Annotated in this window: 56 protein-coding genes and 1 pseudogene; 42 read left to right on the forward strand and 15 right to left on the reverse strand. The window is 56.0% G+C overall.

All coding sequences use genetic code 11. The features are described from left to right. Nucleotides 1-7 precede the first annotated feature (7 nt). From ACR0AH_RS17885 to ACR0AH_RS17915, 7 genes are all read left to right on the forward strand, one after another. Nucleotides 8-622 (forward strand): ribonuclease D, encoded by a 615-nt coding sequence (locus ACR0AH_RS17885; RefSeq protein ID WP_170691618.1) that lies wholly within the window; start codon nt 8-10, stop codon nt 620-622. After that, nucleotides 619-1,581, forward strand: coding sequence for a KpsF/GutQ family sugar-phosphate isomerase (locus ACR0AH_RS17890; RefSeq protein WP_170423339.1), 963 nt, complete (start codon nt 619-621; stop codon nt 1,579-1,581). Before ACR0AH_RS17885 ends, ACR0AH_RS17890 begins: the two co-directional genes overlap by 4 nt. Nucleotides 1,582-1,585: 4 nt before the next feature. Beyond that, a complete protein-coding gene (locus ACR0AH_RS17895; RefSeq protein ID WP_170734147.1) occupies nt 1,586-2,194 on the forward strand; it encodes an LptA/OstA family protein in 609 nt (202 codons plus the stop codon). 3 nt (nt 2,195-2,197) lie between these two features. After that, nucleotides 2,198-2,689 carry an LptA/OstA family protein gene (locus ACR0AH_RS17900; RefSeq protein WP_255611996.1) on the forward strand — a complete coding sequence of 164 codons (492 nt, stop codon included), beginning with the start codon at nt 2,198-2,200 and terminating at the stop codon, nt 2,687-2,689. Beyond that, nucleotides 2,689-3,447, forward strand: coding sequence for an LPS export ABC transporter ATP-binding protein (lptB, locus tag ACR0AH_RS17905; RefSeq protein WP_170395315.1), 759 nt, complete (start codon nt 2,689-2,691; stop codon nt 3,445-3,447). Before ACR0AH_RS17900 ends, lptB begins: the two co-directional genes overlap by 1 nt. Before the next feature lie 252 nt (nt 3,448-3,699). Then, nucleotides 3,700-4,263, forward strand: a complete 564-nt coding sequence (gene hpf, locus ACR0AH_RS17910; protein WP_039541074.1) for a ribosome hibernation-promoting factor, HPF/YfiA family — start codon at nt 3,700-3,702, stop codon at nt 4,261-4,263. A gap of 59 nt (nt 4,264-4,322) precedes the next feature. Then, the gene (locus ACR0AH_RS17915) at nt 4,323-4,787 is read left to right on the forward strand and encodes a PTS sugar transporter subunit IIA (RefSeq protein WP_170395318.1); all 465 of its coding nucleotides are present in this window, start codon (nt 4,323-4,325) and stop codon (nt 4,785-4,787) included. Between the two features lie 70 nt (nt 4,788-4,857). Here the strand turns inward: ACR0AH_RS17915 and dalA are convergent, their stop codons facing one another. Then, complete coding sequence (gene dalA, locus ACR0AH_RS17920) at nt 4,858-5,373, reverse strand: divisome-associated lipoprotein DalA (protein ID WP_255611997.1); 516 nt, start codon at nt 5,371-5,373, stop codon at nt 4,858-4,860. 169 nt (nt 5,374-5,542) lie between these two features. Here dalA and ACR0AH_RS17925 point away from each other — a divergent pair, with 169 nt between their 5' ends. Beyond that, the gene (locus ACR0AH_RS17925) at nt 5,543-6,142 is read left to right on the forward strand and encodes a L,D-transpeptidase (RefSeq protein ID WP_170395325.1); all 600 of its coding nucleotides are present in this window, start codon (nt 5,543-5,545) and stop codon (nt 6,140-6,142) included. 139 nt (nt 6,143-6,281) lie between these two features. Then, the gene (locus ACR0AH_RS17930; RefSeq protein ID WP_010442520.1) at nt 6,282-6,464 is read left to right on the forward strand and encodes a hypothetical protein; all 183 of its coding nucleotides are present in this window, start codon (nt 6,282-6,284) and stop codon (nt 6,462-6,464) included. Between the two features lie 76 nt (nt 6,465-6,540). Here ACR0AH_RS17930 and hemH read toward each other — a convergent pair whose 3' ends face one another. Beyond that, nucleotides 6,541-7,590 carry a ferrochelatase gene (gene hemH / locus ACR0AH_RS17935; RefSeq protein ID WP_480593052.1) on the reverse strand — a complete coding sequence of 350 codons (1,050 nt, stop codon included), beginning with the start codon at nt 7,588-7,590 and terminating at the stop codon, nt 6,541-6,543. A gap of 55 nt (nt 7,591-7,645) precedes the next feature. Further along, entirely contained in the window at nt 7,646-8,476 is an 831-nt protein-coding gene (locus tag ACR0AH_RS17940) for a methyltransferase domain-containing protein (RefSeq protein ID WP_480593055.1), read from the reverse strand. Between ACR0AH_RS17940 and ACR0AH_RS17945 the strand changes: the two genes are divergently transcribed. Genes ACR0AH_RS17945 through ACR0AH_RS17970 form a run of 6 tightly spaced genes read left to right on the forward strand, consistent with a single transcriptional unit; the run spans nt 8,457 to nt 11,527 of the window. Continuing rightward, nucleotides 8,457-9,221, forward strand: a complete 765-nt coding sequence (locus ACR0AH_RS17945) for a double zinc ribbon domain-containing protein (protein WP_480593056.1) — start codon at nt 8,457-8,459, stop codon at nt 9,219-9,221. The two genes, ACR0AH_RS17940 and ACR0AH_RS17945, sit on opposite strands and share 20 nt — an antisense overlap. 37 nt (nt 9,222-9,258) lie before the next feature. Then, on the forward strand, nt 9,259-9,516 hold the full coding sequence (gene grxC / locus ACR0AH_RS17950; RefSeq protein ID WP_170395334.1) for a glutaredoxin 3: 258 nt from the start codon (nt 9,259-9,261) through the stop codon (nt 9,514-9,516). After that, complete coding sequence (locus ACR0AH_RS17955; RefSeq protein WP_480593059.1) at nt 9,516-10,346, forward strand: carbon-nitrogen hydrolase family protein; 831 nt, start codon at nt 9,516-9,518, stop codon at nt 10,344-10,346. The genes grxC and ACR0AH_RS17955 overlap by 1 nt, the downstream gene beginning before the upstream one ends. A gap of 14 nt (nt 10,347-10,360) precedes the next feature. Further along, complete coding sequence (locus ACR0AH_RS17960; protein ID WP_170395340.1) at nt 10,361-10,801, forward strand: MarR family winged helix-turn-helix transcriptional regulator; 441 nt, start codon at nt 10,361-10,363, stop codon at nt 10,799-10,801. Between the two features lie 36 nt (nt 10,802-10,837). Further along, on the forward strand, nt 10,838-11,092 hold the full coding sequence (locus ACR0AH_RS17965) for a hypothetical protein (RefSeq protein ID WP_480593060.1): 255 nt from the start codon (nt 10,838-10,840) through the stop codon (nt 11,090-11,092). Between the two features lie 24 nt (nt 11,093-11,116). Next, a complete protein-coding gene (locus tag ACR0AH_RS17970) occupies nt 11,117-11,527 on the forward strand; it encodes a hypothetical protein (protein ID WP_480593061.1) in 411 nt (136 codons plus the stop codon). A gap of 71 nt (nt 11,528-11,598) precedes the next feature. Here ACR0AH_RS17970 and ubiG read toward each other — a convergent pair whose 3' ends face one another. Next, nucleotides 11,599-12,345: a bifunctional 2-polyprenyl-6-hydroxyphenol methylase/3-demethylubiquinol 3-O-methyltransferase UbiG gene (gene ubiG, locus ACR0AH_RS17975; RefSeq protein ID WP_480593064.1), complete on the reverse strand. Its 747-nt coding sequence runs from the start codon at nt 12,343-12,345 to the stop codon at nt 11,599-11,601. 48 nt (nt 12,346-12,393) lie between these two features. On the opposite strand from ubiG, the gene pip reads away from it, so the two are divergent. The 6 genes from pip (at nt 12,394) to infB (ending at nt 19,673) form a co-directional block, all read left to right on the forward strand. Then, the gene (gene pip / locus ACR0AH_RS17980) at nt 12,394-13,371 is read left to right on the forward strand and encodes a prolyl aminopeptidase (RefSeq protein ID WP_170734143.1); all 978 of its coding nucleotides are present in this window, start codon (nt 12,394-12,396) and stop codon (nt 13,369-13,371) included. Then, the gene (locus ACR0AH_RS17985; protein ID WP_170734142.1) at nt 13,368-14,180 is read left to right on the forward strand and encodes an ABC transporter substrate-binding protein; all 813 of its coding nucleotides are present in this window, start codon (nt 13,368-13,370) and stop codon (nt 14,178-14,180) included. Before pip ends, ACR0AH_RS17985 begins: the two co-directional genes overlap by 4 nt. 160 nt (nt 14,181-14,340) lie before the next feature. Next, the gene (gene rimP / locus ACR0AH_RS17990) at nt 14,341-14,931 is read left to right on the forward strand and encodes a ribosome maturation factor RimP (protein WP_010442531.1); all 591 of its coding nucleotides are present in this window, start codon (nt 14,341-14,343) and stop codon (nt 14,929-14,931) included. Further along, nucleotides 14,931-16,544, forward strand: a complete 1,614-nt coding sequence (gene nusA, locus ACR0AH_RS17995) for a transcription termination factor NusA (RefSeq protein WP_480593065.1) — start codon at nt 14,931-14,933, stop codon at nt 16,542-16,544. The genes rimP and nusA overlap by 1 nt, the downstream gene beginning before the upstream one ends. 22 nt (nt 16,545-16,566) lie before the next feature. Next, nucleotides 16,567-17,190, forward strand: a complete 624-nt coding sequence (locus ACR0AH_RS18000) for an RNA-binding protein (protein WP_170395356.1) — start codon at nt 16,567-16,569, stop codon at nt 17,188-17,190. Between the two features lie 8 nt (nt 17,191-17,198). After that, complete coding sequence (gene infB, locus ACR0AH_RS18005; protein WP_170395359.1) at nt 17,199-19,673, forward strand: translation initiation factor IF-2; 2,475 nt, start codon at nt 17,199-17,201, stop codon at nt 19,671-19,673. 61 nt (nt 19,674-19,734) lie between these two features. On the opposite strand, the gene ACR0AH_RS18010 is transcribed toward infB, so the two are convergent. The 5 genes from ACR0AH_RS18010 to ACR0AH_RS18030 form a co-directional block, all read right to left on the reverse strand. Next, nucleotides 19,735-20,565 carry an alpha/beta hydrolase gene (locus ACR0AH_RS18010; protein WP_170734140.1) on the reverse strand — a complete coding sequence of 277 codons (831 nt, stop codon included), beginning with the start codon at nt 20,563-20,565 and terminating at the stop codon, nt 19,735-19,737. A 3-nt stretch (nt 20,566-20,568) separates the two neighbouring features. Then, nucleotides 20,569-21,474, reverse strand: a complete 906-nt coding sequence (locus ACR0AH_RS18015; protein WP_480593069.1) for a tryptophan 2,3-dioxygenase — start codon at nt 21,472-21,474, stop codon at nt 20,569-20,571. Nucleotides 21,475-21,507: 33 nt separating this feature from the next. Continuing rightward, nucleotides 21,508-22,536 carry an L-threonine 3-dehydrogenase gene (gene tdh / locus ACR0AH_RS18020; RefSeq protein WP_480593107.1) on the reverse strand — a complete coding sequence of 343 codons (1,029 nt, stop codon included), beginning with the start codon at nt 22,534-22,536 and terminating at the stop codon, nt 21,508-21,510. Nucleotides 22,537-22,550: 14 nt separating this feature from the next. Then, nucleotides 22,551-23,735 (reverse strand): glycine C-acetyltransferase, encoded by a 1,185-nt coding sequence (locus tag ACR0AH_RS18025; protein WP_170515670.1) that lies wholly within the window; start codon nt 23,733-23,735, stop codon nt 22,551-22,553. Nucleotides 23,736-23,844: 109 nt separating this feature from the next. After that, the gene (locus ACR0AH_RS18030) at nt 23,845-24,408 is read right to left on the reverse strand and encodes a helix-turn-helix domain-containing protein (RefSeq protein WP_170395365.1); all 564 of its coding nucleotides are present in this window, start codon (nt 24,406-24,408) and stop codon (nt 23,845-23,847) included. A gap of 112 nt (nt 24,409-24,520) precedes the next feature. Here ACR0AH_RS18030 and ACR0AH_RS18035 point away from each other — a divergent pair, with 112 nt between their 5' ends. Continuing rightward, entirely contained in the window at nt 24,521-25,696 is a 1,176-nt protein-coding gene (locus ACR0AH_RS18035; protein WP_170408660.1) for an acetyl-CoA C-acyltransferase family protein, read from the forward strand. A 97-nt stretch (nt 25,697-25,793) separates the two neighbouring features. Here the strand turns inward: ACR0AH_RS18035 and ubiB are convergent, their stop codons facing one another. Both ubiB and ubiE read right to left on the reverse strand, forming a co-directional pair. Further along, complete coding sequence (gene ubiB / locus ACR0AH_RS18040; RefSeq protein WP_480593072.1) at nt 25,794-27,323, reverse strand: 2-polyprenylphenol 6-hydroxylase; 1,530 nt, start codon at nt 27,321-27,323, stop codon at nt 25,794-25,796. Next, nucleotides 27,324-28,076 (reverse strand): bifunctional demethylmenaquinone methyltransferase/2-methoxy-6-polyprenyl-1,4-benzoquinol methylase UbiE, encoded by a 753-nt coding sequence (ubiE, locus tag ACR0AH_RS18045; protein ID WP_170408658.1) that lies wholly within the window; start codon nt 28,074-28,076, stop codon nt 27,324-27,326. It abuts the gene before it with no gap. A gap of 86 nt (nt 28,077-28,162) precedes the next feature. On the opposite strand from ubiE, the gene mutM reads away from it, so the two are divergent. The 6 genes from mutM to recF all read left to right on the forward strand — a co-directional run bounded on the left by mutM (nt 28,163) and on the right by recF (nt 34,758). Beyond that, on the forward strand, nt 28,163-29,014 hold the full coding sequence (mutM, locus tag ACR0AH_RS18050; RefSeq protein ID WP_480593073.1) for a bifunctional DNA-formamidopyrimidine glycosylase/DNA-(apurinic or apyrimidinic site) lyase: 852 nt from the start codon (nt 28,163-28,165) through the stop codon (nt 29,012-29,014). A 66-nt stretch (nt 29,015-29,080) separates the two neighbouring features. After that, a complete protein-coding gene (locus ACR0AH_RS18055) occupies nt 29,081-29,857 on the forward strand; it encodes an enoyl-CoA hydratase (protein ID WP_170395375.1) in 777 nt (258 codons plus the stop codon). A 227-nt stretch (nt 29,858-30,084) separates the two neighbouring features. Continuing rightward, nucleotides 30,085-30,348, forward strand: coding sequence for a 30S ribosomal protein S20 (gene rpsT / locus ACR0AH_RS18060; RefSeq protein WP_010442545.1), 264 nt, complete (start codon nt 30,085-30,087; stop codon nt 30,346-30,348). A gap of 543 nt (nt 30,349-30,891) precedes the next feature. After that, nucleotides 30,892-32,274 carry a chromosomal replication initiator protein DnaA gene (gene dnaA / locus ACR0AH_RS18065; RefSeq protein WP_170395377.1) on the forward strand — a complete coding sequence of 461 codons (1,383 nt, stop codon included), beginning with the start codon at nt 30,892-30,894 and terminating at the stop codon, nt 32,272-32,274. 225 nt (nt 32,275-32,499) lie between these two features. Further along, nucleotides 32,500-33,621: a DNA polymerase III subunit beta gene (dnaN, locus tag ACR0AH_RS18070; protein WP_010442547.1), complete on the forward strand. Its 1,122-nt coding sequence runs from the start codon at nt 32,500-32,502 to the stop codon at nt 33,619-33,621. Nucleotides 33,622-33,660: 39 nt separating this feature from the next. Then, the gene (gene recF, locus ACR0AH_RS18075) at nt 33,661-34,758 is read left to right on the forward strand and encodes a DNA replication/repair protein RecF (RefSeq protein WP_170734135.1); all 1,098 of its coding nucleotides are present in this window, start codon (nt 33,661-33,663) and stop codon (nt 34,756-34,758) included. Here the strand turns inward: recF and ACR0AH_RS18080 are convergent. Next, on the reverse strand, nt 34,755-35,321 hold the full coding sequence (locus tag ACR0AH_RS18080; RefSeq protein WP_170423365.1) for a carboxymuconolactone decarboxylase family protein: 567 nt from the start codon (nt 35,319-35,321) through the stop codon (nt 34,755-34,757). The two genes, recF and ACR0AH_RS18080, sit on opposite strands and share 4 nt — an antisense overlap. Nucleotides 35,322-35,420: 99 nt before the next feature. On the opposite strand from ACR0AH_RS18080, the gene ACR0AH_RS18085 reads away from it, so the two are divergent. Then, nucleotides 35,421-35,993: a TetR/AcrR family transcriptional regulator gene (locus ACR0AH_RS18085; RefSeq protein WP_480593075.1), complete on the forward strand. Its 573-nt coding sequence runs from the start codon at nt 35,421-35,423 to the stop codon at nt 35,991-35,993. A 102-nt stretch (nt 35,994-36,095) separates the two neighbouring features. Continuing rightward, complete coding sequence (gene gyrB / locus ACR0AH_RS18090; protein ID WP_480593077.1) at nt 36,096-38,513, forward strand: DNA topoisomerase (ATP-hydrolyzing) subunit B; 2,418 nt, start codon at nt 36,096-36,098, stop codon at nt 38,511-38,513. 411 nt (nt 38,514-38,924) lie between these two features. On the opposite strand, the gene ACR0AH_RS18095 is transcribed toward gyrB, so the two are convergent. Then, complete coding sequence (locus tag ACR0AH_RS18095; RefSeq protein WP_480593078.1) at nt 38,925-39,305, reverse strand: VOC family protein; 381 nt, start codon at nt 39,303-39,305, stop codon at nt 38,925-38,927. Nucleotides 39,306-39,390: 85 nt separating this feature from the next. Between ACR0AH_RS18095 and ACR0AH_RS18100 the strand changes: the two genes are divergently transcribed. Beyond that, entirely contained in the window at nt 39,391-40,143 is a 753-nt protein-coding gene (locus ACR0AH_RS18100) for a DeoR/GlpR family DNA-binding transcription regulator (RefSeq protein WP_480593081.1), read from the forward strand. Beyond that, nucleotides 40,140-41,321: an MFS transporter gene (locus ACR0AH_RS18105; protein WP_480593082.1), complete on the forward strand. Its 1,182-nt coding sequence runs from the start codon at nt 40,140-40,142 to the stop codon at nt 41,319-41,321. Before ACR0AH_RS18100 ends, ACR0AH_RS18105 begins: the two co-directional genes overlap by 4 nt. 273 nt (nt 41,322-41,594) lie before the next feature. Here the strand turns inward: ACR0AH_RS18105 and ACR0AH_RS18110 are convergent, their stop codons facing one another. Next, on the reverse strand, nt 41,595-42,665 hold the full coding sequence (locus tag ACR0AH_RS18110; RefSeq protein WP_480593085.1) for a tetratricopeptide repeat protein: 1,071 nt from the start codon (nt 42,663-42,665) through the stop codon (nt 41,595-41,597). Between the two features lie 732 nt (nt 42,666-43,397). Here ACR0AH_RS18110 and gntH point away from each other — a divergent pair. The 9 genes from gntH (at nt 43,398) to ACR0AH_RS18155 (ending at nt 51,325) form a co-directional block, all read left to right on the forward strand. Next, nucleotides 43,398-44,693, forward strand: a complete 1,296-nt coding sequence (gene gntH, locus ACR0AH_RS18115; RefSeq protein ID WP_152456705.1) for a guanitoxin biosynthesis MBL fold metallo-hydrolase GntH — start codon at nt 43,398-43,400, stop codon at nt 44,691-44,693. Between the two features lie 78 nt (nt 44,694-44,771). Further along, a complete protein-coding gene (locus ACR0AH_RS18120; protein WP_480593086.1) occupies nt 44,772-45,800 on the forward strand; it encodes a CobW family GTP-binding protein in 1,029 nt (342 codons plus the stop codon). 5 nt (nt 45,801-45,805) lie between these two features. Then, nucleotides 45,806-46,153: a DUF1622 domain-containing protein gene (locus tag ACR0AH_RS18125; protein ID WP_152456707.1), complete on the forward strand. Its 348-nt coding sequence runs from the start codon at nt 45,806-45,808 to the stop codon at nt 46,151-46,153. A 20-nt stretch (nt 46,154-46,173) separates the two neighbouring features. Then, nucleotides 46,174-46,599, forward strand: coding sequence for a YidH family protein (locus ACR0AH_RS18130; RefSeq protein WP_152456708.1), 426 nt, complete (start codon nt 46,174-46,176; stop codon nt 46,597-46,599). Continuing rightward, nucleotides 46,599-47,492: a bile acid:sodium symporter family protein gene (locus ACR0AH_RS18135; protein ID WP_480593089.1), complete on the forward strand. Its 894-nt coding sequence runs from the start codon at nt 46,599-46,601 to the stop codon at nt 47,490-47,492. Before ACR0AH_RS18130 ends, ACR0AH_RS18135 begins: the two co-directional genes overlap by 1 nt. 38 nt (nt 47,493-47,530) lie before the next feature. Then, on the forward strand, nt 47,531-48,190 hold the full coding sequence (locus ACR0AH_RS18140) for a hypothetical protein (protein WP_480593091.1): 660 nt from the start codon (nt 47,531-47,533) through the stop codon (nt 48,188-48,190). A 40-nt stretch (nt 48,191-48,230) separates the two neighbouring features. Next, nucleotides 48,231-49,340: an HlyD family secretion protein gene (locus ACR0AH_RS18145; protein ID WP_480593094.1), complete on the forward strand. Its 1,110-nt coding sequence runs from the start codon at nt 48,231-48,233 to the stop codon at nt 49,338-49,340. Between the two features lie 51 nt (nt 49,341-49,391). Beyond that, nucleotides 49,392-50,933, forward strand: coding sequence for a phospholipase D family protein (locus tag ACR0AH_RS18150; RefSeq protein WP_480593096.1), 1,542 nt, complete (start codon nt 49,392-49,394; stop codon nt 50,931-50,933). 212 nt (nt 50,934-51,145) lie between these two features. Continuing rightward, nucleotides 51,146-51,325, forward strand: a complete 180-nt coding sequence (locus ACR0AH_RS18155) for a DUF3291 domain-containing protein (protein ID WP_480593098.1) — start codon at nt 51,146-51,148, stop codon at nt 51,323-51,325. 345 nt (nt 51,326-51,670) lie between these two features. Here ACR0AH_RS18155 and ACR0AH_RS18160 read toward each other — a convergent pair. Beyond that, nucleotides 51,671-51,934: pseudogene (locus tag ACR0AH_RS18160) on the reverse strand (transposase); the annotation flags it as partial. Between the two features lie 29 nt (nt 51,935-51,963). On the opposite strand from ACR0AH_RS18160, the gene ACR0AH_RS18165 reads away from it, so the two are divergent. Beyond that, nucleotides 51,964-52,098, forward strand: a complete 135-nt coding sequence (locus ACR0AH_RS18165; RefSeq protein WP_480593102.1) for a hypothetical protein — start codon at nt 51,964-51,966, stop codon at nt 52,096-52,098. Nucleotides 52,099-52,671: the final 573 nt, after the last annotated feature.

A 52,671-nucleotide genomic window follows, 5' to 3' on the forward strand; every position in this document is an offset into this window, starting at 1 on the left:
CAATTCCGTGGCGAACCATCTGTATAAAAATGACCTGCCGGACGGGTTGGATTTGGGCCCCATCGTGGCCATCGACTGTGAAACTATGGGGCTGAATCCGCATCGGGATCGCCTGTGCGTAATCCAGATGTCCGGAGGGGATGGCAACAGCCATATCGTTCAGGTCGAGATTGGGCAGACGCAGGCACCGAACCTTTGCGCGATGCTGGAGAACCCGAATGTTTTGAAGCTGTTCCACTTTGGTCGCTTTGACATCGCTGCGATGTATCACACCTTTGGCGCGCTGGCCGCACCGGTCTATTGCACTAAGATCGCCAGCCGCTTGGTGCGCACATATACCGACCGGCATGGTCTGAAGAACCTGTGTCAGGAACTGATCGGCGTCGATATCTCGAAACAGCAACAGATGAGCGATTGGGGCGCTGACACGCTGACCGATGCTCAGTTGGAATATGCTGCGTCAGATGTTCTGTACCTGCATCAGCTGCGTGACGCTCTGGACGGGCGGCTGGCCCGTGAAGGTCGAACCGAAATGGCACAGGCCTGCTTTGACTTCCTGCCGATGCGTGCGAAGCTTGACCTCGCAGGCTGGCCCGAAACCGATATTTTTGCGCATTCATGACTGATACCGAAGCATTCCTCAGAACCGCCCGGCAGGTTGTCACCGACGAAGCCCGTGCGCTGGATGTCCTGGCCGATGGCCTGGACGAGCATTTCGCCGAGGCCGTGCAACTGATCCTGCAGGCCACTGGCCGCATCATTATCAGTGGTATCGGCAAATCCGGCCATATTGGCCACAAGATCGCGGCGACTCTGGCCAGCACTGGTACACCCGCCTATTTTGTCCATCCCGCCGAAGCCAGCCATGGTGATTTGGGCATGGTCTCGAAAGGCGATGTGGTCCTTGCGATCTCGAACTCAGGTGAAGCGCCGGAACTGGCGAACTTGCTGGCCTTTACGCGTCGCTTTGGAATTCCGCTGATCGGGTTGTCGAGCAAGCCGGAAAGCACCTTGATGAAACAGGCGGATGTGCATCTGCTTATCCCGTCACTGGGAGAGGCCTGTGGTTTTGGGATGGTGCCTTCAATCTCGACGACGCTGACCCTTGCGATGGGCGACGCGCTGGCGATTGCGCTGATGAAGTACCGGGATTTCAAACCCGAAGATTTCCGCGCTTACCACCCAGGTGGAAAGTTGGGGGCGCAACTGTCTACTGTGCGTGATCTGATGCATGAAGATTTGCCCTTGGTGACCGCTGGCACCCCGATGAGCGAGGCGCTGCTGGTCATGAGTCAGAAGAGCTTTGGTGTTGTGGGAGTCACTGATCATGCAGGTCGTTTGCTAGGTATTGTGACCGATGGCGACCTGCGCAGGAACATGGACGGACTATTGAGCAAAAACACCGAAGAGGTGATGACCGAAAACCCAATGACCATTGCGCCAAGTGCCATGGCGGAGGAGGCGGTTGCAATCATGAACGATCGCAAGATCACGTCACTCTTTGTGGTTGATCCTGACACAAATGGCCCAGCTTTGGGTCTGCTGCACATACATGACTGTCTGCGTGTAGGATTGGGTTAGGAAGATGGCTGAAGTTGATCGCCATTCCCGATGGGTGCAGTTCCTGAAGGTACTGCTACCGCTTGTGGCGATTTTGTTGCTGTCTTCTGTCTTTCTTCTTTCTCGCAGCGTCGACACCAATGTCTCGGTGCCGTTCAGTGATCAGGATATTGACGACCGGCTGACAGACCAGGTGGTCACGCGGCCCGACTATAAAGGTGTCACCAGCAAGGGCGAGGAAATCCGAGTCGAAGCCCGAAGGGCCAGTCAGGGTGGCGATGGCGACACACCGACGGCAGCCGAAGTGCAGGGCCGCTTTGGACTAAGCAATGGGGGCGAGATCACACTCGAATCCAACACAGGCATCATCAGGCCAGACAAGGGTACTGCAACGTTTGCAGGGGATGTGGTCATCACCACCAGAGACGGCATCCAGGTCACCACCGACCTGTTGAATACGTCGCTGGATGAAATACGTGGTGATAGCCCTGGACAGATTGACGGAACCGGTCCGATTGGCGACTTTACTGCCGGAAGAATGGTGTTTGGGACCGAAAAAAAGGACGGTCCGGTTCATATTCTTTTTACAGGCGGCGTGAAGTTGATATATGAGCCGCAAAAAGCAGAAAGATAACTTGTGTTCGATTTACGTGTCGCCTTTTTGTGTCTAGCCGTGGCTGTCGGAGCCACACCTGTTTCTGCACAAGAGGCTCAGGTGGCGTTCGGCTCGGTCAATGCCGACCCGACGCTGCCGGTCGAGGTGACGTCCGAGACATTGAACGTGAATCAGGAAGATGGATCGGCCGAGTTTATCGGCAACGTCATTGTCATCCAGGGCGAGATGCGCCTGACGGCAGACCGGGTTCTTGTCATCTATAACGAAGAACGCTCAGCCATCGAACGGATGGAGGCCACCGAAAACGTGGTTCTGGTCAGTCCGCCCGACGCAGCCGAGGGCGATTGGGCAGAATACACCATCGATTCCGGCGTGATTGAGATGAAGGGCAACGTGTTGCTGACGCAGGGCCCAAGTATCATCAGCGGCGACGAGATGATTGCAAATCTGACCACGGGAACCGCGACGATGTCAGGGCGTGTCAAAACCATTCTGCAACAAGGTGGCAACTGATGAACCGGCCCGAACTCTCCATCGCTGAAGGTTCTTCCGGTCTGAAGATCGAAAAGCTACGAAAGTCTTATCGCAAGAAGACCGTCATTCGCGATGTGTCCATGGAATTGAACCGCTCCGAGGTCGTAGCGTTGCTAGGCCCGAACGGATCGGGCAAGACCACCACTTTTTATTCTGTCGCGGGTCTGGTTTTCCCCGAAGCGGGCACGGTCACGATTGATGGGCAGAGCGTCACGACCCTGCCGATGTATCGTCGTGCCCGGATGGGGATCGGATATCTGCCGCAGGAGATGTCGATTTTCCGCGGGATGAGCGTTGAAGACAACATCGCTTCGGTTCTAGATATCACGGTTAAACATGCCCATCGCCGCAAGGAGCGGCTGGAAGAGCTGCTATCGGACTTTTCCATCGAACACCTGCGCCGAGCGCCTGCATTGGCATTGTCCGGCGGGGAACGCCGCCGGGTCGAAATTGCGCGCTGTCTGGCCGCCGATCCGAAATATCTTCTGTTGGACGAACCATTTGCGGGTGTCGATCCGATCAGTGTCGGTGATATCCGGCATCTAGTGGCCGATCTGAAAAAGCGTGGCATCGGAGTACTGATCACGGATCATAACGTCCGGGAAACGCTGGAGATTGTGGACCGGGCCTATATCCTGCATGATGGCCAGGTTTTGATGTCAGGCACGCCCGACGAAGTTGTCGAAAACGAAAATGTTCGCCGGGTCTATCTGGGTGAAAACTTCCGTATTTCATAAGGTTGTGCGGAGATGCGCCTGACGCATGACGGAAATCACGTATATACACACCTGTTTTGATTGACTCTTCCCTCACCTCTTGGCTCAATTGGCATATGGCATTTCTTCGGTTCCAAACTGGATCTCGATCTCCCTTCGTTGAAGGGCCGGGCCAACGGCAACCGCAGAACCTGCCGATACCCCCCACCCGATAAAAACAAGTCAGTCGCGTTACGCGGCGTCAGAATGGGTGTGAATTGTGAAGGAGATCACATGCGTTACCAAATCAGCGGAAAACAGATCGACATCGGTGCGGCCCTGCAGACCCATGTGCAGACCGAACTGGGCGAGGTCGTGGGCAAATATGCCCAGCGGCCTACAGACGCCAATGTCGTCTTTTCCCGTTCGGCGCATGAATATGTATGCGAAACCACCGTGCATCTGTCGACCGGCCTGACCGCACAGGCCAAGGCGCACGCGACCGAGATCTACGCGGCATTCGAAGGCTGCTGCGACAAGATGGAGACACAACTGCGACGCTATAAGCGCCGCCTGAAAGACCACCATAAGGATCGGTCCGAGCCGGTTGAACTCTTTGGCGCGTCCTCTTATATCCTCGCCTCTGACGAATCGGAGACGGCAGACGAACCCGAATCGCTGCAGCCTATGATCGTGGCTGAGATGGAAACCAAGATCCCATCGCTCAGTGTTGGTGAAGCCGTCATGCAGATGGAACTCGCTGGTGCTCCGGTACTGGTGTTCCGAAATGAGAACAAGGACGGATTGAATGTCGTTTATCGCCGCGAGGACGGCAATATCGGTTGGATCGATCCGTAACAGGCAAGACAAATCGGCCTGCCCCCGAATAGCCGGGGGCATGGCTTAGGAGCAAAATGATGGAGCTTTCGAGCATTCTAAAGCCAGAAGCGGTGCGTGTACTGTCCGCTGCTTCCAGCAAGAAGCGTTTGTTTCAGGAAATTGGCGATGTGGGCGCCGCGACGCTTGGGCTGGATGCTCAGACGATCGTAGACAGCCTGCTTGAGAGGGAGAGCCTTGGACCAACTGGTGTTGGACATGGTGTTGCACTTCCGCACGCACGGCTTTCTGAACTGGAATCGGTTTCGGGCGTGTTTGTCATGCTGGAAAAGCCCATCGACTTCGGTTCGGTCGACCGTCAGCCGGTCGATTTGGCGTTTTCCCTGTTTGCGCCAGAAGAGGCGGGGGTTGAACACCTTAAGGCACTGGCGTTGGTCTCGCGCACGCTGCGCGAGCAATCGGTCTGCGCCAAGCTGCGGGCCAACCCTGACCCGGTAAAGCTGTATGCCATTCTGACTGAAGCGCAATCGATGCAAGCTGCCTGATTGGCCCACTTATCAACAAATAAAGCCCCCGATTTGTCGGGGGCTTTATTTGTTTCATTAGCTGGCGTGATCAGCCGCCGGATCCCATTTCCAGCGTCCACCAGATCTTGCCACCGCCTTCTTGGTGCCAGGCGAATCCCATCTGGGTGGCGCGCGGGTCCATGATCACAGCACGAGGACCGGGTTCCTGCATCCATGCGGCCAGCGTTTCGGTCTCGGTCTCAAAGGTTTCCGAGATCGCTTCACCCAGGAATGTACCGAAGTAACCGGCGCGCGCCGCGCGATCCAACGGAGACGAACCGTCCGAACCAAAATGCCAGGGCCGATTCTGTCGCGCCATGTCTTTCGCATGAGTGGCGGCAGCTGCATTCAGTTGCGAGTTCAATTGGACCTGTTGCAAGCCAGATGCCTGCCGCAAGGCATTCACCGAATCCAGCATTCTAAACTGCAGCTTTTCAGGGTTGCCACGAATTTTGTACACGGATGGCAGCGGCCTGCCATCGGCGCCAATAGCGGATGTGCCCGAATCGGTACATGCCGCAAGTGCGACAAAACAAATCGCTAGTAGAGAAAGAATACGTGTCATGATCGGCCTAAATATTGTGTCGAGAAGGGAAATAGCCTGCTTGACCGCCCGGAGCAAACCTACAATGCCCCAACCTTGCGTGATTCTGCCGGTTTGATTTGCGACTGAAGCATTCTGGCCATAAAATGCCTTAGATTTTGCATTTGCTGTTAGCAGAGGACCGATCTCCATGGTCAAGAAACATATTCTTACATCGACGCGCCGGGGATTCCTGGCCGGTGCAACCGCCAGCTTGGCCTCGCCTGCGTTGGCTCAGTATATTCCGGGCGACCCGCTACGCCCCGCCCCGGAACCGGAAGCGCCGGTACGCCGCAATGTGTCGGGATTCCGTGCGCTGGACTGGCAGCCTTATTTTTCGAACACAAGAAACGGTGCCATTCTGGTGGATACTGTATCCAGAGCGCTGCATTATTGGTCAGATGATCAATCCGTATACAAACTGTACCCCTCTTCGGTGCCTCTGACCGAGGAATTGACCCGTCGCGGACGCACCAGTGTCATTCGCAAGGTGGAAGGCCCAAGCTGGTCACCGACGCCATCGATGAAGAAGCGCAACCCTGAATGGCCGGATTATATTCCGCCGGGTCCCGATAACCCGCTGGGAACACACGCTTTATATCTGAGCTGGAAGTATTATCGCATCCATGGCACCCACGATACGCGTAAAATTGGACGCCGGTCGTCGAACGGGTGCATTGGCTTGTTCAACGATGACATCGCCGAACTGTTTTCTATGGCCAAGGTCGGCACGCAAGTGTTGCTAATTTGACGACATTTTCGCGCACGAACCCGCTTGCGGGACAAGTTGCAATTGCAATCCGCCTGCATTGCTGATTAGAAAAACTCACGAGGTAAGTCTTAGATGCGTGGTTTCGCTATTGGGAATCGCGCAAATTCTGGAGGTTAATATGAAGAAACTCGTTCTCGCTGCTGCTCTGACTGCTGCTGCTTCGACTGCATATGCTGGCAACCTGGAAGAGCCGGTTGTTGAAGCACCTGTTGTTGTCGAAGAGACCCAAGGTTCGTCGCAGGGCATCATCCTGCCGCTGATCCTGCTGGTTGTTGTTGCCGCAGCTGTTGCAGCAAGCTAAGTCGACGAGACTTTATGCACTTAAAAGGCGGTGGTGCAAACCACCGCCTTTTTTCGTGTCTGGTGAAAGCGCGTGATTAGTCTAACCAACCACGCAGATTGTCTTCGATCACTTTACTCAGCGCGGCGATATGCGAATCATCGTCGTTAAGGCAAGGGATATAGGTGAACGATTCACCACCCGCCTCTTTGAAGCTCTCTTTGATCTCCTCGTTGATCTCTTCCAGCGTCTCAATGCAATCGGCAGAGAAGGCAGGTGCGATGACGGCGATGTTCTTCTTACCCTGACGCGCCAGATCAGCCACGTGATCAACGGTGTAGGGCTTCAGCCATTCTTCCGGTCCAAAGCGCGATTGAAAGGTCGAGATCAGCTGATCATCCGTCCATCCCAGACGCTCTTTCAGTAGCCTTGATGTTTTCACGCATTGGCAGTGGTAGGGGTCCCCTTGCTGCAAATAACGCTGGGGCATCCCGTGATACGAGCAGACCAAGACATCCGGTTTTGTCTCCATATCTGCATAGGCGCGCTCGACCGAGCTCGCCAACGCATCGATATAGGCAGGTTCGTCGAAATAGGCCGGAACAGTTCGGCTGGCAGGCTGCCATGACTCTTTCATCAACGCGCGGAAGAACTGATCATTTGCTGTAGCAGTCGTGGCACCGGCGTATTGCGGGTAGAGCGGGAAGAACAGGATGCGATCACAGCCTTCTTCTACCATCTCCCGGACCTTCGACGGAGTTGAAGGATTGCCGTAGCGCATGCAAAAATCCAGCATCACCCGATCGCCATACCGCTGCTGCATCGCTGCGCGCAGCTTGGCAGTCTGATCTTTGGTGATCGTCATCAACGGGCTTTCGCCCTTATCGTGATTCCAGATTGACTTGTACGCCTCACCCGAACTGAAAGGCCGCTTGGTCAGAATGATGCTTTGCAGAATCGGCTGCCACTTCCACGCCGGGTAGTCGATCACGCGCTTGTCCGACAGGAACTCGTTCAGATACCGCCGCATAGGCCAATAACTGTGGTCATCTGGAGTTCCCAGATTAGCCAGCAGGATGCCGACGCGGCCCATCTTGACCTTGGGATGGTCTGCAGGGGCATGGGTTGGACGAGTGGCATCAAACATTGAAAGCTTCCTGATTTGTGGTGTCTGGCCTGAGATATAGGGAAAAGGCCGGTCGTCAATCGGGCAGTTTGCCCTCATCCGTACCTAGCGCATCAGCCAGCCGCATCTTGGCGGATCCCGGACGCAAAGGTTTGGGTTGGCTGTCATCGGGGGTCCAGCCCGTCAGACAGATCAATTCAAATGTTGCCGTCAGGCGGCCCTGTGGCGATTTGTAATGTCCGGCATAGATGTCTTGCGCTTTGTCAAAAACAGCACGTCGGGTCGCGTGTTTCAGGCGATCGGCCAATGCGTTGGTTTCTCCCATTGCACGCAGATCACGCATCAGATGCAGCAGATCGCGGTATTCCGCAGACAGTGTCGCCTTGTCGGCGACGGGTAAAGCCAGCCCGGCCCGCTGCAGCAGCCCCCCCAGATCACGAAGCTCGGCCATAGGAGCAATACGGGGGCTGAGACCGCCAGTCACCTCGATCTCGGCTTGACCCAAAGCCGCGCGTAATTCCTTAAGGGTGTCGCCCCCTAAACATACCGCTAACAGCAATCCGTCGGATTTTAGGGCGCGATGGCATTGGATCAGTTGCCCGACCGGGTCGTTTGCCCAATGCAGTGCCATCGCATGTATCAAGAGATCATGCGCTCCTGGAGTTAGGTCGAGAACATCTTCATCCCTGATCACCCGGGCCTCGGGCCACAACCCCTCCCAGATATGAGGGAAGGGGGTCACGACGGCGGGGGCCTTAAAGGTTTTGTTAACCATGGACAGACGATCCTGCACTTCGTCGACAGCGGCACGGTGCAGGAAAAGCGCGTCGTCCCGCGCGCGGCTGCGGTGAAGCGCAAGGACGGCGCGGTCAAACAGAGAGGGTGTAGTGTCGGACGGAAGCTTCATAAGCCGCAAGTATCGCATTCGTCAGGGGATTCAAACCGCTGTCGAGATGATCTACCCACCGCGTTGCCTGTCCTGCGGAGCACTGACCGAATCCGATTTCGGCCTCTGCGGCGCATGCTGGCGCGACACGCCGTTCATCGGTGGCACAGTCTGCGAAAGCTGCGGCATGCCACTTCCCGGCGCGCAGGACGGACACCGGATTGAATGTGATGACTGCCTCAGGGCACCACGCGCGTGGCAGCATGGTCGGGCAGCGTTGCTGTATCAGGGGGGCGCGAAGGCACTTATACTTGCCTTTAAGCACGGGGATCGGCCTGAGCTGGCCCGCCCTGCCGCCCGCTGGATGGCCCAAGCCGGGCAAGAGCTGTTGCACCCGAACATGCTGATCGCGCCGGTTCCGCTGCACTGGTCCCGGCTGATCAAGCGTCGCTACAATCAATCGGCGCTGCTGGCGGGGCATCTGGGTCGGGCAACGGAGTTGAGTGTCTGCCCCGATCTTCTGGTACGCACGGTACGCACCCCTGTTCTGGATGGAAAAACTGCTGTTGAGCGATCCCTTGCGCTGTCCAACGCCATATCCCTGCACCGAAAACGTGCTCCCATGATCAGAGGCCGGGATATTCTTCTGGTCGATGATGTTATGACCTCGGGTGCGACGTTGGACGCCTGCGCGCGTGTCTGTCGCGCGTCAGGGGCAAATCATATTTTCGTGTTGGTACTGGCGCGCGTTGCCAAGGATGCCTAATTCGCCCAAGAATGTGCGAAACCCAAAGGGACGGAATATGAAGCCGGTAGAAATCTACACCTCGCCGCTGTGCGGCTTTTGTCATGCGGCCAAGCGGTTGTTGAAACAGAAAGGCGTCGAATTCAAGGAAATCGACGTGCTGATGCATCCGAAACGCAAACCAGAAATGATCCAGCGCGCGGCAGGAAAACGCACTGTGCCGCAGATTTTTGTGGGCACCACCCATGTTGGTGGGTGCGACGATCTTTACGAGCTTGAACGTCAGGGCAAGCTGGACCGCCTGCTGGCGGCTTGATGAAAACCGCTTTGCTGCAGATCACCGCGTCGGATGATCCGACCGAGAATCTGGACATGGTGCGAACCATGATGGCCGATGCGGCTGCGCAAGATGCGCAGTTCATTCTGACGCCTGAAGTCACGAATTGCGTCTCAACCAGCACCACTCGGCAGCGCGAGGTTTTGCAGCATGAAGAAGACGATATCACTCTGGCGGGCCTTGGCGAACAGGCCGCCAATTTGGGTGTGTGGCTGCTCATCGGGTCACTAGCGATCAAAACGCATGATGCCGATGGCCGCTTTGCCAACCGTAGCTTCATGATCGACCCGCAGGGGCAGATCGTGGCGCGGTATGACAAGATTCACATGTTCGACGTGCAGGTCACGGAATCCGAGACCTTCCGCGAATCGAAGAACTACCGCCCCGGTCAGAAAGCGGTGATTGCCGACACCGATTTCGGTAAAGTAGGACTGACCATCTGCTATGATATTCGATTTCCCTACCTGTATGCCGCTTTGGCGCAGGCAGGCGCGCGGATTCTCACTGTCCCGGCGGCGTTTTCGCCGGTCACTGGTGCGGCTCATTGGGAAGCGCTGCTACGCGCGCGGGCCATTGAGACCGGCTGCTGGGTGCTGGCTCCGGCACAAACGGGTGAGCACCCTAAAACTCGTGGCAAGACGCGATATACACACGGCCACAGTATGGTTGTCGCCCCGTGGGGAAAGGTGCTGATCGACGCAGGCACCGATCCGGGCATTCACTTTTTTGATTTGGATGATAGGTCTGTTACAGAGGCGCGACGACGCGTGCCTTCACTAACACATGTCCGCCCCTTTGACGGACCCTGATCCAGAACCGGACCATGACTGACGAAAAAAATGCCCTTGCGGTCACGCTTTTCAGCGAGATCCTGACCGCCGATCAGCTATTGCGCAACCGGCTGAGCCGGGTGCTGCCCAAGGGCATGGAAATCTCGCATTTCTCGGTGCTGAACCATCTGGTGTTTGTCGGCGACGAGCGCACCCCGGCGCAACTTGCCAACACGTTCCATGTGACGCGCGGGGCGATGACCAACACTTTGGCCAAGCTGGAATGGGCCGGTTATATCCACATCCGCCCCGACTGGGACGACGCCCGCCGCAAGATGGTCGCCATCAGCCCCGCAGGCCGGCGCGCACGCGATCAGGCGATTTCCTCGATTGCCCCGCTGATCAACCGCGTGGTCGGAGAGCTGGGGCTGGAGCGGGTGCGCAGCACGCTGCCCGTGCTACGGGATTTGCGGTTGCAGTTGGAGGGGGAGTAGGGGCTTTACGCCAACTGCGCCAAAGGATCGTAAAAGATGACGGATGAAATTTGGGTTTCAGACATTACCGTCGGGATGGACCTGCAGAGGCCATTCCGGGCGCTTGTCCCCGATGATTTTCCTGAAGAACCAAGTGAACGCTTCAAGGCCTTCAGGTGGCAACCCGGATCAGGTTATCATGCGAATCTGTATCGTTGGCAGCGCCACGGGGAGCCGCTGGAGCAGCAGGATATCTTGCCGGATTTCTTTCAAGAGGTTGCTCCTGAAGATCATGATTTTGAGCCTCACTAGGGGAAGTATTCTCCTGTAATCAATTTGTTTGGAATTCTGGCGATCCGATCAGATGTGGCTGATATCCTCAAAAATCTCGAATTAGGGCAAGGGGGGCTTTATCCCGTCAACCTGTTCGAAAGAGACAAGATCACACCGATTGAGCAGGACTACTCGATCCTGTGGATCGCAAACAAATCCGGCACGCTGAACATTGCTGAGTCAAAAAGTCTTCGACGAGCCCGACCCGACCGGGATGACCTTTTTCGACTTCCTGAATGGAAGGATGCCAAGCCCGGGGACGTTGTCTGCAATGCAGATGCGGCGTCCGGGATCGACATTTGGCGCGACCCGGGCGTACCACATCGCGTTTTTCTAAATGGGCGTCTCAAACACTCGTTGGACGAAGCTGGTTTTGCCTCAGCGTTTTACCTTCACCGTTTAGCCATAAAATAATCAAGCGTAGGATGGGTTTTAACCCATCGCTTAAGATCGAAAACGCTTGCAAGATGGGTTGAAAACCCATCCTACCTAGGCTTCACACTCGCCGTCACGTAATTCACGCTCAAATCCCGGTCCGAGATCGACCAGCTCCACAGGATCGGGTTGAAGACGAACCCCTTGCGGTCCACCGGTTCCAGCCCGGCCTGGCGCAGCAGGTCGAACAGCTCATCCGGGGTGATGAACTTGTTCCACTCGTGCGTGCCGCGCGGCAGCCAACGCATGACGACCTCGGCCCCGATGATGGCCATCGCGTAGGATTTTGGGTTGCGATTGATGGTTGAGCAGACCAGTAACCCGCCCGGTTTCAGCAATTGCTGCGATGCGGTCAGGAAACCCAACGGATCAGCGACGTGTTCGACCACTTCCATATTCAGCACCACATCGAACTGTTCGCCTGCGGCGGCCATGTCTTCGGCGGTAGTGTGGCGGTAGTCGATCTGCAGCCCCGATTGCTCGGCATGGATGCGAGCGACCGGCAGGTTGCCTTCGGCGGCGTCGGCGCCCACGACCGTGGCGCCCAAACGCGCCATCGGTTCGCTCAATAACCCGCCGCCGCAGCCGATATCCAGCAGGCGCAAGCCTTCGAAGGGACGCGGAGCTTTCAGATCACGGTCGAACTCGCCTGCGATCTGCTGTGTGATATAATCCAGGCGACACGGATTCAGCATGTGCAGAGGTTTGAATTTCCCATGCGGGTCCCACCATTCCGCAGCCATCGCCTCGAATTTTGCGATCTCGGACGGGTCAACCGTGTTCGGATGCGCTTGCATTCCTGTCTCCGTGTGCTCTTTTACGCTTAAGGACTATATAGGGCCGTAATGGATAAGTACCCGGACCAAAAGCGCGCAGTTCAATATCTTTACCCGCCGATCGATCCGTTCGATCAGCGCGTGGTCGATATGGGCGATGGGCACCGTATTTATGTGGAACAATGCGGTAATCCCAATGGGATACCAGTGGTGATCCTGCATGGCGGGCCGGGCGGCGGCTGCAGCCCTGCGATGCGACGGTATTTCAATCCGGATGCCTATCGGGTGATTCTCTTTGATCAGCGCGGATGTGGCCGGTCGCGGCCAACCGCGTCGGTCGAAAACAACACGACATGGCATCTGGTGGCGGATATCGAGCGTCTGCGCAAATTGTTCGACATCGAAGATTGGATCGTCTTTGGCGGCAGCTGGGGCGCGACACTGGCATTGATCTATGCCCAAACACATCCAGATCGGGTAAATCGGCTGGTATTGCGCGGCGTGTTTCTGGCCACACAGGCCGAGCTGGACTGGTTTTATGGCGGTGGTGCGGGCAAATTCTGGCCTGAACAATGGGCCAAGTTCACCTCTCTCTTGCCCGAACATGAAGTAAATGACGCAATTGCGGCCTACAACAAGCGCCTGTTTTCGGGCGACCGCGCGACCGAGATCCTGTATGCTCGCGCCTGGTCACATTGGGAAAACGCTTTGGCCTCGATCCACACCAACGGGTCGGTCGGGGAAAGCCCCGGCGAATACGCGCGAACTTTTGCGCGGCTTGAGAATCACTATTTCACGAACAAGGCGTTTCTTGAGTATGACGGGCAAATTCTGGATCAGATGGACCGGATTGCCCATATTCCCGGTCATATCGTTCAGGGACGCTATGACATGATCTGCCCACCGCAGGCTGCATGGAACCTGTCCGAGCGCTGGCCCAATGTCGAACTGAAGATGGTGCGGCAGGCCGGTCACGCCCTGTCAGAACCGGGCATCAGCGCGGAACTGGTTCGGATCATGGATCGCGTGTCGGAGGAAACGGTATGACTCGCATCGACCGTCGCGCATTATTTGCCTCGGGCGCCGCCGCCGCTTTGCTGGCGGCGACAGGAGCGTCTCTGGCCGATACGCCGAAACAGGGTGGCACCTTGCGGCTGGCGGTGCCACGCGACAACAGTCTGGAACAGGTGGCTCGGGGCGCAGTCTTTGACAGCCTGACCGAGATCGCGCCCGATGGTACCCTGCGCGGAGAGCTGGCTACAAATTGGCAGACAGATGCTGATGCGCGGGTCTGGAACTTTGATCTGCGCGATGATGCTGTGTTCCACGATGGCACCAAGCTGGACGTGAACGATGTTCTAGCTGTTCTGGAAGATATTGGTCAGGCCGAGGCCATTGCACCTGATCGTGTGCAGTTGCAATTGGCTGAGGGCAACCCGGGACTACCATTCTTGCTGGCTGGGTCACGGTTTGTCATTGCGCGAGGGGGCGTGACGCCACTGGCTCTGGCCAACGGCACAGGATGCTACCGGGTTGAGCGGGCCGAGGATGAACGTCATTTCCGCGCACGCAGGGTGTCCAATCACTACAAAAGCGGAACGGCAGGATGGGTCGATACGCTTGAGATTATCGTGATCCCGGACGCCGGGGTGCGGGCCGAAGCATTGCGCGATGGATATGTAGATATCGCAGCGCTCCCGGCTGGTGAGGAGCTAACCGCGCAACGCGGGCTGCGATTTCATCCGTCTGAGGCCGAGATGGCGTTGGCAATGGCCTCTCATGTCGGTATGCCGCGCCAGATCAGCCGGGCTGCGCTGGATGATGGGCGCATCGCCGAACGGTGGTGGCTGGCGTAAATTTGATCACGATTTGCGCCGGGGGTTGCAGACTCAGGAACTCCTGCGTATATGCAGTTGCAACAGCGGCGCGTCGGACTTCTGGTCCGGGGCTCCACCGGAAAATTCGACGGGCCGCGCGCCCGTTTTTTTGTGCCCGATAACAGGGTAGAGAACCTGAATGACAAACGACCTGATAGCCAAAGCTGCCATCGACCGGCGACTGGCCGAGATCATCACCCCTGTGATCGAGGATCTGGGGTATGAGCTTGTCCGCATTCGGCTGATGAGCGGCAAGACCACCACGATGCAGATAATGGCAGACAAGCCCGATGGCGGAATCGAAGTGGATGACTGCGCCGAGATTTCCAATGCGGTCAGCGCCACGCTGGATGTCGAAGACCCCATTTTGGACGCCTACACGCTTGAAGTTTCCAGCCCTGGAATTGACCGTCCTCTGACCCGTCTCAAAGATTTTGAGACGTTCGAAGGGTATGAGGCCAAGATCGAAACCGCAGAACTGATCGACGGTCGCCGCCGCTTCAAGGGCGAATTGGCCGGGATCGAAGGGGATGAGGTTCTGATCAACATCCCCGAGGGAGACGAGACCATTACCATCGGTCTGCAATTTGACTGGCTGAGCGACGCCAAGCTGGTTCTGACCGATGACCTGATCAAGGAAATGCTGCGCCAGCGCAAAGACGCTGGTGCCCTGAACGAAAACGCTTTCGACGAGATTGAGACCGAAGGGTCCGAAGAGGAGACGAACTGATGGCAATCACCTCAGCCAACCAGCTGGAGCTGCTGCAGACCGCCGAGGCCGTGGCCCGCGAAAAGATGATCGACCCCGGTCTGGTTGTCGAAGCGATGGAAGAATCGCTCGCCCGTGCCGCCAAGAGCCGTTACGGCGCCGAGATGGACATCCGCGTCAGCATCGACCGCAAGACCGGCAAGGCGACCTTTACCCGTGTCCGCACCGTGGTCGAGGATGAAGAGCTTGAGAACTATCAGGCCGAGATGACCGTCGAGCAGGCCAAGCAGTACATGGAGACGCCAGAGGTTGGTGACGTCTTCGTTGAAGAAGTCCCGCCCGTGGAAATGGGCCGTATCGCTGCTCAGTCCGCCAAGCAGGTCATCTTGCAAAAGGTTCGCGAAGCCGAGCGTGATCGTCAGTACGAAGAATTCAAGGATCGTGCAGGCACCATCATCAACGGTGCGGTCAAGCGTGAAGAGTTCGGCAATGTGATCGTCGATCTGGGCGGTGCCGAGGCTGTTCTGCGCCGCAATGACAAGATCGGTCGCGAAAGCTATCGCCCGAACGACCGTGTGCGTGCCTACATCAAGGAAGTCCGCCGCGAGGTTCGTGGCCACCAGATATTCCTGTCGCGCACTGCGCCGGAATTCATGGCTGAGCTGTTCAAGATGGAAGTACCGGAAATCTATGACGGCATCATCGAGGTCAAGGCCGTTGCTCGTGATCCCGGCTCGCGCGCCAAGATTGCCGTGATTTCTTATGACGGCTCGATTGACCCAGTCGGTGCCTGCGTCGGTATGCGCGGTAGCCGCGTGCAGGCCGTTGTGAACGAGCTGCAGGGCGAAAAGATCGACATCATTCCGTGGAACGAAGATCAGCCGACTTTCCTTGTGAACGCTCTGCAGCCCGCCGAAGTTTCAAAGGTGGTTCTGGACGAAGAAGCCGGCAAGATCGAAGTTGTGGTTCCCGAGGAGCAACTGAGCCTCGCCATTGGCCGTCGTGGTCAGAACGTGCGTCTGGCCAGCCAGCTGACCAATCTGGACATCGACATCATGACCGAAGCCGAAGAATCGGCGCGCCGTCAGAAAGAATTCGAGGCCCGTACCCAGTTGTTCATGGAAACGCTGGATCTGGACGAATTCTTCGCTCAGCTGCTGGTTTCTGAAGGCTTCACCAACCTCGAAGAAGTGGCATATGTTGAAATCGACGAACTGCTGGTCATCGACGGTGTGGATGAAGGTACCGCGCAAGAACTTCAGACACGTGCACGCGAATTCCTGGAAGCTCAGGCCAAGGCGGCGCTGGATGCAGCCCGTGCGCTGGGTGCCGAGGACAGTCTTATTGAATTCGAGGGCCTGACACCCCAGATGGTAGAGGCGCTGGCCAAGGATGATGTGAAGACTCTGGAAGACTTCGCAACCTGCGCCGACTGGGAACTGGCCGGTGGCTGGACCACGGTCGATGGCGAACGCATCAAGGATGATGGTGTACTGGAGCCCTTCGGCGTGACGCTGGAAGAGGCGCAGGATCTGGTCATGACCGCGCGCATCATGCTGGGTTGGGTCGATCCGGCCGAGCTGGAGCAGGCCGAAGAAGACGGTGAAGCAACCGATGAGGAGGTCGAGGCCTGATCTCAGGCCTCGGGTGGCTGACATGGGTCGCGGTGGCGTCCATAAGGATCGGTCGGAAGGCCCTGAACGCAAGTGCATCGCCACGGGCGAGGTTCAGCCTAAATATGGCTTGATCCGCTTTGTAACGGGGCCCGACGGTCAGGTTTTTCCCGATGTTGCGGCAAAACTGCCGGGGCGTGGGGTTTACGTGGCGGCGGATCGCGCGGCGCTGGACAAGGCGGTGAACAAGAAACTGTTCTCGCGCGGGTTTAAGGCACAGGTGAGTGCCGCCAAGGACCTGACCGATGAGGTCGAGAAACAGGTGGCGCGTCGTGTGATCGAACTGATCAGTCTGGCGCGCAAATCCGGAGATGCGGTCGCCGGGTATGAAAAGGTCAAGTCGTGGCTGGACCGGGAAGAGGCCCAGGTGCTGATTCAGGCCTCAGACGGATCGGGGCGCGGCAAGTCGAAACTCAGCACGCCGCACTTCGGGAAATACATCGGCTGGCTGACCGCAGACGAGCTTGGGGCGGCATTTGGGCGCCAAACCGTGATTCATGCGGCCTTGGCCTCTGGCGGACTCGCCAAACGTGTTGTAGAGGAAGCGCAGCGCCTGCGTGGCTTGCGCGAAAAGGATGACGGCGGCAAGGGCCGCTCGGAAGGGTAAGAAGCTTTATGAGCGATAGTGACGGCAAAAAGACATTGGGTCTTCGTGGCGGGGCACGCCCCGGAAATGTGAAACAGAGTTTCAGCCACGGACGCACCAAGAATGTCGTGGTGGAGACCAAACGCAAACGCGTGGTCGTTCCCAAGCCGGGCGCGACCAAACCAAGTGGTGGTGCGACACCTTCGGGTGATCCTTCGCGTCGCCCAGCGGGTATTTCCGATGCGGAAATGGCGCGTCGTATGAAGGCGTTGCAAGCCGCCAAGGCACGTGAGGCTGAAGAGGCCGCTGCCCGTGAGGCGCAGGAAAAGGCGCGCGAAGAAGAACGCGCACGCCGCCGGGCCGAACAAGAGGCCAAGGAACGCGAGCAGCGTGAAGCTGAAGAGCGTGCCCGTGCCAAGGCCGAAGAGGAAGAACGCAAGCGTAAAGAGGCCGAGGAAGCAGCCCAGCGTGCTGCCGCAGCCCCGGCACCCGCCGAGCCCAAGGCAGCACGCAGCCCATCCAGCAAGCCTGCACCTGCTGCGGCACCGCGCAAGCAGGATCGCGAGCGTGAGCAGCGTGGCCGTGGCAAGGGCCGTGACGACAACCGCCGCTCGGGCAAGCTGACACTTGGTCAGGCCACTGGCGGCGAAGGCAATCGCCAACGCTCAATGGCCGCGATGAAGCGCAAGCAGGAGCGTGCGCGCCAGAAGGCCATGGGCGGCACGGTCGAGCGGGAAAAGGTGATCCGCGACGTTCAGCTGCCCGAGGCGATCATGGTCTCGGAACTGGCCAACCGTATGGCCGAGCGCGTCGCTGACGTTGTCAAATCGCTGATGCAGATGGGCATGATGGTCACGCAGAACCAGACCATCGACGCTGACACGGCTGAACTGATCATTGAAGAATTTGGCCACAAGGTCACGCGTGTGTCCGATTCGGACGTTGAAGACGTCATCAAAGAGGTCGAAGACAGCGATGACGATCTGCAGCCGCGTCCGCCGGTCATCACCATCATGGGTCACGTTGACCACGGCAAAACCTCGTTGCTGGATGCGATCCGCGACGCGCGTGTTGTTGCCGGCGAAGCTGGTGGCATCACCCAGCATATCGGCGCCTATCAGGTGAAAACCGATGGTGGCACCACGCTGACCTTCCTGGATACACCGGGACACGCGGCCTTTACCTCAATGCGCTCGCGCGGGGCTCAGGTCACGGATATCGTGGTTCTTGTTGTTGCCGCCGACGACGCGGTGATGCCGCAGACGATCGAGGCGATCAACCACGCCAAAGCGGCCGAAGTGCCAATGATCGTGGCGATCAACAAGATCGACAAGCCCGACGCGAACCCCGACAAAGTCCGCACTGACTTGTTGCAGCACGAAGTGATCGTCGAGAAGATGTCGGGTGAGGTTCAGGACGTTGAGGTCTCGGCCATGACTGGTCAGGGTCTGGACGAATTGCTGGAAGCCATTGCGCTGCAGGCCGAGATTCTGGAACTGAAAGCCAACCCAGATCGCGCCGCCCAAGGTGCCGTGATTGAGGCGCAGCTGGATGTGGGCCGTGGCCCCGTCGCTACCGTTCTGGTTCAGAACGGCACGCTGCGTCAGGGCGATATCTTTGTCGTGGGTGAGCAGTACGGTAAGGTGCGTGCGCTGATCAACGACAAGGGCGACCGCGTCAAAGAAGCTGGCCCCTCAGTTCCGGTTGAGGTTCTGGGGCTCAACGGCACGCCCGAAGCAGGTGACGTTCTGAACGTGACCGAGACCGAAGCGCAGGCCCGTGAGATCGCTGCTTATCGTGAGCAAGCCGCCAAGGACAAACGCGCCGCCGCCGGTGCCGCGACCACCCTTGAACAGCTGATGCAGAAGGCGAAGGAAGACGAAAACGTCACTGAGCTGCCTATTCTGATGAAAGCGGATGTGCAGGGCTCTGCCGAAGCCATCGTTCAGGCGATGGAGAAGATCGGCAACGACGAAGTGCGCGTACGCGTTCTGCACTCGGGTGTTGGTGCGATCACCGAGACGGATGTCGGCCTGGCCGAAGCCTCTGGTGCACCGATCTTTGGCTTCAACGTGCGTGCGAACGCATCGGCGCGGAACACTGCGAACCAGAAGGGCGTCGAGATCCGGTATTACTCGGTGATCTACGATCTGGTTGATGACGTGAAAGCAGCCGCATCGGGCCTGCTGAGCGCCGAGATTCGCGAAAAGTTCATCGGTTACGCCGAGATCAAAGAGGTCTTCAAGGTTACCGGTGTTGGCAAAGTTGCCGGCTGTCTGGTCACCGAAGGTGTTGCCCGCCGCTCGGCTGGCGTACGCCTGCTGCGCGACAACGTGGTGATCCACGAAGGTACGCTGAAGACCCTCAAGCGCTTCAAGGATGAAGTGGCCGAAGTTCAGTCGGGTCAGGAATGCGGTATGGCGTTCGAGAACTACGACGATATTCGCGCCGGCGACGTGATCGAGATTTTCGAACGCGAAGAGGTCACGCGTACGCTGGACTGATCCGGTTCAGAGAAGAAACTTGAAGCAGCGGCCCCACGAGGCCGCTGTTTTCTTTTGCCGGTTACTCGCCGCGCGACGACAGAAACGTGCCCGATGGCATGATGATGTCGAAGTGGTGTTTACCCTTCTGCAGATCAAAACTGACCGAATGCCCGGCCTTGCGCAGTAATTCCGCGTAGTCACGGCTTTGGCGGATGAACTCGGGCGTATCCCGCTCGGCGACGGTTACCCTGTAACGCGGTCCCGGTGCGGGCAGGTTGAGGCAGGGTGAGAGATCGTGAACCTCGACCTTGGTCAGTTGCAGCGGATCATTCACCGAGGTCAGGCTGATCGGAACAAGGTCATAGATCCCGCTAATCAGGATCACATTGCGCACCCGAAGGCCAGCCTGCGCAAATGCCTTTGAAGACGTCGCCATGACCATCGCGACCAGATGGGCGCCTGCACTATGGCCTGAAAGTGTGATGTTTGATGGATCAAAACCCAGTGTTTCGGCCTGTGACGCGAGCCACAACAAGGCGGTACGGCATTCTTCGACCATCTGCCCCAATCTGGCATCGGGGGCGAGCGTATAATTCAGCGTGGCAAAGGCTTGCCCGTTCTCATGCAATACCGGTGCCATAGGGGCCGACTCACGCTGGCTAAGCGCCTGCCAATAGCCACCATGAATAAAGACATGCAAAGGCGCGTTGGCGCCAGGTGCGGGGAAGAAATCCAGAACTTGCGTCGGGCTGTCGCCATAGGAACGGTTTTCCTGCATCCTAATTTCAGACCGTGCCTGTGCGCTGAGGGCAGAATAGCTGGCTAGATATGGCGTCAGATCACCGCCAATCATTGAGCTAGGGGAATACTCCTGCTCGAGCTCTTCTTGGGTGAATCCGCGATACAGCATGGCCTATTCCCCAGTATACATCAGTTCGGTTCGCACGTCGTAGAGGTCGTGGAAGAACCGCAACTCCAGCGCCTTGCGCAGGAAGGCCACGCCGCTAGATCCACCCGTTCCGGGCTGCATTCCGATCACGCGCTCAACCGCGGTTGCATGATCGAATCGCCACCTCTGGAACAGAGATTCCACATCCATCAGTTTTTCGGCCAGCGCGTAAAGATCCCAGTATTGTTCCGTGTTGCGGAACACTTCGACCCAGATTTTGACGATACGCGGATCGCCGGAATAGGGCTTTGCGTAATCCCGCTCGATCAGCTCATGCGGCACGTCAAACCCTTGCCGGGCCAGCATCCGCAGCACTTCGTCATAGAGCGAGGGTTTGGTAAGAGCCGCGTTCAGCATCTCCATCACTTCTGGGTCATGCGCATGCACTTTCAGGGTCGCGGGATCTTTGTTGCCCAGAATGAACTCGATTTGGCGATAGCCATAGCTTTGAAAGCCTGACGAACTACCTAATGCGTCCCGAAACGTCATGTAGTCCGCGGGAGTCATAGTCAGTAGCGTCTCCCACGCGGCGATCAACTGCCGTTGGATCGCTTTGATCCGGTCGAGGTTCTTCATCGCGGGACCGAAATCGTCCTGCTGCAGGAACCGGCGGACTTCGACAAGTTGATGGTGCATCAGTTTCAGCCACAGTTCGCTGACCTGATGAATGATGATGAACAACATCTCATCAGGTTGGGCCGGGTCCTGAAAGGTCTTTTGCAGGTTCAGCAGAGTCTTAAGTTGCAGAAAATCCCCATAGCTTTTGCGGTGAGTTTCTGTGAAATCGGTGACCAGAGACTCTTCGATTCCCCGTTCTGTATACCTGTCTTTGTCGCCCATGTGCTCCTCCAGACGCGCGGATTTATCCATGTTTAGGGACAAAACCCGCACGGTTCCAGAGCGTTAGGTCCAGTCCAGAACCACCTTGCCTGATTGCCCGGATTTCATGGCCTTGAATCCCTGAGTAAAGTCATCGACTGCGAACTGGTGGGTGATTACGCGGCTGACATCCAGCCCGTTCTGCAACATGGCGATCATCTTGTACCAGGTCTCGAACATCTCGCGCCCATAGACACCCTTGATGGTGATCGCCTTGAACACGATACGCGACCAGTCCACCGGAGATTTTCCGGGCGGAATCCCCAACAGTGCGATCTTGCCGCCCATCACCAGTGCTTCGACCATCTGGTCCAGCGCGGCTTGCGAGCCCGACATTTCAAGCCCGACATCAAAGCCCTGAGTCATGCCCAGTTCCGCGATGACATCCTGCAGATCCTCTTTGGACACATCAACTGTGCGTACCGTTGGTACCACGTGTTCGGCCAGTTTCAGGCGGTCGGGGTTGATATCGGTGATCACTACATGCCGGGCACCGGCATGACGGGCAATGGCGGCGGCCATGATGCCGATAGGGCCTGCGCCAGTAATCAATACGTCCTCGCCCAGCAGATCGAAGCTGAGTGCAGTGTGCACGGCATTGCCCAGCGGGTCGAGGATCGCCCCGATCTCATCCGGTACGTCGTCAGGCAGGGGCACCACGTTAAAGGCAGGCAGTTTCAGGTATTGCGCAAAGGCACCCTGTTCATTCACACCGATACCGCGCGTGCCGGGATCAAGGTGGAACTTGCCCGCACGGCTCTGGCGGCTGTCAGGGGTGATCAGATGCCCCTCGCCTGAACAGCGCTGGCCGACCGTCATCCCTGTCACGTTGCGACCCAATTCAACAATTTCACCCGCGAACTCGTGGCCGGTGATCATCGGGATCGGCACGGTGGCCGCAGCCCATTCATCCCAGTTCCAGATATGAATATCCGTGCCGCAAATCCCGGTCTTGTTGATGCGGATCAGAACCTCGTCGGGGCCGATCTCGGGTACTGGGGCCTGCACCATCCACAGACCTTCCTCGGGCTTGGATTTCTCAAGGGCTTTCATCGTGTTGGGCCGCATCAGATTATCCCCAATTCTTTGCCGACCCTGCCAAATGCCGCGAGCGCCCGGTCTAATTCGTCGCGTGTTAGAGCCGCATTCATCTGCGTTCTGATTCGGGCCTGACCACGCGGCACGACAGGGAAGAAAAAGCCCGAAACATAGACGCCTTCGTCAAACAATCGCGATGCCATATCCTGCGCCAGGGTCGCTTCACCCAGCATGACCGGGATGATCGGGTGTTCGCCCGGAAGTAGGTCGAAGCCCAGATTCTCTAACCCGGCGCGCCAGTACTTGGCATTGCCGAACAATTGGGCGCGCAGCATGTCACCTTCTTCAACCAGACGGATTGCCTCAAGCCCTGCGGCAACGATGGACGGCGGCAGCGAGTTTGAGAACAGATAGGGCCGCGCCCGCTGCCGCAGCAGGTCGATCACTGGCTGCGGCCCGGCGATATAACCGCCGATTGCCCCCCCAAGTGCCTTGCCCAAAGTTCCCGTCAGAATATCCACGTCGACGCCGAAGTGGTCCGGCGTGCCCGCTCCGTTTGGCCCCATAAAGCCGGTGGCGTGGCAGTCATCGACCATCACGATGGCGTCGTATTTGTTGGCCAGCTCGCGAATCTTCGGCAGATTGGCCAGATAGCCATCCATTGAGAACACGCCATCGGTTGCGATCATGATATGCCGCGCCCCGTCCTCGCGCGCTTGTTTCAGCCACGCTTCGAGGTCATTCATGTCGTTGTTCATGTAGCGATAGCGTTTTGCCTTACACAGCCGTACCCCGTCGATGATCGAGGCATGATTTAGACTGTCAGAGATAATGGCGTCTTCGGGCCCTAACAAAGGCTCAAACAACCCGCCATTGGCGTCGAAGCAGGCAGCGAACAGAATTGAATCGTCCTTGTTCAGGAACTTTGCCAGCTTCTGCTCAAGTTCACGATGAATGTCCTGCGTACCGCAGATGAACCGGACCGAGGCCATGCCGAACCCCTTGGGCTCCATTGCGCCTTTGGCGGCGTTGATCAGCGCAGGGTGATCGGCCAAACCCAGATAGTTGTTGGCGCACAGGTTGATCACCTGCTTGTCGCCCACCGTAATCTCACCGCCCTGAGGCGAGGTGATCATTCGTTCGCGCTTGTACAGACCCTCTGCCTCAATCTGCGCGAGTGTATCCGAAATATGGGACAGGAATGCATCAGCCATGGCGACCTCCGTTAATCTGAGTCGCACGTCTAACATAGCGGATGAAATTCCCAAATAGGAGAATTACAGTATTTGGGAAAAATATCCGTGAAGGCGGAATCTTGCCCGTTCAGGCGTTTTTTACGATCAGGAAAACGCGGGCCGGGTTTTCAGCGCTTATCGAATGCGTAATATCGGCGGCATACCGGGCGGTATCCCCTTGTTTCAGATCGCTGGATGCCGTTCCCGAAGTGACACGGACGGCGCCTTCCAGCACAGTCAGTTGCTCTCGTGCGCCGCGCGCATGAGGCTGGCTGTTCAGGCTCCCATTGGCCTGAAACTGAATATCATAGACCTCGTGTCCTCCGGCCTCTTCGGGGGGAGAGAGGATGCGAATCCGGCATTTCTCGCCCATATTGTCGATACTGGGCACTTCCGCTTGACGCAGCACTTCGATCTGGTCGGTCGTTTTGGCGTCTTCCAACAGTCCGGCGAAATCCACCTGCAGAGCGCGCGTCAGGTTCCACAGAGTCGAAATTGTGGGGCTGCTTTCACCACGCTCGATCTGGCTGACCATGGAACGCGAGACGCCGCTGAGGTTGGCGACCGCCTCAAGCGACAGGCCTTTGGCGCGGCGCGCCTCTTTCAATCGGGCGGGCAGGCGCGTCAGAATATCGTCTGTGTTTTCCGTCATGACGGAATCCATGGGTGTTGCGCAACGTAATGTCAATTCCGGCGTGACAGTGAGTCTAATATGAAGATCATGCTGCAGGTGCATAATGGGCGCGAGACTTGGAGGAGAAAACATGACGGACATAGTAATACTGGACGGTGCGCGCACAGCCATCGGGACCTTTGGCGGTGCGTTGGCCTCGACCGCTCCGATCGATCTGGCGACCGTGGCGACCGAGGCGGCAATGGAGCGTTCGGGCGTTGAAGGCGCGCAGATTGATCATGTTGTCTTTGGTCATGTGATCAACACCGAACCGCGCGACATGTATCTGTCGCGAGTCGCCGCAATGCAGGCGGGTATTCCGAACGGGACTCCGGCGATGAACGTGAACCGGCTGTGCGGTTCGGGGGCGCAGGCAGTAGTGTCGGCGGTGCAGGCGCTGATGCTAGGCGATGCCGAGTTTGCAGTGGCGGGCGGTGCCGAAAGCATGTCGCGCAGCCCTTATGTCGTACCGCAGGCCCGTTGGGGGGCGAAGATGGGCGATGTCAAATCGCTCGACATGATGCTGGGCGCGCTGAACTGCCCATTCGGCACCGGGCATATGGGGGTGACCGCCGAGAATGTGGCGGATGAACACCAGATCAGCCGCGAACAGATGGACGCGTTTGCGCTGACCAGCCAGACCCGTGCGGCTGCGGCGATTGAGGCCGGGTATTTCGACAGCCAAATCGCGCCGGTGCAGGTCAAGGTCAAACGCGACATGGTCGACTTCAAGGTCGATGAACATCCCAAGGCCACCACTGCCGAGGCGCTGGCCGGATTGCGCCCGGTATTCCAGAAAGATGGGCGGGTGACGGCGGGCAACGCCTCGGGCATCAATGACGGCGCGGCGGCGATGGTGTTGGCGACAGCGGATGCTGCAGAAAAGGCGGGCTTGAAACCCAAAGCGCGCGTGATTGGCTATGCCCATGCCGGCGTGCGACCCGAGGTGATGGGCATCGGCCCGGTTCCAGCTGTGCAGAACCTGTTCGCAAAAACGGGTTTGTCTGCGGATGATTTCGACGTGATCGAAAGCAACGAGGCGTTTGCGGCGCAAGCTCTGGCCGTCAATCAGGAATTGGGTCTGGACGCTGCAAAGGTGAATCCGAACGGTGGGGCTATTGCACTGGGCCATCCGGTGGGCGCCACAGGGGCGATTATCACGCTTAAGGCATTGTATGAGTTGGAGCGTATTGGCGGATCGAAAGGTCTGATCACCATGTGCATCGGCGGAGGTCAGGGGATTGCCCTCGCCATCGAGCGGCTCTGAGTTGGACCGGGGCAAGGGGGGGCTGTCTGCCCCCCATCGCGCCGGGGCGCGATTCCCCCCGAAGGTATTTTTGGCCAGATGAAGCGGTCGGGTTGGTTTAGCTGAGTGCGAAGATGACAAGCGTCGCGGCTATGCCTGCGGCCGCGCCGATCGCTGCTGGCAGAAGGTTTGCGATCAAACCAGGGGTCTTTGGGTCGTCTTTTTGAGTCTGGGCAATAAGGGCATTTTCCACCAGTCCGGGCAAGCGGGGGCCGAAACGGGCAAGCACCAGGGCGGTTTTACCGAAATCGCGCAGGGCGGCGCGGGGGCCGATGGATTGTTTGATGTAGTCTTCGACCACCGGTCGGGCGACCTCCCAGATGTTCATGTGATCATCAAGCGAGCGGGCGACGCCTTCGACCACCACCATGGTGCGTTGCAGCAGGATCAGCTCGGTGCGGGTTTCCATGCCAAAGCGTTCAGTGACTTCGAACAGGTAGCTCAGCAGCCGACCCATCGAGATATGGGTGGCGTCCATGCCGAAGATCGGCTCACCTACCGCGCGCAAGGCGCGAGCGAATTCGTCGACGTCCTGATTGGCAGGCACATAGCCTGCTTCGAAATGGACTTCAGCCACGCGTTTATAGTCGCGGCGGATGAAACCAAAGAGAATCTCGGCATATACCCGGCGAGTATATTCATCGATATGACCCATGATGCCGTAGTCATAGGCGATGATGTCCCCGTTCGCAGCGACCTTGAGGTTGCCTTGGTGCATGTCGGCGTGAAAATAGCCGTCGCGTAGCGCGTGCAATAGGAACAGGCGGAGCACGCGCTCAGCCAGATCGCGGCGATTATGTCCGGCAGCGTCCAGCGCGTTGTTATCTCCCAAGGGAATGCCATCAGCCCAGCTGAGCGTCATGACGCGGCGTGCGGATAGCGACCAGACCACCGGAGGCAGCCAGAATCCGGCATCATCCTTGGTATTGGCAGCGTATTCCGAGGCGGCGGCACTTTCCAGACGCAGGTCCAACTCGCCGCGTACTACGCCGTCGAAATGCTCGATCACTTCCATCGGGCGTAGTCGGCGCGCTCCGGGGGCGCAAAGTTGCACCATACGCGCGGCGAAATAGAACGCGTCTACATCCTTGCGGAAGGCGCGCTCGATACCCGGTCTCAGGACTTTGACAGCAACGTCTTCGCCTGTGCTGGTCAGCTTGGCCTTGTGAACCTGAGCAATCGAGGCAGCGGCGATAGGTTCACTGAACTCGCTGAATATCTCTGACGTCGGCTGGCCTAACTCTTTCTCGACCTCTGCCATTGCCTCAGCTTTGGAAAAGGGCGGCAGCTTGTCTTGCAGAACACGCAATTGCTCGGCCAACTCATTTCCCACCACGTCGGGGCGGGTCGAAAGCACCTGCCCGAATTTGATGTAAGCCGGACCCAATGCGGTCAGGGCACGGGTGGCGGGCGGCATCTCGGGGTCGCCCTTGTAGCCCAGCCATTGGAACGGTTTGCCAAGGGTATGCGCCAGAATACGTACGGCGCGCGGCGCTTCAAACGCGTCCAGCACTACATTCATGGCACCCGTGCGTTCCAGCGTGGCGCCCGTCCGGATCAGGCGAATGATGTTGTGGGGGCCGCGCATCTAGATCTTCCAGCCAGAATGCAATGCGGCAATGCCCATGCTCAGGTTGCGGTATTTGGCGTTTTCGAACCCGGCGGTGCGGACCATGTTCAGGAATGTCTCCTGGTCTGGGAACTTGCGGATCGATTCCACAAGGTACTGATAGCTGTCGTAATCGTTGGCGATCAGCTTGCCCATACGCGGGATGACATTGAAACTGTAGAGGTCGTAAAGCTTCTGCAGCCCGTCATTGGGTAACTGGCTGAACTCAAGCACCATCAGACGACCACCGGGCTTCAGAACGCGATAGGCCTCGTTCAGCGCCTCTTGCGGGCGGGTGACGTTCCGGATGCCGAAGGAGATGGTGTAGACGTCGAAGGTGTTATCCTCGAAGGGCAGCGCCATTGCATCGCCCACCACCCAATTCAGGCTGTCGGACATCTGGTCGGCCTCGGCGCGCTGGCGGCCTTCGACCAGCATCGGCTCGGTCAGGTCCAGCACGGTAGCATGGCCGTGGCCTGCGCGCTTCAGAAAGCGGAACGAGATATCGCCGGTGCCGCCCGCCACATCCAGAAGCCGCTGACCGGCGCGCGGGGCAAGCCAGTCCATCATCGCGTCTTTCCAGACCCGGTGGATGCCCATCGACATCACGTCGTTCATCACGTCGTATTTCGAGGCGACCGAGTTGAACACGCCCTGTACGCGGCCGGCTTTTTCAGCCTCGCGCACGGTTTCGAACCCGAAATGAGTGGTCTTGTCGTTGGTGTCGGACATTTGCCTTGCCGTTTGTCGAATTTCGCCTCTGTTATAGGGCGATAAGAGGCGGGCACAATGCGGCCCTTTGGAATAGGAGCCCTGTAATGCCCGAATTGCCCGAGGTCGAGACAGTAAGACGCGGCCTGAGCCCCGCAATGGAGGGCGCAGTGATCGAAAGGGCGGATGTGAATCGCCCCGATTTGCGTTGGCCTTTCCCGGCTCGGATGGCCGAGCGGCTGACGGGGCAACGGGTGGATGGGCTGCGGCGACGGTCGAAGTACATTCTGGCGGATCTCAGCAGTGGCGAGACGTTGTTGATCCATCTGGGCATGTCGGGGCGGATGACGGTCTCTGGCGATCCGCTCGGACAGTATGCGCATGAGCATCCGATGGCGCAGAAACATGATCACGTGGTGTTTCATATGGCCAATGGCGCACGCATCACCTTCAACGATCCGCGCCGGTTCGGGGCGATGGACCTGCTGCCGACGGCAACGGCGGAGCAGCACAAGCTGCTATCGGTTCTGGGACCTGAACCATTGGGTAATGATTTTCACGAACAGCACCTGATAGACGCCTTCAAAGGCAAGAACAGCCCGGTCAAATCGGCGTTGTTGGATCAGGGAATCGTTGCCGGTTTGGGTAATATTTACGTCTGCGAAGCGCTTTATCGCTGCAAGGTGTCGCCACGTCGCAAAGCGGGACAGATTTCTGCGCCACGCGTTGCGGCCCTTGTGCCGATCATCAGAAAAGTGTTGCAGGACGCGATTGAAGCGGGCGGCTCATCGCTGCGTGATTTCCGCCAAGCCGATGGAGAACTTGGATATTTTCAACACAGCTTCGACGTCTACGGTCGTGAAGGAGAGCCTTGTCGAACCGAGGGTTGTGGCGCTGAAATCAAGAGAATCACCCAGTCCGGTCGCTCATCCTTCTATTGCGCGCAATGCCAAAGATAACTTGATCCAGCGAAATCGCGTGATAAGGAATCGTACCTGAACGGAACAACCGGAAGCTTACACCTCATGGCTTTTGAGACGATCATCGTCGAAATCGAAGACCACGTCGCCCTTATCAAGCTCAACCGCCCCGATGCGATGAACGCGCTGAACACCCAGTTGCTGGGTGAGCTGTGCGAGGCGCTGGAAGATGCGGATAGCAATGACAAGGTGCGCTGCATCGTCATCACCGGCTCGGACAAGGCCTTTGCCGCCGGTGCGGACATTAAGGAAATGTCCGAGATGAGTTTTGTCGATGTATTCGACGTCAATCTGTTTGCAGACGCTAACGATAGGGTTTCCGCGATCCGTAAACCTATCATCGCTGCCGTTGCCGGTTACGCGCTGGGCGGCGGGTGTGAACTGGCGATGCTGTGCGATTTCATCATCGCTGCCGACACCGCCAAGTTCGGCCAGCCCGAGATCAATCTGGGCGTCATCGCGGGGCTTGGTGGCAGTCAGCGTCTGACCCGCTTCGTTGGTAAGTCCAAATCGATGGACATGAACCTGACAGGCCGCTTCATGGACGCTGAAGAGGCCGAGCGCGCGGGATTGGTCAGCCGTGTCGTGCCCGCCAAAAAGCTGATCGAAGAGGCAACCGGTGCGGCGCAGAAGATTGCAGAGAAATCGCAGATCACGGCCATCGCGGCCAAAGAGGCTGTGAACCGCAGCTATGAGCTGCCGCTGAGCGAAGGCATGCTGTTTGAGCGTCGGGTGTTCCATTCGATGTTCGCGACAGAGGACCAGAAAGAAGGCATGGCCGCGTTTCTGGAAAAACGTGCGGCTCAGTTCCGCGACAAGTGATCATAATCGTCGCTTAGTGATATTAGGCGGGCAGACCCCGCCTTTTTCCCTCATCACATACCGGAAGAATCAGCTTGGCAAACCTGCCAAACTTGGTTAGAGACCGCCGTCATACATGCGCGTGCGGCCCGCTTGGCCCGACTCACACTCGTGATTTCTGATCCGGTGCGGATATGTCCGTGGCGCGCAACCCAAGATAACCGTACCGAACAAAAGGTCAGAGATACATGGCAAATTCGCCCCAGGCAAAGAAACGCGCCCGTCAGAACGAAAAGCGCTTCGCCGTCAACAAAGCGCGTCGTTCGCGCATCCGTACCCACCTGCGCAAAGTTGAAGAAGCGATCGCATCCGGCGACAAGGACGCAGCTACCGCAGCCCTGCGCGCCGCTCAACCCGAGTTGATGCGTGGCGTCACCAAAGGCGTCTTCCACAAGAACACCGCAGCCCGCAAAATGTCGCGCCTGTCGGCGCGCGTCAAAGCGCTGGGCTGATTCTTTGGGAAAACGCGTCAAGCGTTGATTTACGAAAAAGGCGTCGCTGATTGCGACGCCTTTTTCATTGTTGCCGGAAAGCCGCGTCTTCACGAAGCCGAGAGATTCTTTCGCCCAGAACCCCGAGTCAATATCAGAGTTTCGTTGCCCGGACCCTTGGGCTCTTGCTACGACTTAGACAGCGATTCACTCGCTTGGGGGGACAGGCTGTTCCAAGGATCTGACCGACGGGCATCGGGAAGATTTAGGAACGAATGTTCGAAAGCTGGCTTCGGTCAGTTGGACGATCTGCTCTGGGTCTCGGGTTAGCCGAAGATCCTGGCCCTGTCGATAAATTGGAATATCATGCGCATCCCGGATTCCGGGTGTGCCCCCATTTTGGGGCCGTGCTGTATTGGACTGCGATGATATTCGAGCGTACCCGCCAGACCATCAGGTTTGGCGAAACGTTCCCTTGTGTGTGAGCGCCATAAAGGCCCGTAATTCGGGACACATTAAAAAAGGCCTTAAGGCCAATAATGAATGGGATGCGTGAGGCGCCGAATGACACAAGAGAAATGGGGACAACTGCGTAGCAAATTGATGAAGGCGGTTGGGAAGAACAATTTTACCACCTGGATTGAACCCTTGGAGTTTCAGGAGTTGCAGGATGGTGTAGCGGTGTTCTCGGTGCCGACCAACTTCATGGGCAACTATGTCAGTCAGAATTTTGCGGACCTTATTCTCTATGAGCTGAATACCTCGGGCGAAAAGGTTCAGCGCTTGGCGTTTCGCACAGCGGCCAATTCGTCAGCCCGTCCCACATTGGTGGAAGAGTCCAAGCCATCTCCCGCGCCAGAAACCCGGCCCGCTGTTACAGATACAGCCAATGATGCACTTGAAGCACTACAGGCTGCGCCACTGGATGCACGGTTTACCTTTGATAGCTTTGTTGTTGGCAAACCCAACGAACTTGCACATGCCGCAGCTCGCCGCGTATCCGAGGGCGGCCCGGTAACTTTCAATCCGCTCGTGCTCTACGGCGGTGTTGGACTGGGTAAAACCCACCTTATGCACGCGATTGCGTGGGAGTTGAAAACCAAGCACCCCGAGTTGAATGTGCTTTATCTGTCAGCAGAACAGTTCATGTATCGCTTTGTGCAGGCTTTGCGTGAACGCCGCATGATGGATTTCAAGCACTTGTTCCGTTCGGTCGATGTGCTGATGGTCGATGACGTGCAGTTCATCGCTGGCAAGGATTCGACGCAGGAAGAGTTTTTCCACACGTTCAACGCGCTGGTGGATCAGAACAAGCAGATCATCATCTCGGCCGACCGCGCGCCGGGCGAGATCAAGGACCTTGAAGACCGCGTAAAGTCACGCCTGCAATGTGGCCTTGTCGTCGATCTTCATCCCACAGACTACGAATTGCGTCTGGGAATCCTGCAGAACAAAGTGCAGCAGTACAGCAGCACTTATCCCGATCTGACCATTGCTGATGGTGTATTGGAGTTCCTTGCACACCGCATCTCGACCAATGTGCGCGTGCTGGAAGGGGCGCTGACCCGCCTTTTTGCCTTTGCCTCGCTGGTCGGGCGCGAGATCGATATGGAGCTGACGCAGGATTGTCTGGCCGATGTACTGCGCGCCTCCGAGCGCAAGATCACCGTCGAAGAGATCCAACGCAAGGTCTCGGATTATTACAACATCCGCCTCAGCGATATCATCGGCCCTAAACGCCTGCGGTCCTATGCGCGTCCGCGTCAGGTGGCGATGTATCTGTGCAAGCAACTTACCAGTCGGTCGCTGCCTGAGATTGGCCGTCGATTTGGCGGGCGCGACCACACCACGGTCATGCATGGCGTGAAGCGCATCGAAGAGCTGAAGTTGACCGATGGCCAGATTGCCGAAGATGTTGAGATGCTGCGCCGGGCCTTGGAAGCCTAAACCGCACTGAATCCTTGAAAAACACCCCGGACTATTGCGTTCGGGGTGTTTTCTTGTGCGCTATTGTCCACGGTTGAGAATGATCTGGAGTGTTTCACGCGCGCTGCTCTTGACCACCGAGGCAATCCGACCCAGAAATCCGTAAAAAATCCTTGTGCCTCAGGGCTGAGACGCTAACGTGCCAGTCCCGCCTATTTCGGCACGCAAGTCAAAGGAACAGAGGGTATGAAGATCAGCATCGAACGCGGCACCCTTCTCAAGGCCGTTTCGCAGGCCCAGTCAGTTGTCGAACGTCGCAACACGATTCCCATACTTGCCAACGTGCTGATCGAGGCCGAAGGCGATCAGGCGCTGTTTCGTGCCACCGATCTGGACATCGAAGTGGTCGACAAGGCCCCCGCGCAAGTCGAGAAAGCGGGCGCTACGACTGTTGCGGCCACAACGCTACATGAGATCGTACGCAAGCTGCCCGATGGGGCGCTGGTGACCCTGACCGCAGATAGTGCAGCTGGGCGGTTGACCGTGGAAGCGGGGCGCTCGAATTTTTCTCTGGCGACGCTGCCGAAAGAAGATTTCCCGGTTATGGCGTCTTCAGAATACCAATCGAACTTTACGGCGTCGGCGGCATTGTTGCGCCGGCTGTTCGATAAATCGAAGTTTGCCATTTCCACGGAAGAGACGAGATATTATTTGAACGGCGTTTACATGCACGTTGCGGATGGTTCCGAGGGCGGCAAGGTATTGCGTTGCGTGGCGACTGATGGTCACCGCTTGGCACGGATCGATGCGGATCTGCCGGATGGTGCAGCGGATATGCCGGGCGTGATCGTGCCCCGCAAAACCGTGGGCGAACTGCGCAAGCTGCTGGATGATGACGAGATGGACATCGCCGTCTCGGTCAGCGAAACCAAGGTGCGGTTTGCAACACCTGACATCACGCTCACCTCGAAAGTGATCGACGGAACGTTCCCGGATTACACACGCGTCATCCCGCAAGGCAACACGCGCAAGTTAGAAGTGGACGCGGCTGAATTCGCGCAGGCCGTGGATCGTGTGGCGACAGTTTCGTCCGAACGGTCGCGGGCCGTCAAACTGCAGTTGGATGCGGATAAGCTGGTTCTGTCAGTGAATGCACCCGACAGTGGTGCGGCTGAGGAAGAGCTGGCAGTTGCTTATGGGGATGAGCGCCTGGAGATCGGGTTCAACGCCAAATACCTGCTCGAAATCGCGTCTCAGGTGGATCGTGAAAATGCGGTGTTTATGTTCAACTCGGCGGGTGATCCGACACTGATGCGCGAAGGCAACGACCAAAGCGCAGTATACGTCGTAATGCCGATGCGCGTCTGATTGCCTCGACTGGGTGATCTCTAACGAAAGAGAGGGGTCATGGGATTGGCCCTGACCGAGCTTACGGTCTCGCATTTTCGGTCTCATAAGCTGGCGCGCCTGTCGTTGGACGGGCGGCCAGTGGCGATCCATGGGCCAAACGGGGCCGGTAAGACCAACATCCTGGAAGCGGTTTCTCTGTTTTCACCCGGGCGCGGGATGCGGCGGGCAAGCGCCGCTGAGATGACACGGCGCCCCGAGGCGCTGGGGTGGAAGCTGATTGGGCTATTGAATGCGCAAGGACAGAATTTCGAGATTGAAACCTGGTCCGAAGGTGGTGCGGCGCGGCAAGTGCGGATTGATGAGAAAACCTCAAGCCAGATTGAATTGGGAAAGCTGGCGCGGGTAGTTTGGTTAATCCCATCGATGGACCGTCTCTGGATCGAAGGGGCCGAAGGGCGACGGCGGTTCCTCGACAGAATCGCGCTGAGTTTTGATCCTGCACATGCCGAGGCATCTCTGACCTATGAAAAAGCGATGCGCGAGCGGAACCGGTTGCTGAAAGAACAAGTTCGCGATGCTTATTGGTACGCGGCGCTGGAAGGGCAGATGGCCGAGATGGGGCATCGCATCCACGCCGCGCGGTTGAGTGCGTTGGAGCATCTGCGCTCAGCACAGGATAAAGCTGAGACGGCCTTTCCTTCAGCGGATCTCGAATTGGTTCAAACCGAAGGCGCAATGCCTGAGATGGCGGAAGACTTGCGAGAAGCTTTGGATGAAAGCCGGTTTCGCGATCTGGCCGCCGGGCGGACTTTGGTCGGCCCGCATCGATCAGACCTGTATGGTGTATATTCCGCCAAGGGCGTTCCTGCCAAAGATTGCTCGACCGGTGAGCAGAAAGCACTGCTGGTATCGCTGATCCTATCAAACGCGCGAGCGTTGGCGGAGATGGTTGGAGCACCTCCTATTGTATTGCTGGATGAGGTGGCCGCGCATCTGGATGCGGGTCGGCGCGCTGCGTTGTATGATGAGATTTGTGCGCTGGGTGCACAGGCCTGGATGACGGGCACCGGGCCTGAGCTATTTGCGGAATTGGGGGATCGAGCCCAAACGCTGGTCGTTACCGAAGGCGACGAGGGCTCGGTCGTCAGCGTTTAGGCAGGCTCGCCGACTTTGCGTTCCCAAAGGAAGCCGCGCATCACTTCGTCGACCGGGGTTTTGGCCATGTGGTTGACGTAGTTCGACATGGTTTTTTGTGCCAGACCCAGTACGACATCCAGGACCGCACGGTGGGAATAGCCAGCGTCAAAGAAGGCCTGCAGCTGTTCTTCAGTCGGGTTTCCACGGGTTTCCATCACTTGCAAGGTAAAGGTGCGTAGCGCTTCCAGCTTGGCCGTGGGCAGCGGAGTTTCGTTGCGCAGCGCCTCGGTGATCTCGTCAGAGACTTTCATCATCTTTGCGATGCCGGTATGTGCAGGCACGCAGTAATGGCATTCGTTTTCGACATTGATGGTTTGCCAGACAACGGTTTTTTCGTCGTTGTTGAAATCGGTCTGCAGAAACAGGCCGTGCAGAACCTGATAGCCTTCCAGATGCTGGGGGCTTTCGGCCATTACTTTATGAAGACCGGGCAGGCGGCCGAATGCAGCCTGAGATTTCTCAAGCAGCGGCTTGGACCCTTCCGGGGCGGTTTCTAGGTCGTGAGACGGGAAATTGGCCATGTCAAAACTCCTGTTTCTGGCGCGATGAGTCGTATTTAGGGTTTCTTGAGCGATCACTCAAGTATATATTTGAGCGAACGTTCAAGAATTGGTGAAACGATGCCCCGCAAACCCTCATATGACCGAGACGCGCTTATCGCGCAGGCGCGAGATATTTTCTGGCGTCACGGCTGGGCGGGGACGTCGCTTAAGGATCTCGAGCGAGAGCTGAAGCTTAAACCGGGCAGCTTCTACGCGGCGTTTGGGTCGAAAGATGCGCTCTACGCCCTGGCGTTAGAGCGGTATACTCAGGAAGGGGTTGCCAATATGAAGGCTTTGGCGCAGGAATTGGGCCCGCTTGGTGCTCTTAAGGTGCAACCTCGTCGTGTGATCGAGGCGTCGGAGCTGCCAACAAAAGCCTGTATGTTGGCGAAGACTTATGCGGAATTGCAAGCCAAAGACCATAATTTGGCTGATCAGGCGCAGAGCCATATGGCTGACATGAAAGCTTGTTTTGCGGACCTCTTTCGCAGCGCGCAGAAGGCCGGAGAAATCGCGCCAAGTCATGACCCGGATCGCTTGGCGGCGCGCTATCAATCCGACCTTCTGGGGTTGCGATTGTCAGCCGAACGGGACGATGTGAACGCGGCAGAAATTGCCGAGGATATTGCAGCAGACCTTGATCGGCTTTGATCCGCAAATTAAGCGGATCAGAACCACAAAATATGGGGGGAGCACGTGACAATCCCCACCAGAAAACGTATAAGTTACCAAAATAATATAGGTACTAACGGCATGTCCGAAGACGCACAGGCACCCCAAGAATACGGCGCTGATTCCATCAAAGTTCTCAAAGGCTTAGAGGCAGTTCGCAAACGTCCCGGTATGTATATCGGGGATACGGATGATGGTTCGGGTCTGCACCATATGGTGTACGAGGTTGTCGATAACGGAATTGACGAGGCGCTGGCCGGTCATGCCGACCATGTGACTGTAAAAATTCACGCGGATTCCAGCGTTTCGGTCAGCGACAATGGACGTGGAATCCCGGTGGATATCCACCCCGAGGAAGGCGTTTCAGCGGCTGAAGTCATCATGACCCAACTGCACGCTGGCGGTAAGTTCGACAGCAACTCGTACAAGGTGTCAGGCGGTCTGCATGGAGTGGGCGTCTCGGTGGTGAATGCGCTATCCGATTGGCTGGAACTGCGCATTTGGCGGGCCGGTAATGAACATGTGGCGCGTTTTGAAGGTGGAGAGACGGCGGAACATCTGAAAGTCGTTGGCGAGTGTGGCGATCGCACGGGAACCGAGGTACGATTTCTGGCCTCGACCAACACGTTTTCGAACCTCGAATACTCGTTTGAGACGCTGGAAAAGCGCTTGCGCGAGCTGGCTTTCCTGAACTCAGGCGTGCGGATCATCCTGATCGACGAGCGTCCTGCTGAGCGGCTGGAAACCGAGCTGTTCTACGAGGGCGGCGTCAAAGAGTTTGTCAAATATCTCGACCGGTCCAAGACCCCGGCGATGCCCGAACCGATTTATATCAAGGGCGAGCGTGACGATATCGGCGTGGAAATCGCGATGTGGTGGAACGACAGTTATCATGAGACCGTGCTGCCCTTCACCAATAACATCCCGCAGCGCGATGGCGGCACCCATGTGGCTGGGTTCCGCGGCGCGCTGACCCGGACGATCAACAACTATGCGCAGTCCAGCGGCATCGCAAAGAAGGAAAAGGTCAGCTTCACCGGTGACGATGCACGCGAAGGCCTGACCTGCGTGTTGTCTGTGAAAGTGCCCGATCCGAAATTCTCGTCCCAGACCAAGGACAAGTTGGTCAGCTCTGAGGTGCGCCCGGCGGTCGAAGGTCTGATGAACGAGAAGCTGGCTGAATGGTTCGAAGAGAACCCGAATGAGGCTAAGGGGATTGTCGGTAAGATCATCGAGGCAGCTTTAGCGCGCGAGGCCGCCCGTAAAGCCCGCGAACTGACCCGCCGCAAGACTGCGATGGATGTGAACTATCTGGCTGGTAAGCTGAAGGATTGCTCTGAAAAAGATCCGTCCAAGACTGAAGTTTTCCTGGTCGAGGGGGACTCGGCTGGTGGTTCTGCCCAGACCGGTCGGGATCGGCTGACTCAGGCTGTTCTGCCTTTGCGTGGCAAAATCTTGAACGTGGAACGGGCGCGGTTTGACCGGATGTTGTCGAGCCAAGAGATCGGTAACCTCGTGATGGCGTTGGGCACTGGCATTGGCCGCGACGAATTCAACATCGAAAAACTGCGTTACCACAAAATCGTCATTATGACGGACGCAGATGTTGACGGCGCGCATATCCGCACCCTCTTGTTGACCTTCTTCTACCGGCAAATGCCAGAGTTGATCGAGGGCGGGTATCTCTACATCGCTCAACCACCGCTATACAAGGTTTCTAGAGGTAAATCAGAGGTTTACTTGAAGGACCAGGCTGCGCTGGATGATTATTTGATCAATCAGGGCGTCGAAGGCGCAGTACTTAAATTAGGCTCGGGCGAGGAGATCATCGGCCAGGACCTGACCCGCGTAGTGGATGAAGCGCGCCAGCTGAAGCGTGTGCTGGACGCCTTCCCAACGCATTATCCACGCCATATTCTGGAGCAGGCTGCTGTAGCCGGTGCTTTCGTGCCCGGCGCTGTTGATGCCGATTTGCAGGGCGTGGCCGACAAGGTCGCGGCGCGCCTTGACTTGATTGCACTGGAATACGAACGCGGCTGGCAAGGCCGCATCACACAGGATCACGGCATCCGCCTCGCGCGCATCCTGCGCGGTGTGGAAGAAGTACGCACACTGGACGGCCCCATGTTGCGTTCGGGTGAGGCCCGCAAAACCGGCAGTTTCACCCAAAGCCTGCAAGAGGTCTACAACACCCCCGCAACGTTGGTGCGTCGCGATCGGGGTCAGGTCATACACGGCCCGCTCGACCTGCTGCGCGCGATTCTGGAAGAAGGCGAAAAGGGCTTGTCGCTGCAACGCTACAAAGGTTTGGGAGAGATGAACCCCGATCAACTCTGGGAAACAACGCTGGACCCGGACGCGCGGACCCTGTTGCAGGTACGCGTGGATGATATGGTCGAGGCCGATGATCTGTTCACCAAACTCATGGGTGATGTGGTAGAGCCACGCCGTGAATTCATTCAAAAGAATGCTCTGAGTGTGGAGAATTTGGATTTTTGAGCGGGTTGTAGGTTTGCGCATAACACTTCGCGCACCCCATAAGTTTACGTAGTTCGCCCATAGTTTTGCGCTGCGCGTTTGTCTGCATTAGCGACGAATTCAATCAGTTTATGGCTTAGTCGTCGCGGTTATGGCCCTTTGCATTGCTCAATCCCGCAAAGGGCCTCCCTAAGGAACCTTGGATTCTCGCGAAGGTCTGCGATGCGCAGTTAGCAGACATTGCAAATCTGCAAAGTCCACTCTCAATCCGCCAAAGGCGCGATTCTGATCGATAGCCGATTTTTCGACCTTTGCACGCTTTCGAGGCGGAAACTCATTAATTGGATTGTAACGTTCGTTTAGAGGCTAAGAAGCATTGGACCTTTGCTGTTGACGGCAAAAAAACAAAAACGCTTTTGACCATAAGTGAATTCATTCGACGATCTCCACCATGAGACCTTCCGGAGATCGAACCACTGCTTCATAATACCCGTCGCCCGTTCGCCTCGGTTTGGACACTAACAGCCCAGCGTGTTTGAAGCGATCTGCGACCTCATCAACTTTCGATACACCACCTACTGAAAAGGCAACGTGTGCCCAGCCACCTTCCTCGTGCGAGCGAGGCCTTACCCATGGTCCTTCCATTAGTTCGATGCGAACGTCATCGTTTGGCAGCGTGGCGAAGCGGGAGGCAAAGCCGGGGCGGTTCACACTCTCATACCGGTCGCTGAGTTCCGCTTCGAAAAACTCTACCCAAATTTTCGAGGGGCGCTCCAAGTCTGTTGTCCAAAGAGCAACGTGGTTCAATTTCATCCCAATCTCGCTCGCATCTATTCAGTATTGACGGACGTCGCATAACAGCATATGCGGTTTTTTGCAATATCCTGAAGGTTTCTGCATGAATCTGAATGTCCCAGACACACGACAACTCGAACTGGCTCGGCGCTTGCAGGAAGGTCAGCAAGTCATTGCGGTCGAGGCTGCTCTAGAATTTGACGTGTCAGTTGATACGATCCGGCGGGATATTCTCGCCCTCGAAGCAGAGGGAAAGGCCCAACGCGTTCGCGGTGGTGCAGTGCCTTTATCCACTCCGGCACCGCCGTTGCATAAAAGACTATCGGGAGATGTTGCGCCTAACCGGAAGCTGGTTTCAGCCGCTATCCGAGAGATCGGCAGTGCGGCGACACTCCTGATCGATGGAGGTACTACAACGCTTGCCATAGTCGAACACCTGCCCCAGGAAGAGGGTCGCCTTGTGATCACACCGTCGCCCTGGATTGCGATTGGCTGCCAGCAAAAGAACGTTTCGGTCTATGTTTTGGGTGGTAGCCTAAGGCCGCAAGGCGGCATTGCGACAGGAGGCACCGCAATCGAACGGGTTGGGGATGTCACGGCAGATGTTGCCATTCTGGGAGCGTGCGGTTTGGATGCTGAGTTCGGTTTAAGCTCGGACGATGCAGAAGAAGCCATGATGAAGAAGGCAATGCACCGCGCCGCAAGCCGCACTATTGTTGTAACTAGTCACGCGAAGATCGGCCTCAGAGCCCGTCATCGAACAGTAGCGCTCTTAGAGATAGATGCTGTTGTCACAGATTCACACAACGCGACAACAGATTTGATCGCATCCCATACGCGTGTGGTGACCAAATGAGCGATAGTTCTCGTGTAAGTGAACTGACCCCGAGAATTGGCCGGCCGACTGATCATTCGGCTACAAACTCGGCGCGTTTAGCCACACGTTTGGCCTTTTTTACTGCGGGTTTTTCTTTGGCCTGTTGTGCGCCCCTTTTCCCCTTTTTCAAAGAATCCGTTGACGTCGACAAAACTCAATTTGGGTTACTCCTGCTTTGTCTTGGATTTGGATCCATAGTCGCCATGCCGGTTACCGGTGTCTTGGCAGCGCGCAGTGGAGCGCGTCCACTTATTTTGCTTGGAGGCTATGGTTTGATCGCCATGCTTCCCCTTCTGGCACTATCGCAAACGCCAATAGCTTTGGGTGCAGCTTTATTCGTTTTCGGAGCGTCACTTGGGACCATCGACGTTGCAATGAATGTACATGGCGCGGAAATTGAAGCTATCGAAAGTCGCCCCCTTATGTCGAACTTTCACGCCCAATTCAGCATTGGTGGGTTTTTCGGAGCTGGTTTGGTTACACTGTTGTTGTCATTCTCCATCCCAGTGCTGACTTGTTCCATTCTGGGGGCTATCGTGGCGTTGGCTTCTATGCTGCTGGCCCGCTCCCGGTTTTTGGAGGTCAGTGGCAAAGATCCGGAACCCATTGTCGTTCCGCGTGGGATTGTTTTGCTATTAGCCATTTTGGCCGCAATCACGTTTTTGGTCGAAGGTGCCCTGCTGGATTGGGGCGCTCTTCTGATCATTGATCTTGAACTCGCCGAACCCGAGAGCGCTGGCGTGGGCTATATCCTGTTCTCAATCGCAATGGTACTGGCCCGCCTGACTGGTGACCGAATTGTTGAGCGATGTGGCGAATATCTCGTTCTGATGGTTGGCGGATCACTCGCGATCATTGGTATCGCGAGCATTCTTCTGTCGACCAATTCGGTTGTAGCCCTGCTTGGGTTCGTCTTGATCGGGCTCGGAGCCGCAAATTTGGTGCCGATCCTATTCAGCGTTGCTGGACGTCAAAACTTGATGCCACCTGGGATTGCTATCGCCTCGGTTACTACTACGGGATACGCGGGCATCCTTATGGGGCCAGCGTTGATTGGTTTCATATCTGGGGCATCGACGCTGGCGACGGCATTCTGGATGCTTGCGCTGCTAATGGTATCTGTTCCGATTTTCGCGAGACTGGTGGCAAAAGTCTGAACCCAACATAGGCAATAGCCGCGATACGTTTCATCATTATCTACGTAGTGTTTCCAGTATCATATTTCGCGTATTGACGTCGTTGTGGAAAATCCTGTCGGCGAAAACTCATGCCATACGCATTTTAGCGACGAGCCGTTTTGCTTATTCTGGTTTTCCCAATTGATCGCGCGCAACGGCTCGGAGAAAAAGCGTATGAGTACTCGCGACTGGGGCGGCGAAAACAACAGTATTAAGGCTGTTAACCCTTCGGCTCGCTTCACGTCCGCTAACTCAACTTGGTGAATAAAGATCAAGCACGGATAGCACACGTGAACGAGTCTCACGATCTTTCACAAAAAAACGTTCTACGACGCTGCGGGCAGGGAAGTCTGGCCAAGTGTCCAGCATTTCGACAATTGCCTTCTCCGCCCCCACAGTATTACCTGTTTCGTGATAGGCGGTGGCGAGCAAAAAGAGGCTTGGCGGACTCACAGGATGGCCTCGCTCTGCTGCTTTGGAAAAGGCATCGATGACTTCACCATAGTTCTCCAACATAAGTTGTGCAGCCCCATAGATGTTGTTGTATGCGAAACGACCCACGCCTAGTCGAGACCGTTGTGGATTAGAAACTTCGGCCATTAACACAGGATCATCTACAACTAGGGCCGTGATGCCTATCAGATCCAAAGTATGTCCGTCTTGAGGGCTAAGATCCAAGGCAATTCGGGCACGTCTAAGCGCTCCTTCACTATCTCCAGTCACAGCAAGGGTCCAGCCATGAGCGGCTTGCGACCAACCATCCAAGGGATCTAGCGTGGTAGCGCGTTCTGCCATTTCCAAAGCTTCAGCAACTAAAGCGGTTGAAGCGTCAGCATCGCTTGTCAGAAGTGACTTAAGTGTGAGCACCTGGGCCGAACCCGCATAACCTGCAGCAAGTTGCGGATCGAGGTCAATCACATACCGAAACGTTTCCAAGTTAATGGCTTGCCGTCGGAGGTCGAACAAAGGAAAAAACAATCCCCGTGTTTGCTCAGCTAAGTTTGCAGCCTGAACACTGGTGAATGACTTCTCCCGAAGCGCAGCCAATTCTGCGGGGTATTTATTGGTTGCGAACTGTGTGTTCGATTGGGAACCGCGTAGTCCAAAATATCCTAGGACACATGCCAACAAAAGCGTTGTTCCGATGAGCGGTAACAGGAATTTGCGACGCCAGAAACCGCCAGAGTGCGATGATGCCGACTGGCTTTGCCCGCTACTTGGCTTCGTCGCGACGGATGGTTCAAATTGTGGTCGATACCCCCCGGTTTGCATAGTTATGCGTAAAGGGTCTGATTTGCCCGCGTCACTGTAGTAGTTCTCCAACGCACGCCTAAGGCGACGGGCCTCAACCCGAACGAGGTTTAGTGCCCCACCGGTCTCGTCAAGCTCCTTATCGTAGACATCTGTCGCGATAACTTTGCCCTTTATGGAGCGCCCGTGACCGTCAAGTTCCTGTTCGACAATGTATCTTAGGAAGGACTGCAGCCTGGGTGAGCCAGCAAACTCTGCGGATGAAAGGACCCGCTCAAGTGTTCGCCTAATTTCTTCAGCCTCTATCATTTCCCCAGACTCACATCCATTTTCTTATTTTTTTCAGTGTTTTAATGACCATCCCGCCTCTCTGAATCTAAGCTGAACTCACCCCTAGCTCACCGTAACTCACTTTCTTTCCGCTCCACCCACCTTCTAACATATTGGCTAAAGTGAATACAAAAAGGCCACACTCAACCATGAACTGCAGGGAACTCCACGCCCTCATACCTGAGTATTCCGAGGCGGCTCTGTCCCGAGCGCTAAGGAACGAAAATATACGTGAAGCGGTGGAAGACCTTGATGAAGTTCTTAAGCATGTAGCCCTCTCACCAGAAAAGTCTCCTGTACGAAAAGAATGGGAGACTGTTCGAGACGAGCTGCTGTCCGAAATTCGACGACTTACGCAGAGGCTCAGCGATGCTAGTTGATATCGGCGATGGTTAGGAAACGCAGGTCCTTGTCTTCAGGAACCAAGAAAAAACAAAAAACTGTGCACCAAAAAAACTCTCGGAGGATCCAAAAATGAGCCAATCACGCAACCCTTACGGGCAACGCCCCGGCGGTGGCATTACGCTGCCGGAGTATTTCCGGCCGACACCCGGCTGTACAAGCAACAACTTTTTCCCACCCAACGAGCTTTTGCCAAAAGGCGAGATGCGGATTTGTTTTCCGGGTAGCACGCCTTGGCCTCCGACGATGGTACAGTCCGGCACATGCATTGTCTTGGAGCTGGGGAACGGTACTCCATTCCCGCGCCGCCTGTTCTTTGATTTCGGCAATGGCTGCGTAAGGAATATTATTCAGCTTGGCATTTTGCCGCCGATGGTGCGCGACATCTTCATCAGCCACTTGCACGTCGACCACTATGCAGACTTGCCCTACTTCATGCCGTTCCGCGCATGGTCGGGAGGCTGGCGCAATGGTTTGCGCATTTTCGGCCCATCAGGTGACCGGCCAGAGACGGGCACCCAATATATGGTCGACAAGATGCATGAGATGATGACATGGCATCTTGAGAACTTTGACCACTGCCCGATTGGCGCCGGCTACGACACCGAAGTTGTTGAGTTCGACTACAAAGACGAAGGCGGCGTGGTTCTGGAAGAACCCGGTTTGAAAGTCACGCACTGGGCGCGAAGCCACGTGAAAAGCGGTGCGTCAGCATATCGCGTGGATTGGGAAGAAGCCGGATTGTCCTTTGTCTGGACAGGCGACGGGCGCCCTGATGAAAGCACAATCGAGTTTGCGAAAGGCTGCGATATTTTCGTGACCGAAGGACAAGCCGATCTACCGCAACTACTCAACTACAAATACGGCACGCCCAAAGAAGTTCTGGAATTCACTCTGGATACCTACCACACGCCTTACTATGCGGCGGGATATCTGATGAACGAAATTCAACCTCGGGCCGGTGTGATCTGCCACTACACCGAGGAATCGGCGGGCGAAGCCATCGCGGAAATTCGCGCGCATTGGGATGGTCTATTCCTCTTTGGTGGACCAGACACCAAGGTAATCAACGTCACAAAGGATCGTATCTGGGAACGTATGGCCCTGCGTCCGGAAATGCCGGCGATGCAGCCACCAGATCCCAGAACGATACCGTTCCCGGATGGCGAGATGCCGGATTACATTCAGATTCCGAAACCGCGTTTGCCGCGTGAGGAACAACAGGATGCCTTCCTGCGGGAACGGGAACTAGATCCGGCCCTCTACATGCCTGAGGACGTACTCCGTCCACTGACGCAGCACTACGACGAAGAAACTTTCCGCTTCGACCTCCACGCCCTGATTGCTGCGCGCGATCATACGGATTGATCTGATTATTGACTAAAAATAAGCGCCGCGTTTCTTAGCCACGCGGCGCGATCACAGTTCTTGCAAAAGGATGTAGCCATGAACAACGCCCCAAAAGAACCTGTCCCGCTGACGATCCTAACAGGGTTTCTGGGTGCGGGAAAAACTACTCTGCTGAACCGGATTTTAAAGGGTGAACATGGGTTGAAAATTGGCATTCTTGTGAATGATTTCGGCTCGATCAATGTCGATGCAGAACTGGTTGTCGACGTCGAAGATGGGATGATTAGCCTCGCGAACGGCTGCGTCTGTTGTCAAATCCGAGATGATCTCGTTGAGTCGGTCGCAGCGTTGATCGAGCGTGATGATCCCATTGAGTACATACTGCTTGAAGCCAGCGGAGTTGCAGATCCGGCAAGCATCTATATGACCTTCGTGGATTCAGCATATCGCGATCTGATACGGCTTGACAGTGTGACGTGTGTCGTCGACGCCGATCAAGTCTTTACTTATGACGACCCGGACCTTGCCAAGCTCAAGCTGCAGCAGATCGGATTTGCGGATCTTGTAATCCTTAACAAAGTTGATTTGGCAGGAGTCGAGGAAACTGCAAAGGTAAAGAGGTGGATAGACGGCTTCTTCTCAAGGGTTCGCATCGTTCCTGCCGTCAAATGTAACGTTCCACTCGAAATCCTGCTGTCTGTCGGTCGTTTCGATGTTTCTCGCGCAATGGCTGATCAAGCGCATAGCCACGACCACGAACATCATCATAAGCACAATCACGGTTCTTTCTTCAGCACCTGGAGTTATACGCGCGACGCGCCATTGCAGCGCAAAGCATTGGAACGAATGATCAAGAGAGAACTGCCTTCAAATATCTATCGCTGCAAGGGATTTGTTTACCTGGATGACGACCCGAACAGCCGTTATTTGCTGCAAGTTGTCGGGCGGCGGGTCGAGTTGACGAAAGACCGCCCTTGGGGGGGCGAGGATCCGGCAAACCGGATCGTTGCCATCGCACACAAAACAACTCTTGATCAAGCGCACTTGTGTGAGTTGTTCGATGCTTGCTCTGGTTCGTCTGTCGGGAACGAAAATAGCGAAGTTGTAACTGTCGCAACAGGATAGTGACCATGCATGAGTTGGAAATCCTGATCGTTCAAGCGGCGAGCTACATCCAGGTTCTATTCGAAGCGGCGAGCGTCATCGTTGTTGCTGCTGGAGGCATCGCCTTTGCACGAGCGTTCATTATGCATCGGAAGTCGGATGCCGAGCCTGTCGCACGGCGCATCCTTGGAAAATACCTGATTGTGGCGCTCGAACTGCAACTAGGCGCGGATATTATAGCGACTGCAACAGACCCAACAATCGAAGAATTGGCGAAACTGACAGCCATCGCCTTCGTCCGAACCTTTCTCGACTATTTCCTCGTTCGGGAAATTCGCGAGGAGAGAGTCGAGGATAAACCAAGTGAAACCTGATTTTCTAACTGAGGCCTCCAATGGACTTTGACGACGAGGACATGCCGCAGCGTTCTAACAATCAGTTGGCCGGCGAACGAACAGATCTGGCGTTCGAGCGGTCCCGGCTCGCTTCGGACAGGACGACCATGGGATATATGAGAACGGCTACGTCGCTCGTTGGTTTTGGCTTCTCTATACCCGCACTATTCAGAATTTTGACTGATGTACCTGGGTTGGAAGAGGTTCCGATAGAACATGCACGTTTTGTCGGATTATTCATGCTGATACTGGCGGTAATAATGCTATCTGTCGCCATCATACAGCAAATTACTTTTCTTAAGCGGATCTCTGATATCTCCGGAAAGCCATTTCCGATTTCACCTGCGCTGGTCTCAGCCGGGTTGATCTTGGCGGTCGCTATTTACGCTACGATCAGCATCCTTTGGAATGTGGAACCGCTGTGATGGAGTCGCCGCTGCCGTTTGAGCAATCCGTCACCCTATTCATCCATATCTTCATTACTCTAGCCATGCTTTGCATCGGGATGAGTGCAACGCTGCGCGAAATGGGTGCAACGGTTCTGGAACGTGAAAGACTAACGCGCCTTCTTGCTGCAAATGTCTTCATACCGCCCGTCATTGCAATCCTGATTATCGGGGTCTTCCCACTACCACGATCAGTTAGCGCCGTTTTGTTTTTGTTGGCAGTCGCCCCCGGCGGCATCAACGCGGTCCAATTTTCGACCAAAGCGCCGGGACAAGTCAGCGCGGCCGGGGCCCTGCTGGTTTTACTTTCAATCATCGGCTTGGTTCTTGCGCCGTCGGCCGCTCAGGTCGTTTTGCCAACCGCCGCGCTGGAACGTGTCGCTTGGGACCAACTAATGATCCGCATCGTGGGTGTGATCGGAATTCCCTTGCTTCTTGGGTTTTTGATCCGACGATTTTACCCGGATGTCGCCGAGCATATCTACAAACCGGCGATGCTTATATCGACAGTCTCCTTCATTGCATCTGTCGTAGCAAGCATCAGCATCCGGCAGGAAGCCGCTGTTGGATTGGGGCCTTCGAGCCTGATCGCGATATTGGTTTTCATTCTGTCCCTAATGGCGCTCGGCTGGTTTTTAGGCGGCGAGAATAAGGAGTATCGGCAGGTCCTTGCGACCTGCACAAACCTTCGCAATGTCGGTCTTGTCTATCTACTTGTGGATGCGTGCTGCTTTGATCCGGCCTATTCAACGAGCGTTCTGGCCTTCATGATGCTGATGGTTCCAATCAACCTTGTATTCACTATTGCCTGCGTAGTGGCAAGAAAACGGCATAGCCAATCTGGTAGTGATGACAGAGGCACCAATGCATGACGATTGGGCGAACGACATCGCGAAAATATCTTGCAACCATGCTCGCTATTGCTGCTTCCACTTCTTGGGCTCAGACCGGAGAAGACGAAAAACTATCGGATGATCCGACAAAGATCGTAACGAAAATCGGCGTTCGTTATAGTGACTTTGGCACCGTATTCGGCTCGGTTGCTTTCGGGCCCGTAACGAAGATCAACGTCTCGGTCTCAGAAGACGATCAGTGGCGCGTTGGTGGCTCTTATCTCTTCGATTTTGGAATAGTTAATTTCTCAGCGTCCGAGCAAGAGCTGGAAGGTGGCGTCAAACAAACGCAATACGCCATAGGGACCTTTGTGCCGCTTGCCGCGTTGGGCTTTCAGCCTAAAGGATGGCTTTTGTTCCCGGCACTGGGAGCAAACTATACCGACGGTCGGATCGGCAATAGCGATATTGAGTTTGCTGATGCCTTTCCCGCTGAAATTGCCAGCAAGGGCGGGTATATCGGTATACTTGGCCTCAAGCCATTGTCAGAACGATGGGTTGTGAAGACCGGTGGTGTCCTATCTGCCGGTTCCAACGATTACTCTGGGTACACCGTTGGTGCGGGCGTTACCTTCAATGCGTCGCCGAACGACAGCATCAGCGTATTTGGCAGCCATATCGACAACACTTTCGGAACACGTGATCTGGTTGGTATCAGCTATACGCACGAGTTTTGACGGCAACTGAACAAAAGAAACACGGTGAGGGCAATTCACGATGCTCATTATTCTCGGTCTTTATTTTGGTATTGTTTGGCTGGTTTTTGCGAAGCTCAAAATCCTGCCTTGGAACGGGTTCTTCAAGACAGTCGTGTACGGTGGAGCTTTGGTCATCGCGTTGGTTGTTGTTGGAGCCTTAAACCACACGACACCATCCGGGACTGTGTCCGTGCAAGGTGCTGTCATCAACATTGCACCGAACGTATCCGGCCCAGTCACTGAAGTAGCGGTCACGGCAAACCAACCGGTGGCGAAGGGTGATGTGTTGTTTCGAATAGATGACACCACCTACGCGGCTGAAGTTGCCCGACTTCAAGCCTCGCTCGCATCAGCACAGTCCGCAGCAGACCAGTTACAGACAGACTATGCGGCGGCGCTTGCAGAAATTGATTCTCTTGAAGCCCAACTTTCTTTCGGTGTGCAGCGTCGCGATGACATCGTCCAGCTTACCGGACGCGGTGCTGCAGCTGAGTTCCAATTGCAGGAAGCCGTTTCAACGATTGAGCAACTTGAAGCCGGGCTGCGAGCAGCACAAGCGCGTAGGCAGAGCCTCGAACGACGCATCGCGGCTCAGGTGGACGGAGTCGACGTCGGTGTCGTTGAAGTTCAGGAGGCGCTGGCCCAAGCTGAGTGGGCGTTGCAGCAGACGGTCGTTCGAGCGCCGGATGACGGTGTTGTAACGGCGCTCTCACTCCGCCCAGGCAATCGTGTTACGACGTTACAAGGCGCCGTGAATTTTCTACTCCCTTCAGATCGGCTGCTCATTGCGGCGTTGCCGCAAAGCAGCTATCCCAACGTGGCCGTTGGCGATACGATCCGGATTGCTTTGGGCACTATGCCAGGTCAGGAATTTGAGACCACAATACGGTCAATCCCTCCGGGAACACGAGAGGGCACGTTGGATACGAGGGGCGGGCTGCCTAGCATGCGCGAACTTACAGGCGCGTCGAGCTACATTGTAACTATCGATATCCCAGAAGGCCTTCCGTCTGATCGTGCAAAGCTTGGTGTGTCAGGAACCGCTTTGGTAATAACCGAAGGGGCTGGCGCAATCTCAGTGCTGGCGGAAATCCTGTTTTGGATCAACAAGAAACTCAACTACATCTGAGCCCAAATTCGACAAAAGGGGCAACCCGGCCTTGCAAACATAGGAAACTAAATGCGGCTGATCAGAGTATGCTTGATTGCGACAACAGTGATTGCACTCACCGTAGTTTGCTTAAGGTTGGCTTTTCCGCTGCCTGAGCAGAATTTTTCGCGGCAAACGCTGAAACTGGACGCCGATTGGGCTGGAGCATTGGGCGAAACCATTCAATATGCTCTTAATCGCAACCCCGGTCTCGACGGAGTTCGGCCTTTGGGCGATGGACGCGCCGCATTTGCAGCCAGGGCTATCCTTGCGAGAGAAGCTACCTCCTCAATCGATGCGCAATACTATATATGGCAAGATGACGTAACAGGTCTCATGCTCCTTGACGAGCTTAGGGCGGCAGCAGAACGCGGTGTTCGCGTCAGACTACTGGTCGATGACAACGGTATCTCAGGGTTGGACGATCTACTTTCAGAGCTAGACACGCTCCCCAACGCGAATGTGCGTATTTTCAATCCGTTTACGCTGAGAAAACCCAAGTTGCTCTCTTACGCATTTGACTTCAGCCGACTAAACCGGCGGATGCACAATAAGTCGATGACTGTCGATGGGGTCGCAACGATTGTTGGGGGGCGCAACATCGGCGACATCTATTTCGACTATGGGGGTGGAACGCACTACCTTGATTTAGATGCGATTGCCATCGGGCCGATTGTGGACGATGTTTCGAAATCATTCGACGCTTATTGGAACAGTGCATCTTCTTACGATGCTGGACTATTCTTAGATCCTCCAGCCGTAGGCAGTCTGCAAGCTAAGGCGGATGCGGCACGGCGAACCGCCGTTGGCGCAGGTTACCAAAAAGCAATTCAGGAAAGTGAACTGGCCGACAACATCGCAGCACATACTCTGAAGTTTGATTGGAGCGAGGTTACACTTTTTGTCGACGATCCGGCGAAGGGCTTGGGCGAAGTCAAAAGTGAAGACCTATTGGTCGAACAACTGATCGAATTCGCTAAGAGCTCACGGACTTCACTGGACCTTGTTTCGGCATATTTTATTCCTGGCGAAAGAGGCTCTAAGGTCTTGGAGGAGTTGGCCAAGTCAGGTGTTAGGGTCCGTATCTTGACCAATTCTTTGGACGCGACAGACGTCATGCCAGTTCACGCTGCGTATATGCGTTACAGATATGATTTGTTGAATAGTGGAGTAGAACTGCTGGAGCTACGAGCCTTGCGGCGGGAACATCGCGACAGAAGCCTGCCAGAGATCCTAGCTGGGTCGGCATCAGGGCTGCATGCAAAAACCTTTGGGGCGGATGGCGAGCGGATCTTTATTGGCTCTTTTAATCTCGATCCAAGGTCTGCGCATCTCAACACTGAAATGGGCATCATGATCGAAAGTCCAACGATTGCTGCATCACTGACAGAGCAATTGAACAAACCGGAATTTTCTTATCGCGTTAAGCTCAATAACGGCAACGAAATGATTTGGGTTCAAGAAGAACAAGATGGCACAGTCACTGTGCATACTACGGATCCGGAAACCAATGGACTACAGAGAGGTCTTACTACAGTCGTCAGGTGGCTACCGGTAGAATGGATGCTGTGAGCAGTTTTTTGAATTGGTTGTATTATTGAAAAGGTCATGCTCCCTCTTCCATTCCGTACCAATGCGCCTTTTTAGTATTCAACGTAGCGCTAGACTGTTTCAGATTTTGCCGATTTTGAGCAAGAAAGGGAGTGAATGGAGCTAGAAAGCGGATCACGGCCAATCACAAATGCTGATTCGACGGCCGCATTGTCCGCATGCCGGAAGTTGCAATGTCCAGTTTTGAATGTCCGGTTCGGGCTGCTACTCGACAGACGAATATCTGGCCAATCCGGGCTGGCCATATCCCGCGCCTGACAGAAGGAAAGGAAAAACTTCTTCGGTTGAGAGCAGGCGGGCCAAGTCCGGAGGCTTACGACTTTGCAACTGGCAAAGATATGGTTGTTAAATAAGCAGCTCGGCGACTACAAATCTGGATCGACTATCCTTTGGTGCTTTTATTTACTGCTGAACCACCAAGTCTTCAAAACGCCTGGCTCCAGCTTCTGGTAAGGTTGCGAAACGAATTCCATCAAGACCAATTTCATCTCGGAGCTTTGCCAGATGCTTCAGGTCATAACCAGAGTCTTGAGGTACGACTAAGAGCGCCTCTGGTACAAGTCTCCTAAGGAGCCAAAGATAGCCAAGTGTATTTATTGCGAACTGTCTTTCTACTCTCGTCCTGTGCGCGTTTATTTCGACCGCTACTTTGGGCTTCCCATCAACTTCGATGACGTAGTCAGGATACAATGAACCTAGGCTCCTTCCGTCAGGATCAGCTTGTCCAGAGTCAGATCAGACACCGCGCGTCTCAACCGCTCGTTCTCTTTCTGAAGCCGCTTCAGTTCTTTCAACTGATCTACACCCATTCCGCCGTACTTCTTTCGCCAGCGGTAATAGGTTTGTTCAACAACGCCGATCTGTCTGATCGCATCAAGACGGGACATGTCTTGCCCCATCAGAACTTCAACCTGCCGTAACTTCGAGACAATCTCTTCGGGCTTCGGTCGCTTGTTTGCCATTCGTGGTCCTCCGTTCCCTAAACATAACGGTGGACCAGATCAGTTGGGGAGGCTCAGTGTCGATCCCGAACGATATCCGTATCCGGATATCGCTGTCGTTTTCCAGAACCCGCAGTTCGGGCAATTCTTTCATCAAAATCGACAGCGAAGACAAGAAATCCTGATACCCAGTGACAATCAGACAATCCCCGGAGGTGATATGGGGTCGATAAAGATTGATGACCGGCCGGTCGATATTGGTGCCGACCTTCGCAACCGGTTCGGCATCAAGCTCGCTTGCGGGCTTTTGATTTGCTTCGGTGAGCTGCTGTGGCTTGGAACGCAGCCAATCAGGGAGTGAAAACAATGAACAAGACTTGGTTTTAGGACGCTTAGTCTAATAGTGATACTGCGCACATCGTCCTTCAAGACATCACCGGAAGAAACATTCGTTTTCCTGAAACTGTCGAAAACGCGCACCGGTTTTGTGGCAGAAAGCCGGGAGTTCGAGATTTAACATAAGTCGCAATTATACAGCGTTTGCAGTCTCGCGATCCGAAGCGGCAATTCGTTCAGAAAGCGACACATGTTCGGATTGAGCCCATTCCTAAAGAGTGCTGCATCATAGCCTATAGGCAGCAATATCGTTGACTCTGCGCTCTTGGGTGCCTTATCGCTGACCTCATGGTGAAATCGTTCTTCGCATCGCAGGACTATTATCCTCAGCTTCGATAGCTGCGGGCAATTTATCATTGGTT

This window comes from Ruegeria sp. AM5 (genome assembly GCF_056540645.1).

Bases quoted from the DNA above. Each gene is read 5' to 3' on its own strand.
- ACR0AH_RS17890 (WP_170423339.1), top strand. From the start codon at position 619: ATGACTGATACCGAAGCATTCCTCAGAACCGCCCGGCAGGTTGTCACC.
- ACR0AH_RS17895 (WP_170734147.1), top strand. From the start codon at position 1,586: ATGGCTGAAGTTGATCGCCATTCCCGATGGGTGCAGTTCCTGAAGGTA.
- lptB (WP_170395315.1), top strand. From the start codon at position 2,689: ATGAACCGGCCCGAACTCTCCATCGCTGAAGGTTCTTCCGGTCTGAAG.
- hpf (WP_039541074.1), top strand. From the start codon at position 3,700: ATGCGTTACCAAATCAGCGGAAAACAGATCGACATCGGTGCGGCCCTG.
- ACR0AH_RS17915 (WP_170395318.1), top strand. From the start codon at position 4,323: ATGGAGCTTTCGAGCATTCTAAAGCCAGAAGCGGTGCGTGTACTGTCC.
- dalA (WP_255611997.1), bottom strand. From the start codon at position 5,373: ATGACACGTATTCTTTCTCTACTAGCGATTTGTTTTGTCGCACTTGCG.
- ACR0AH_RS17925 (WP_170395325.1), top strand. From the start codon at position 5,543: ATGGTCAAGAAACATATTCTTACATCGACGCGCCGGGGATTCCTGGCC.
- ACR0AH_RS17930 (WP_010442520.1), top strand. From the start codon at position 6,282: ATGAAGAAACTCGTTCTCGCTGCTGCTCTGACTGCTGCTGCTTCGACT.
- hemH (WP_480593052.1), bottom strand. From the start codon at position 7,590: ATGTTTGATGCCACTCGTCCAACCCATGCCCCTGCAGACCATCCCAAG.
- ACR0AH_RS17940 (WP_480593055.1), bottom strand. From the start codon at position 8,476: ATGAAGCTTCCGTCCGACACTACACCCTCTCTGTTTGACCGCGCCGTC.
- grxC (WP_170395334.1), top strand. From the start codon at position 9,259: ATGAAGCCGGTAGAAATCTACACCTCGCCGCTGTGCGGCTTTTGTCAT.
- ACR0AH_RS17955 (WP_480593059.1), top strand. From the start codon at position 9,516: ATGAAAACCGCTTTGCTGCAGATCACCGCGTCGGATGATCCGACCGAG.
- ACR0AH_RS17960 (WP_170395340.1), top strand. From the start codon at position 10,361: ATGACTGACGAAAAAAATGCCCTTGCGGTCACGCTTTTCAGCGAGATC.
- ACR0AH_RS17965 (WP_480593060.1), top strand. From the start codon at position 10,838: ATGACGGATGAAATTTGGGTTTCAGACATTACCGTCGGGATGGACCTG.
- ubiG (WP_480593064.1), bottom strand. From the start codon at position 12,345: ATGCAAGCGCATCCGAACACGGTTGACCCGTCCGAGATCGCAAAATTC.
- pip (WP_170734143.1), top strand. From the start codon at position 12,394: ATGGATAAGTACCCGGACCAAAAGCGCGCAGTTCAATATCTTTACCCG.
- ACR0AH_RS17985 (WP_170734142.1), top strand. From the start codon at position 13,368: ATGACTCGCATCGACCGTCGCGCATTATTTGCCTCGGGCGCCGCCGCC.
- rimP (WP_010442531.1), top strand. From the start codon at position 14,341: ATGACAAACGACCTGATAGCCAAAGCTGCCATCGACCGGCGACTGGCC.
- nusA (WP_480593065.1), top strand. From the start codon at position 14,931: ATGGCAATCACCTCAGCCAACCAGCTGGAGCTGCTGCAGACCGCCGAG.
- ACR0AH_RS18000 (WP_170395356.1), top strand. From the start codon at position 16,567: ATGGGTCGCGGTGGCGTCCATAAGGATCGGTCGGAAGGCCCTGAACGC.
- infB (WP_170395359.1), top strand. From the start codon at position 17,199: ATGAGCGATAGTGACGGCAAAAAGACATTGGGTCTTCGTGGCGGGGCA.
- ACR0AH_RS18010 (WP_170734140.1), bottom strand. From the start codon at position 20,565: ATGCTGTATCGCGGATTCACCCAAGAAGAGCTCGAGCAGGAGTATTCC.
- ACR0AH_RS18015 (WP_480593069.1), bottom strand. From the start codon at position 21,474: ATGGATAAATCCGCGCGTCTGGAGGAGCACATGGGCGACAAAGACAGG.
- tdh (WP_480593107.1), bottom strand. From the start codon at position 22,536: ATGAAAGCCCTTGAGAAATCCAAGCCCGAGGAAGGTCTGTGGATGGTG.
- ACR0AH_RS18025 (WP_170515670.1), bottom strand. From the start codon at position 23,735: ATGGCTGATGCATTCCTGTCCCATATTTCGGATACACTCGCGCAGATT.
- ACR0AH_RS18030 (WP_170395365.1), bottom strand. From the start codon at position 24,408: ATGACGGAAAACACAGACGATATTCTGACGCGCCTGCCCGCCCGATTG.
- ACR0AH_RS18035 (WP_170408660.1), top strand. From the start codon at position 24,521: ATGACGGACATAGTAATACTGGACGGTGCGCGCACAGCCATCGGGACC.
- ubiB (WP_480593072.1), bottom strand. From the start codon at position 27,323: ATGCGCGGCCCCCACAACATCATTCGCCTGATCCGGACGGGCGCCACG.
- ubiE (WP_170408658.1), bottom strand. From the start codon at position 28,076: ATGTCCGACACCAACGACAAGACCACTCATTTCGGGTTCGAAACCGTG.
- mutM (WP_480593073.1), top strand. From the start codon at position 28,163: ATGCCCGAATTGCCCGAGGTCGAGACAGTAAGACGCGGCCTGAGCCCC.
- ACR0AH_RS18055 (WP_170395375.1), top strand. From the start codon at position 29,081: ATGGCTTTTGAGACGATCATCGTCGAAATCGAAGACCACGTCGCCCTT.
- rpsT (WP_010442545.1), top strand. From the start codon at position 30,085: ATGGCAAATTCGCCCCAGGCAAAGAAACGCGCCCGTCAGAACGAAAAG.
- dnaA (WP_170395377.1), top strand. From the start codon at position 30,892: ATGACACAAGAGAAATGGGGACAACTGCGTAGCAAATTGATGAAGGCG.
- dnaN (WP_010442547.1), top strand. From the start codon at position 32,500: ATGAAGATCAGCATCGAACGCGGCACCCTTCTCAAGGCCGTTTCGCAG.
- recF (WP_170734135.1), top strand. From the start codon at position 33,661: ATGGGATTGGCCCTGACCGAGCTTACGGTCTCGCATTTTCGGTCTCAT.
- ACR0AH_RS18080 (WP_170423365.1), bottom strand. From the start codon at position 35,321: ATGGCCAATTTCCCGTCTCACGACCTAGAAACCGCCCCGGAAGGGTCC.
- ACR0AH_RS18085 (WP_480593075.1), top strand. From the start codon at position 35,421: ATGCCCCGCAAACCCTCATATGACCGAGACGCGCTTATCGCGCAGGCG.
- gyrB (WP_480593077.1), top strand. From the start codon at position 36,096: ATGTCCGAAGACGCACAGGCACCCCAAGAATACGGCGCTGATTCCATC.
- ACR0AH_RS18095 (WP_480593078.1), bottom strand. From the start codon at position 39,305: ATGAAATTGAACCACGTTGCTCTTTGGACAACAGACTTGGAGCGCCCC.
- ACR0AH_RS18100 (WP_480593081.1), top strand. From the start codon at position 39,391: ATGAATCTGAATGTCCCAGACACACGACAACTCGAACTGGCTCGGCGC.
- ACR0AH_RS18105 (WP_480593082.1), top strand. From the start codon at position 40,140: ATGAGCGATAGTTCTCGTGTAAGTGAACTGACCCCGAGAATTGGCCGG.
- gntH (WP_152456705.1), top strand. From the start codon at position 43,398: ATGAGCCAATCACGCAACCCTTACGGGCAACGCCCCGGCGGTGGCATT.
- ACR0AH_RS18120 (WP_480593086.1), top strand. From the start codon at position 44,772: ATGAACAACGCCCCAAAAGAACCTGTCCCGCTGACGATCCTAACAGGG.
- ACR0AH_RS18125 (WP_152456707.1), top strand. From the start codon at position 45,806: ATGCATGAGTTGGAAATCCTGATCGTTCAAGCGGCGAGCTACATCCAG.
- ACR0AH_RS18130 (WP_152456708.1), top strand. From the start codon at position 46,174: ATGGACTTTGACGACGAGGACATGCCGCAGCGTTCTAACAATCAGTTG.
- ACR0AH_RS18135 (WP_480593089.1), top strand. From the start codon at position 46,599: ATGGAGTCGCCGCTGCCGTTTGAGCAATCCGTCACCCTATTCATCCAT.
- ACR0AH_RS18140 (WP_480593091.1), top strand. From the start codon at position 47,531: ATGCTCGCTATTGCTGCTTCCACTTCTTGGGCTCAGACCGGAGAAGAC.
- ACR0AH_RS18145 (WP_480593094.1), top strand. From the start codon at position 48,231: ATGCTCATTATTCTCGGTCTTTATTTTGGTATTGTTTGGCTGGTTTTT.
- ACR0AH_RS18150 (WP_480593096.1), top strand. From the start codon at position 49,392: ATGCGGCTGATCAGAGTATGCTTGATTGCGACAACAGTGATTGCACTC.
- ACR0AH_RS18155 (WP_480593098.1), top strand. From the start codon at position 51,146: ATGTCCAGTTTTGAATGTCCGGTTCGGGCTGCTACTCGACAGACGAAT.